Below are 55,144 nucleotides of genomic sequence, written 5' to 3'. Positions count from 1 at the left end.
AATCGCGCCGCCAAGCGCCGCAAGGCGTTCCAGGGCGACATTCAGGCGCGGCGGCGTGACAATGCGGTGGCGCGCACGCGCGACGAGCGCCGCAAGTCCGTCCAGGAGGTGTTGAAGGCCCAGAGCGAGGAGCAGAAGCGGCGGCGCCGGCTCTCGCTCGCCGACCGCATCTACCAGGCGGGCATGAACATCAAGCCGCGCGCCTTCATCCGCAACAGCATCATCTTCGGCGTGGTCCTCTTCGTGCTGCTGGTGCTCGTGCAGGTGCCGTTGTACTTTGCCGCCGTCTTTGGCATTGCTGGCGGCTATCTCCTGCCCAGGCTCTACCTCGCGCGGCGGCGTCGGCGCTACCAGGACAAGTTCCTCGACGAGTTGCCCAATGCGGTCGAGGCGATCGTGCGCGGCGTCAAGACCGGCCTGCCGCTCAACGACACCATCCGGTTGGTGGCCAAGGAGGTCAAGGAGCCCGTCCGCTCCGAATTCCAGCGGATTCTCGACCAGCAGGCCTTTGGCCTTTCAACGACCGAAGCCGTGCAGGTGCTCCTCGAGCGCGTACCCCTGCCGGAGGTCAACTTTTTCGTCGTGGTCATTTCCGTCCAGCAACAGGCAGGCGGCAACCTCTCCGAGGCGCTCGGCAACCTTGCCCGGGTGCTGCGTAACCGCAAGAAGATGAAGCTGAAGATCAAGGCCATGTCGTCCGAGGCCAAGGCCTCCGCCGGCATCATCGGTTCGCTGCCTTTCGTCGTTGCCGGTCTCGTGACGGTGGTCTCGCCGCGCTATCTCGAACCGCTGTGGTCGACGCTCATCGGCAATGTCTGGCTGGGTGTCGCCGGCGTGATGCTCGCCATCGGCATCTTCGTGATGAACCGCATGATCCAGTTCGACTTCTAGGAGACGGTGGTGGATTTCATCGAGCGCTTCGCCAACCGGGACTTCCTCATCGCCCTCCTCGCGGCGATCTCGGCGGCCGCCGTGGTCTTCACCTTCGGCTCAAGCCTCATCGGGCGGTCCGAGATGAAGACCCGCATCCGCCGGGTCGCCCTCGAGCGCGAGAAGCTGCGTGCGCAGGAGATGTCCCGACTGCGCGGCGCCGAGCAGGAGCGCGGCAGCATCCGCCGGGGTGCCGAGACCAAGGACTATATGCGCAACATCGTTGAACGGTTCTCTCTGCGCAAAGCCTTCCAGGACGAGAACACCGTCGACAAGCTTGCCACTGCCGGCTATCGCGGCCAGGGACACCTGACCACCTATCTCTTCATGCGCTTTGCTGCGCCCTTCGGCGTCCTGACCATCGCCGCGGTCTACCTCCTGTTCGTGCTGCCCGGCGACCGGCCGCTCTACCTCAACCTCGCCTACGCGATCGGCGCGGGCATCGTCGGTTCGTACCTGCCGCCGCTGATGCTTAAGAACCGCACGCAGAAGCGCCAGCAATCCATCCGCCGCGCCTGGCCCGACTGCCTCGATCTGATGCTCCTGTGCGTCGAATCGGGCATGTCGATCGAACATGCGTTCAAGCGTGTCGCCAAGGAGATCGGCGATCAGAGCCCGGAGCTTGCCGAGGAGATCACGCTCACGACTGCCGAGCTCTCTTTCCTCGACGACCGCTCCCGCGGCTTCGAAAATTTGGGCAAGCGGACCGGCCTCGACGGCGTGCGCTCGGTGATGACAGCCCTCATCCAGGCCGACAAATATGGGACGTCCGTCGGCCAAGCCCTGCGCGTCATGGCCGAGGAGGGTCGCGAGGCGCGTATGATGGCAGCCGAAACGAAGGCGGCTGCCTTGCCCCCCAAGCTGACCGTGCCGCTGATCCTCTTCTTCCTGCCCGTGCTCTTCATCGTCATCATGGCGCCGGCCATGATCACGGTATTCTCCGGATCGGTTACGGGCTGAGGGCGGCCCAGTGCAAGTGTGCCCCGCCGTCCAATCTTGAAAGTGGCGACAGTCCGCTATTGCCCGCCAGCTATCCGGTCCCAACGGTTCTGCTGGGTCAGCAGGGCGCGCACATAGGCCATATTGGCCTCGACCTCCTGGGGCGGCAGCTCGGCCGCATAGATCGTGCGGGCTTCGTCGAACCGCCCCTGCAAGCCCACGACCAGCGCCAGGTTCTGTCGGATGCGGCTCGTCGCGCCGGGCATGGCGACGGCCTGCCGCAGATAATGCTCGGCGGACATCAGCTCGTTGGTCATGGCGTAGGAGAGGCCCATATTGGCCAGAAGCGAAGGCTGGCCCGGCGCGATAACCATCGCCTGCTGGTAAAACTGTCGGGCCTCGGCGTTACGTCCAAGTTGGTCGAGCGCCGCGCCTTTGACGGAAAGCGCGTTCCAGTCCGGCGCCTCGGGGCGGATGGCGCCGTCAACGACATTGAGCGCCTGGTCGAACCGGCCATCGGCGGTCAGTGCCTTGGCATAGGCGACGCGCATCTCGACGTCGGCGGGGTGCTCGCGTACCCCTGTCTCCAGCACGGCGACAGCCTGGGCGGTCTGGTTCTGCGCGCGCAGCGCCGCGGCATAATGGATGGCGATGTCGCGATTGCCGGGATCGGCCTTGTAGCGCTGGGTGAGCTCGGCCAGCGCCGCCAGGGCTTCCCCACGCGGCATGCCGGAATAGTCGGGCGAGGGCAGGCTTGCGCGGTTGGTCGTCGCGCAGGCCGAGAGCGCCAGTGCCGCAACGCCCACAATCAATAGCTTCCGCAAACTCTTGTGGCTACGCTCCAACACGCTGGCCCACCGTCTTTCCAGAATCTGGGCAGCCGTTGGCTTCCCGACACTTTGCAATAAATCATTAACTTTAACAGCCGGTTAAAACGCCGCCTGTGGCTGGTTGCTCGCTGGCCTTGTCGCCGCTACAGGTGTTTGCCGCTTTGACGAAAGGACCTTCCATGTCTCAGCCTGCCGTTGTGCCCGTGACCTGCGTCGAGGAGGGGGCTCTCGCATCTGCCGGGGTCACCGGCGCAGAGGCCTCCTGGGCGCAGGCCAATGGATTTTCAGGTCAGCGTGGTCGTCTCCTGCCTCTGCCTGGCGACAACGGTGCCATCGCCGGGTATCTCTTTGGTCTCGGCGAGGCGGCGGACCGCCCTGCAATGGTCACCGGCCTTGCCGCCGCGGCTCTGCCCGAAGGGCGCTACCGGCTCGACGGCGCCTACGGCGACCCAACCCACGCGGCGCTGGGCTTCGCGCTCGGCGCCTATCGCTTCACCCGCTACCGCAAAGGCACACCGGCGCCCGAACTCGACCTGCCGGACGATGCCGACGCCGGCGAGGTATCGCGTCTGCGCGAGGCGGCGTTCATCGCCCGCGACCTCATCAACACGCCCGCCAACGATCTCGGTCCTGACGCGCTGGAAAGGGAAGTCCGCGCCCTCGCCACCCGCCACGGCATGGAGGTCAGGGTCTCGGCGGGCGAGGATCTCTTGACGGCCAATCTCCCCATGATCCATGCCGTCGGCCACGCCGCGCGCGAAGCGCCGCGGCTCGTCGATATGAGCTGGGGCAGGGCCGACGATCCGAAGGTCACGCTCGTCGGCAAGGGCGTCACCTTCGACACTGGCGGGCTCGATATCAAAGGGGCCGCCGGAATGCTATTGATGAAGAAGGACATGGGCGGAGCGGCCAACGTCCTCGGGCTTGCCCACGCCATCATGGACGCCGGGCTCCGAGTGCGCCTGCGTGTTCTTGTCCCGGTCGTCGAGAACGCCATCTCCGCCACCGCCTTCCGGCCGGGTGATGTGCTGACCTCGCGCAAGGGCCTGTCGGTGGAGATCGGCAACACCGACGCCGAAGGTCGCTTGATCCTCGCCGATGCCCTGGCGCTCGCCGATGAGGAGAGCCCCGAGCTTCTCCTCGATATGGCGACGCTGACCGGTGCCGCCCGCGTGGCGCTCGGACCCGATCTGCCACCGCTCTATTCGAGCGACGAGACGCTCGCGCGCGACCTCGTTGCTGCTGGCACGGCCGCCGACGACCCGCTCTGGCACATGCCCCTCTGGGCTCCCTACGCCAGCATGCTCTCGTCCCAGATCGCCGACATCAATAATGCCGCGACCGGTGGCTTTGCCGGCTCGGTCACTGCCGCGCTCTTTCTCAATCGCTTCGTCGCCAATGCCGGAGCCTGGGCTCATCTCGACATCTTCGGCTGGGCACCGGAAGCCCGCCCAGCCCGGCCGGTCGGTGGTACGGACCAGGGGATCCGTGCCGTTTACGGGGTGCTGAAGAAGCGCTACGGCTGAGCCACACGGTAGCGGCCTTCGCTCGAGGAAGCGTATAGATTAGGATTGTTGACTCTGACAACGAGATAGTTGAAGTTGTCAACTATTCGGTTCTCCGGAGCTTCCCATGTCAGATCAGACCGACGACATCGCCGCTGTCCGGCGGTTCAATCGCTTCTACACCCGCATCATCGGCCTCCTCGAGGAAGGCATGCATCGCACCCGCTTCACCTTGAGCGAAGCGCGTATGATCCATGAGATTGGCAAACGCGGTGCGACATCGGGCAGTGAACTGGCGAGCGAGTTGGGAATGGATCCGGGTCAAGTCAGCCGGCTCTTGTGGCGCCTGGTGGACCAGGACCAGGTCTACATCACTCCGGGCGATGACGACCGCCGGCGCAGCAGGGTGTCCCTGACCGCAGATGGCGACAAGACCTGCGCCCGCCTCAACATCATGAGCGATGAAGCGGCCGCGGGACTCCTCGAGCCGCTCGACCGCAGCGGCCGCCGCCGGCTTGTGCAGGCAATGAAGCTCGTGATGCGGCTCCTCTCGGGTTCCCCCGAAAAGGGGCCGCTTGCATTTAGGCCACACCGCATCGGCGAACTCGGCTGGCTCACCTACCGTCAGGCGCTCCTCTACAACCAGGAATACGGCTGGAACAGCGAGTTCGAAACGTTGATCGCCCGCATCTATGCCGACTATGAAGACGCGCCCGCCACTCCGCCCAAGGCCCTGTGGCTCGCTGATTTCGATGGCGAGGTTGCCGGATCCGTATTCGTCGTCCCTGCCGCCGGCGAGGAGAAGACTGCCCAGCTGCGCATGCTCTACGTCGAGCCGACTTTCCGTGGCAAGGGCATCGGCGGCATGCTCGTCGACCACGCCGTTAAATTTGCCCGCAATGCCGGATACAGGCGCATGATCCTGTGGACCCAGGATTGCCTCGTCTCGGCCCGCAAGATCTACCAGGCTGCCGGCTTCACCCTTGCGCGCGACGAGAGGCACCAGTCGTTCGGTGCCGACCTCAACGGTCAGTATTGGGTGCTGGATCTAGAGAATTAATACCCGCGCGCCCGGTCGACGACGTTGATGAGCGGCTTGCCCGCCTCGTGGTCCTTGATAATCCTCGAGAAATAGACGACCCCCGTCTTTTCGCTCGAGATCGCGGCGATATGCGGAGTGACGTAGCAATTCTCGATGTCCCAAAGGGGACTCTCGGCCGGCAGCGGCTCGACCTCGAAGACATCGAGACTCGCCGCCCCAAGCGTCCCATCCTCGAGCGCTCGCACGATGTCGGCCTCCTTCTGGTGGCCGCCGCGCGCAGCGTTGACGATAACCGGCCCACCTTCGAGCTTGCCGCGGCGGAGCCTCGAGAAGGTCTCGTAGTTGAGGATGCCCGCCGTCTCCGGTGTCAACGGCAGCAGGTTGACCAGGATATCGGTGCCGGCAAGGAAAGCCTCGAACTCATCGGCCCCGGCAAAGCAGGTCACGCCCTCCATGGCCTTGGGCGACCGGCTCCACCCGTGCACGCTGAACCCCAGCGCGAGAAGGCGCCGCGCCGCGTCCTCGCCCAATACGCCGAACCCCATGATCCCGACCGTCGTCTCGCTCGCCGCCGGCGGATAGAGCTGGCTCCAGCGCCTCGCTTTCTGGTCGGCGCGGAAGCGCGTGTAGAGCCGGTGGTGCATGGTCACCTGTGCCACCACATAGTCGCTCATGCGCTGGCTGAGGTCTTCGTCGACGAACCGGACGATGGGCACGTCGGGCAGCGCCGGGTTGCGCAGGAGCGCGTCGACGCCCGCGCCCAACGACAGGATCGCCTTCAGGTTGACCAGACCATCGAATGCATCCGGCTTCGGCTTCCACACGAAAATATAGGCGATGTCAGCCGGATCGAACGCATCGCCGCGCCTGACCACCGGATAAGGTGCCAGGGCCGCGCGCATCCGCTCCGCCCAACTGGCCTCATCGACATCGGATAGGTGGAGCAGCAGCATGGGGATCCTCGAAATGAACTGGGCCGCATGCTGCATGCGGCCCGTCGACTGTTCGACTAGCGTTATACGACCGGCCTAATTGGATTGCGGCGCGGTTTCGTCCGGCGCTGTGCCTTCGCCCTCGGTCGGCGTTGCCGCCTCTCCGCCGGCGGCCGGATTGTCGCCGGTCGGCGTGCCTTCGACATCCGTCTCGGTCTGCGTTTCGGTCGGCGGCTCGGTCACATCCTCGGTGGCAGGCGCTTCGGCCGGCTCCACCACGTCTTCACCTTCCGGCACCGCGGCATCCGCACCTTCCGGGGCTGCACCTTCGGACGCGGCCTCGGGTTCGGGGAACGGAACGGGCTCGGCCGACAGGGTCTGCAGATAGGCCAGGATATCTGCGCGTTCCTCGGGGCTGGAGACCGAGAGCGTCATCTTGGTGCCCGGCGCGAAAGTCGTCGGACCTGCGAGCCACTCGTCGAGGTTCTCATAGGTCCAGGTCTCGCCCGCTGCGTTCCGCTCCTGGAGCGCGGCGGAATAGGAATAGCCCTCATGTCCACCGATCGGGTGGCCGACCGTGTTCCACAGCACCGGACCGGTCTTGTGACCTTCGCTCTCGCCGAAATTGTGGCAAGACTGGCACTTGCGCACGGCCGTCGCGCCGCGCTCGGAGCTCGCCGCCGCCAGGCGCACCGCGATGGGTTCGACCGTCGGGCCGGCGGGCGCCTCAGCCGTTTCGGTGCCTTCGGGCTCGGGAAGATTATAACCCGGACCGCGGTCCTCGATCGGGTGGTAGATGGCTTCGGCAAGGAAGCCCACGCCCATGACGAACAGCAGTGTGCCGAGCACTGCGCCGATGATCTTGTTTAGCTCGAACGAATCCATTTGGTCTTCCTGCCAGCCTGCCCCTGCGCTTGATAGGCCCCGTTAACATCCCGGCGATACTGGGGATTCTGCCTCAACCAGGGTCCCGACGCGCGCGCAAGATAGTTGCAAGGCTTTCAGCACGCAACATCCCAGTCTGCGGGTGCGACAATTCCCCCGGCGCCTTCTCGCCCGCATTGACTCAATGCCTACTGAGGGTCATTAGAGCCGCAAACGCCAGGAGGTCGCAAGCACATGGCCAGACGCATCGCCTTTCAGGGGGAACCGGGAGCCTTCAGCCACGCGGCCGCCGAAAATGTCTTTGCCGGCGAGGAGTTCCTGCCCTGCGTCACCTTCGAGGAGACGATCGGCGCGGTGCAGTCCGGTAAGGCCGAATTCGCCGTGGTGCCAGTCGAAAACTCGCTTTATGGCCGCATCACCGACATCCACCACCTCTTGCCCGAAAGCGGACTTTTCATCGTCGGTGAAACGTACCTCCGGGTCGAGATGAACCTTTTGGGCGTGCCCGGCGCAAAGCTTGCCGACATCAAGACCGTTCAGTCGCTTTCGGTGGCGCTGGGCCAATGCCGCAAGTTCATCGCAGAGCACAGGTTGAAGACGATCAGCGCTGTCGATACGGCGGGCTCCGCCCGCGAAATCGCGGCCAAGGGCGACAGGTCGGTCGCCGCCATTGCTTCGCGTCTTGCCGGGCGTATCTATCGACTCGAACTCCTGGCCGAGAACATCGAAGATGCCGCACACAACACCACGCGCTTCCTCGTCTTGTCGCGCGACAAGACGCAGGCCGAACGCAACGGCAAGAAGGTCAAGACCACCTTTGTCTTTCGCGTGCGCAACGTGCCGGCCGCCCTTTACAAGGGCATGGGTGGCTTTGCCACCAACGGCATCAACATGACCAAGCTCGAAAGCTACATGGTCGACGGCTCCTTCACCGCCACGCAGTTCTACGCCGACATCGAGGGCCACCCCGACGATATCGGCGTCCAGCACGCCTTCGAGGAACTGGGGTTCTTCACCGACCACTTCAAAGTGCTGGGGGTGTACTACGCCGCCGAGCCGCGGTGAATCGTGCAGCGAGATTCGATTGGCCCCGCCCCCCTTGCCATCGCCACATTCCTTGGCCATATAGGTCGCGGGAGGTTGGCGCGGACGTGTTCCTCGCCAACCGGGTCAGGTCCGGAAGGAAGCAGCCCCAACGAGACCTTCACGGGTCGTTGCCAGCCTCCTACTCTCTCGCGTTTTCTGCACAGGTGGATAGCGCTTTGCGGTTCGAAAACCGCACGATGGTGCCTATAGTGCCCACATGGCCAACAGGCAGATTCTCCAACACCAGCGTAGTAGAGGGGCAGGATGGCTGACGCTGTGACCTCGCCCTATCTGGTCCTGGCGCGTAAATACCGTCCGGTGAGCTTTTCAACGCTCATCGGTCAGGACGCCATGGTCCAGACACTCTCCAACGCGTTCAAACAGAACCGCATCCACCACGCCTTCATCCTTACTGGCGTTCGCGGCGTCGGCAAGACGACGACCGCCCGTATTCTTGCGCGCGCCTTCAATTATGAGGACGAGAACGGACGCCATCCGACCCTCGACCTCGAAAAAGAAGGCATCCATTGTCGGGCGATCATCGAAGGGCGGCACGTCGACGTCGTCGAGATGGACGCGGCTTCCAATACCGGCATCAACGACATCCGCGAGATCATCGATTCCGTTAAGTACGGCCCCGTCTCGGCGCCCTTCAAGGTCTACATCATCGACGAGGTGCACATGCTCTCGACGGCGGCCTTCAACGGGCTCCTGAAGACGCTCGAGGAGCCGCCGCCCTATGTGAAGTTCATCTTCGCCACCACCGAGATCAGGAAGGTTCCCGTCACCATCCTTTCGCGCTGCCAGCGCTTCGACCTGCGGCGCGTGACCCCCGAGGTGATGACGGCTCATCTCGTCGATCTCCTCGCCAGGGAAAACATCGAGTACGAGCCCGAGGCGCTCGCCATGATCGTGCGGGCCGGAGAAGGGTCGGTGCGCGACAACCAGTCGCTGCTCGATCAGGCCATCGCTCATGGTGATGGCCGCGTCACCGCGCAGACGGTCAAGAGCATGCTCGGTCTCGGTGATCGCGCCAGAACCATCGACCTCTTCGAAAGCCTGATGGCCGGCCGTGTTGGCGAGGCGCTGGAAACCATGCGCGGCCTCTACGATGCCGGCGCCGATCCGCAGACGATCGTTGCCGACCTCGCCGACTTCACCCACCTCGTCACTCGCATCAAGGTCGTACCGGCTGCTGCCGACGACGTTTCCTTGACCCCCGACGAACGCACGCGCGGCGCCGACCTTGCCGGACGGCTGCCCATGCGCGCTCTGAGCCGCACCTGGCAGATCCTGTTCAAGGGCTTTGACGAGGTGGCGCGCGCCGGCAATGCACTGCAAGCGGCCGAAATGGTGCTGGTGCGTCTCGCCTATGCCGCCGACCTGCCGAGCCCCGCCGAGGTGATTGCCCGGCTTTCCAACCAGCCGGCGCCTGCTGCCGCTGCGCAACCCATGCCCGTTGGCCGTCCCAATGGCGGGGGCGGCGGACCGCAGGCTCTGCGCATCGAAGCACCGGGACCGGCTCCCGCCGCGGAGGTGGAAGCGGCCGCGCGACCGGTGCCGCAGCCGGCGCTCGCCAACCCGCATAGCTATGCAGAACTCATCGCTCTTGCCGTCGCCAAGCGCGATCTTCTGGTCAGGCACGCGCTCGAAGCCGACATGCGGCCGGTCTCGTTCAGCCCGGGCCGCATCGAAGTTGCGCTGCGCGAAGGCGCCGATCCCGGCATCATCTCGACCCTTTCCGCCCGGCTGCAGACCTGGACTGGCGCGCGCTGGCTGGTGATGGTGTCGAGCAAGGCGGCCACCGGGCCGACCTTGCGAGAGTTGGCCGACCAGAAGCGGGAAGCAGCGCGCGACGCGGCCGCCGACGACGAGTTGGTCAAGGCGATCCTCGAAACTTTTCCAGGCGCCAAGCTGGTCAACGTGAAGGTGCGCGATGACGATCCGTTGGCCGGCATCCCGGCCGACCTGCCGCCAGACCCCGAAGAGGACGACATATGAAAGACCTGATGGGCATGATGAAGGCTGCGAGCGAGATGAAGGGCAAGATGGATGCCCTTCAAGCCGAGCTCGCCGAAATGACCGTTGAAGGCCGCTCCGGGGGCGGGCTCGTCACTGTTGCGCTTTCCGGCAAGGGTGAGATGAAGGGCGTCAAGATCGACCCGTCGCTTTTTAGGGAAGACGACGTCGAGGTGCTCGAGGATCTCATCGTTGCGGCCTTCAATGACGCCAAGGCCAAGGCGGAGGCCACCATGCAGGAAAAGATGGGCGAACTCACCTCGGGCCTGCCGCTGCCGCCGGGCATGAAGTTCCCGTTCTAGAGCTTTCTCCGTTCGAGATCAGAGCGGTTCCCACTTTTCGCATCCCGCTCTAGAGGCGCCACGCGGCAGTCATGTCCAACAGCGGACCCGAGATCGAGCAGTTGATCCAGCTCCTGGCGCGCCTGCCGGGTCTGGGACCGCGTTCGGCCCGTCGTGCCGTCCTGCACCTCATCAAGAAGAAGGATCAATTGATGATCCCGCTTTCGGCGGCCCTCGACCGCGCCGTCGCGGCAGTGGTCATTTGCGAGGTCTGCGGCAATGTCGATACTCGCTCACCGTGCGGCATCTGTTCCGACCCACGCCGTGCCGAATCCGGTCTCCTGATCGTTGTCGAGGACGTCGCCGATCTTTGGGCGCTGGAGCGGGCAGGTGTCGGCGCCGTGCGCTACCACGTGTTGGGCGGCGTTCTTTCGCCGCTCGATGGCGTGGGGCCCGAGGATCTGTCGCTCGATGCGCTCGTGTCCCGCGCTCCGCAGTTCTCAGAAGTCGTGCTGGCCGTCAACGCCACGGTCGAAGGCCAGACCACGGCGCACTATATCACCGATCGCCTCGCCGGCACCGGCGTTAAAGTCAGCCGCCTCGCCCACGGCGTGCCGGTCGGTGGCGAGCTCGACTACCTCGACGAAGGTACGCTGAGCCAGGCGCTGAAGGCGCGGACCGCGCTCTAATCATTTTGAAGAGTCGATTCTCTAAGAACGGGAGACGTTCTGGAGCGCGACGCGGTCTGATGGAATCAAATCGCGCGCTCTAAGCTTCTGTCGCGAGATTCTTCGCGAAAAACCGGTTTCCACTTTTTCGCATCCCGCTCTAGCGGCGCAGGTGCCCGTTGCCTCTCTCACGGCCACCGGCCGCCAGCCGCTCTTTGCGCGATACACTTTCGTCCTCGGCCGTCGTATCGAGCCCGTCGCCTTCGATTGCCATCCTCCCGTCCTCGTCATCGGGCGAAAGCGTGTCGAGATGGTCGGCAGGATCGACCTCGTACGCGACTTCCAGCGCCGCGAAATCGGCAGTCTCGTCGGCCTCTTGCTCATCGGCGGATAACATGTCGATGGCCCGGTTCAACTCGCGTAGCAACCCCCGCGCATCTCCTCCCCGCACGCCCGCCGAGGCCTGTACCAGTGCCTCCTCGCGCATCTCGCGCAGCCGGTCGATCCGCTCGTCGATCGGGCGTTCGTCGTTGTAGAGCAGATCCTCGATTTCGCTCTGGCTGATCGGCAGGGCGATCCCTGGCGGGTCGTCGTCGATATCGCTCACCTGCGGCAGCAGAGTGCCGTGTCGAGGGTTCGGCTGGCTCATGGCGTATCTCCTCGTCGCCCATGCCTCCCGCGTCGCGCCGAGCCGTTGTCCGCGAGCCGGGCTGGTATCGCCATCATCCACCCGAGAGCCGCCAGCCGCAAGGGGCAGATAGGATGTTGTGAATATCCCGCATTGTAAGCATCCCTCTCACACGACCTTAACGCACCGTGCCGACTAATGGTGTTTTCGCTGGGCCGAGAGCAGTTTGTGCACTGCCTCCAAGGCGCCGGTTCATTTCACTTAAGGTATTCGGGGACGCGCGTGTACGCGACTATCCATACATTGCTGTTCGAGCACGATCTGCGCCTTGTCGTGCTCGCCGGTGTCATCTGCGCCCTGGCCGCATTCGCCGGCATCAGCATCCTCCATCATGCCCGCCGAAATTCCCGCAAGGCCCGCTATGTCTGGTTGGCCGTGGCGGCGGTCGCCGTGGGTTTCGGCGTCTGGTCCACCCATTTCATCGCTATGCTCGCCTACCGGACCGACATGGCGGTCGGATACGATCTGCTTGTCACGGCTTCGTCGCTGATCATCGCCATAGGCATCGTGGGGGGAGGCCTCTGGATCGCGGCGATTGGCGAACACAGGTCCGATCTCGCGCTTGGCGGCGCCGTCGCCGGCCTCGGCATTTCAGCCATGCACTATACCGGCATGGCCGCGCTCATCGTCGGCGGCCGCATCGGCTGGGATCCCGCGCTTCTCGCCGCATCGATCATCCTCGGGATGGTGCTGGGTTCGGCAGCGTTCACGCTCTCGGCTTGGCGGCCCGGCCAGGCCTGGCGGACGGGCGCGGCCGGCGTGATGACCCTCGCCATTGTCACGATGCATTTTACCGCCATGGGGGCGGCCAATCTCGACAATTGCTATCCCATAGTCACCGAGGGCGATGCGACACCCGCCAATCTATCCCTGGCCGTGGGCATTGCCGGCATCCTCATCGTTGGCCTCGCCCTCGGCGGTCTGATGCTGGATCTGCACGAACGTCGTCGGGCCGCCCGCGAAACCGACCGTATGCGCGTTTTGGCCGACGCTGCCGTCGAAGGCCTCATCATCACCGACGACAGGCGTGTGGTCACGGCCAATGCCAGCTTCCTGCGCATGATCGGTGCCGCGGATGTCGACATAGCTGGATGTCCTCTCGATGAACTCTTTGCTCGCACGGCGCTGGCCGAGCTCCTGGCGCGCCCCGACATGCGCATCGAAACGGAACTCGCCGACGCCCGAGGCCGCAGAATACCCATCGAGGCGATCCTGCGGCCGGTGGAATTCGCGGGCGAATTGCGTAGCGCTATTGCCATCCGCGATCTCAGTGCCCGCAAGAAAGACGAGCAGCAAATCCGCTTCCTTGCCCATCACGATCCGCTGACGGGTCTTGCTAACCGCGCCACGTTCAACCGCCAGTTGCTGAGGGAAGTTGCAAATGCCCGGCGGCTGGGGCAGAGGTTCGCCGTCATCTGCCTCGATCTCGACCGGTTCAAAGAGGTCAACGACCTGTTCGGCCATGCGGCGGGCGATACTATGCTGAAAGTCGTCGGCGAGTGTCTTGCAGGCGTTTTGGAGGAGGGCCAGACCTGCGCACGCCTTGGCGGTGACGAATTCGCCATCATTATTCCCGACATCGACGGCTTGGCCAGAGCGGGCAGGATCGCCGAGGCCATATTGGAAGCATTCCGCGCTCACAATGCTCGCTCGCACTCGGGCGCCCCCCTCTCGGCCAGCATCGGCGTTGCCCTCTTTCCCGACAATGCCGACACCGCCGACATGCTGGTCGCCAACGCCGATACCGCGCTCTATCGCGCCAAGCGGGACGGTCGCGGCGTCTACCGGTTCTTCGAAGTGCAGATGGGTGTAGCCGTGCGCGAAAAGCGCCTGCTGGAGAACGACCTGCGCAATGCCTTGGCGCGCGGCGAATTCTCGCTCGTCTACCAGCCGCAGGTCAACGTGCAGTCGGGCGAGGTCACCGGTTTCGAGGCCTTGGTACGCTGGACACATCCGACGCGCGGACAAATCGCCCCATCCACCTTCATTCCCGTTGCCGAGGAGTGCGGCCTGATCCTGAACATTGGGGACTGGGTCACGCGCCAGGCGTGCGCCGAGGCGGCCGGCTGGGCCAACACGGTTACGATCGCTGTCAACGTTTCACCCGTGCAGCTGCATGCGCCGGGATTTGTGGCCAGGTTGCGCGCTGTTTTGCAGGAAACCCGGCTCGACCCAAGGCGGCTGGAGATCGAGATCACCGAGACCGCCCTCATCCGCGACCTGACCCGCACCATCGCCACGCTCGATGAGGTCAAGGCTCTGGGCGTGCGGATCGCCATGGACGATTTCGGCACGGGCTACTCCTCGCTCGCCAACCTGCGCGCCTTCGCCTTCGACAGGATAAAGATGGATCAGTCGTTCATTCGTTCGGTCGATCGCTCCGACCAGTCGGCTGCAATCGTGCGCGCCGTCCTCGGTCTTGGCAGTGGTTTGAAGCTGCCCGTCGTCGCCGAGGGTGTCGAGCGCGAGGAGGAGCTTGAATTCCTGCGCCATGAAGCCTGCGCCGAGATCCAGGGGTATCTGTTCAGCCGCCCCGGCCCGATCGGCGACTTCGCCGCTGTCACCAGCGGGCGCAGCCGCTCGCTGGCCGACCCCCTGCCGGTCATGCGCCTTGTGGCAAGCTAGAGCGGATGCTCCGGCCTTTCGCGAACAATCCGCGACACCATAAAAAGCCGGAACGCGCGACAAGAACGACGTCTGGAGCTCTCATTCCAAACTCGGTCAGGCGAGGGTCTCGCGCAGGAAATCCACCGTGCGTTGCCAGGCCAGCTCCGCGGCTTCCGCATCGTAGCGGGCTGCACTCGTATCGTTGTTGAAGGCGTGATTGACGCCTTCGTATATGAAGAGCTGATAGTCGACGTCAGCAGCCTTCAGCGCGTCCTCGTAGGCCGCGATGCCCGCGTTGATGCGATCATCGAGCCCCGCATAGTGCAGCATCAACCGTGCCTCGATCTTGGGCACGTCCTCCGCGGCCGGCTGGCTGCCGTAATAGGCAACGCCCGCTGCAAGCTCGGGTGAGGCAATCGCGAGACTGTTGACCGTGCCGCCGCCCCAGCAGAAGCCGATCGCGCCGACCTTGCCGTTGGCATTATCGAGGCCTTGGAGGTAGTCGATGGCGGCGACCCCGTCGGCGGCAACGCCCGCTGGATCGAGGTCTCCGAAGAGCGCGCGCGCCGCGTCCTCGTCCTCGGGCGTACCGCCGAGGCGGGAGAGAAAGTCGGGTGCCAGTGCGATGAAACCTTCGAGCGCCATGCGCCGCGTCACGTCCCGGATATGGGCGTTGAGCCCCCTGTTCTCGTGAACGACGATGACCGCGCCGAACGGCCCGCCTTCACTGGGAGTGACGAGATAACCGCGCATTTCGCCCCCGACTCCCGGATAGGTCACGTCCTCGGCTGTGAGCCGTTCATCGTCCTCAGCCACCAGCCCCTGGGCATGGGCGTTGGCCGCCATCAGCGTCGCCGCGGCCGTCGCTGCGCTCATCGAACCGGCAAGCTTGGCCAAGTGGTCCATGAATTTGCGCCGGTCGAGCGAAAGATGCGTGTAGTCGTCATAGAGCGCGATCATCTCCTGGGTGATCGCGGGTGCCTGCGCACTGCCCGTCTCGCGTGCTTGCTTATCGGTCATCATGGTTCCTCCCTTCCGCGGGTCAGGGTAGGAAGACCGCCATGGCGTCGGCATGACCCTCGCGCAATTGTGACTGTCGGCGCATGGCGACCGCTCACGTGCGGCGGTTCTATTCCCCCGCCAGCCGCACTTGCGGCCCGTCGAACTCCACTTCCTCGAGACGCTCGGTCGACTGCGCCAGGGAAACGCCCTCCGGCGCATCCTGCTCGCCATCCCAGCCCTGCGGCAACTGCTTGCTGGTCTTGGCACCGAGTTCGCGCAGCATCTCGATCTGGCGCAGCACGTTGCCGCGGCCGGTCGACAGCTGGTTACGGGCTTCCGAGAAATTCTGCTGGGCCTTGTCGAGGCTCTGCCCGAGCCGGTCCATGTTCGTCAGGAATCCGGCGACCTTCTCATAGAGACTGCCTGCCCGTTCAGCGATCTCCTCGGCGTTCTGGTGGCGCTTCTCGATGTCCCAGACATTGCGCACGGTGCGCAGCACCGTCATCAGGGTCGTCGGCGTCGTCAGCATCACGCCCTGGCTCATGCCGTATTCGAAGAGCTTGGCGTCTCCGCCGATAGCGGCCGACAGCGCGGCCTCGATCGGCACGAACATCATCACATAGTCGAGGCTGCTCCGGGCGTGGCGCTGGTAATTCTTTTCGCCGAGCGTGCGAATATGCGTGCGGATGGAGGTGATGTGCGCGGCAAGATGGCGAGCCCGCTCGTCCTCATCCTCGCAGTTCACATGCGCCTCGAACGCGGTCAGCGAGACCTTGGAATCGATGATCATGCGATCATCGTTCGGCATCAGGATCTCGACGTCTGTCCGCAGCCGCGCACGGTCGTCTCCAATGTGACTCTGCTGGGTGAGGTATTGCTCACCTTCCCTGAGGCCTGAGCGCTCGAGGATGGTCGAGAGGATCATTTCGCCCCAGGCGCCCTGGGTCTGGGAATTGCCCTTGAGTGCGCGCGTGAGGTTTGCGGCCTCCGTGGTGATCTGCAGATTGCTTTCCGCCAGCGCCCGGATCTGTTCGCTCATGGCGGACCGATCCTTCAGAAGACCGCTGTGGAATTCGACGATCTTCTCGTGCAAGGGCTTCAGGAGGATATCAACCTGCTCGCGGTTCTGCTTGGAGAACGTCTCGCCATGGCTCTTGAGCACGTCGCCGGCGATGGCCTTGAACTCGTCGGTCATCTGCGCCCGCGCGGTCTCGAAGCGCTTGAGGTTCTCTTCCGATTGCCGCGACTGCTCGGCCATGCGCGCTTTCAGCGCCGCGGTTTCAGCCAGGAGGCCCGCATTGGCCTGCCGCTCGCGCCAAAGCTGTTCGTCGAGATTCTGGATACGCCCGTCGCGCTCGGCCAGTTGCTGGACGAAATTGGCACGCAACGCCTCGGCGGCCTGCTGGGCGGTTTCGGCGACCCGTCGCGCGCCGGTGCGCAGCGCCGTGATGAGCAGCCCCATCAGCAAAAGCGCCACCAGAGCCGCGCCCGCGGCGATGGCCAGCCCCAGCGTCACCGGCACGTCGCCCACGATGAAGATCACACTATCCATCGCGTCAGCTTAGCCGATTCCCGCGTTCACGCAATGTTCTTATTGCCGGCTTGAACGAGAGTCTGGAACTTGCCTGCCTCCTAGGACTGCGTTCAGCCATTGCGCGTTGACGTACCGCAAAGCGATAGCGGGCGATTCCCGATTGTGTTAGGGTGTACACGTTTCAACACAGAGGATGTTTATGACCGTCAGCACCACCATGACAATTCGGGTTCGACCGGATGTAAAGGAAAAGCTCGACCGGATCGCGGCCGACACACAGCGCAGCAAGTCATTCCTCGCCGGCGAGGCTGTCGCGGCCTATGTCGAGCGCGAGCTGGAAATCATCGAGGGCATCAAACGCGGCATGGCCGACGCGGCGGCCGGCCGAGTGATCCCCCATGCGAAGGCCGTCGCGGAAATGCGTGAGGTCATCGAGGAAGCGAAGCGCCGGAAAGCCATGCGCGGATGAGGCCGGTTGTCTGGTCGATTGAGGCGCAGCGGGATAACGTTGAAATCTTGCGCTATATCGCAGAGAACAACCCCTTCGCCGCCGAACGGGTCGTGGACGCGATCGAGGAAGCCGGGAACAAGTTGGGCGAGACGGCGACTGGCCGGTCGGGACGGGTGAGCGGAACCTATGAAAAGTCCCTCGCCCGTCATCCCTACATCATCGCCTATGAGCTGCGGCCGATCGCAGGCCGGGAAAGCGTCGTGGTCCTACGCCTCATTCACACGTCGCGGGACTGGCCGGCCGAGGAATGGCCGCAATAGGCTCGGGGTGGGTCAGACGGAATGAGAACAGGGGCCGTTCGGTACCGTTGAGCTGTTGGGCTCTGTCCTGCTCCCTGCTGCCCTCATCAACCCATGGGCAGTTGACCGCCGCGCCGAAAATACCATATCGAGAACCGAACCCCCTCTCAGGACTTCAATAGATGGCCGTCCGCCCCATTCTCGTCATTCCCGATGCCCGGCTGCGCGCCGTCGCCGATCCGATCGAGGAGGTCGACGACGATGTGAGGGCGCTGGCCAGGGACATGCTCGACACCATGTACGATGCCCCGGGCATCGGCCTTGCCGCGCCGCAGATCGGGGTCATGAAGCGCATCGTCGTCATGGACCTCGCCAAGGAAGGTGAAGATCCCGCTCCCATGGTGCTGATCAATCCCGAGATCCTCAAGGTCTCCGAGGAGACCCAAATCACCGAGGAAGGGTGCCTTTCTATCCCCGAGCTCTACTACGAGGTCGAGCGCCCGGCCGAAGTCACTGTTCGCTACACCGATCTCGAGGGCAAGACGGTGGAGGTCGAGGCCAAGGAACGCCTGGCCGTCTGCATGCAGCACGAGCTCGACCACCTCGACGGCGTGCTCTACATCGACTACCTCTCGCGTCTGAAGCGCGACCGCGTCATCAAGAAGTTCGACAAGGCCGCCAAGCGCGTGGCGGGGTAGGCGCCTCTCGACCGCCCTGAACAGTCATCCCGGCGAAACGGCGTGGGTTGCATCTGGCCAGCCCCCGCCCATGCATGTCGTGCGGCTCCTTGGTTGGCTTGTACACTGGCGCGGTGACATCGGTGGCAATAACAGGAGACAAGCGGCATCATGCGCGTCATCTTCATGGGAACGCCTGAGTTCGCCATTCCGACCTTCACCGAGATCGTCTCAAGCGGCCATGAGGTCGTGGCCGTTTATACCCGCGCGCCCAAACCCGCCGGTCGCGGCCAGGCCGAGCGCAAGTCGCCGGTCCACGAGGCGGCCGAGAGCTTCGGTATCCCCGTCTTCACGCCAAAATCCCTTAAAGGGGCCGCTGAGCAGGACGTCTTCCGCCTCCATGATGCGGATTTGGCCGTGGTCGTCGCCTATGGGCTGATCCTGCCGGGGCCCATCCTCGATGCACCCCGGCTCGGCTGTCTTAATCTGCACGGCTCGCTCCTGCCGCGCTGGCGCGGCGCCGCGCCCATTCAGCGCGCCATCATGGCTGGCGACACGCGCACCGGTGTCATGGTCATGAAGATGGACGAAGGGCTCGATACCGGCCCTGTCGCCCTGGTCGACGAAATGGCCATCGGTCCCGACATGACGGCCGGCGAACTGCATGACAGCATGATGCGCCTCGGCGCCGATCTCATGGGGCGGGCGCTGGCGGCGTTGGAGCGCGGCAGCCTCGATTTCACCCCGCAGGCCGAGGAGGGCGTCACCTACGCCCAGAAGATCGAGAAGGCGGAGACCCGCATCGACTTCTCCCGGCCCGCCGAAGCGGTGCACAACCATATCCGAGGCCTCTCGCCTTTCCCCGGTGCGTGGTTCGAGTTGATACTTTCCGGAAAGCCCGTGCGCGTTAAAGCGTTGCGCTCGACGCTCTCTGAGGGGCAGGGGACACCCGGTACCATCCTCGACGACGGCCTCACCCTTGCCTGCGGCACCGGCGCGGTGCGCCTGACGCAAGTGCAGCGCGAAGGCAAAGCTGCCATGGACGCTGCGACGTTCCTGCGCGGCGCCGGTGAGCTGCCTGCGGCGGTCGTCTCCTGACCATGCCTCGCTATAAGCTCACACTCGAATACGACGGCAGCCCGTTCAAGGGCTGGCAACGTCAAGCCGACCAGCCTTCGGTGCAGCAGGCGCTAGAGGAGGCTATTGCCCGCTTCTCCGGGGAGACGGTTGTCACCCAGGCTGCTGGCCGCACCGACACGGGCGTCCATGCCCTCGGCCAAATCGTCCATTTCGATCTCGAACGCGAGTGGGACCCGTTCCGCATCCGCGAGGCACTCAACTACCACCTGCGGCCGGCCCCCGTCGCCGTCCTTGAGGCCGAAGCGGTCGACGAGACGTTCGAGGCGCGTTTCTCGGCGACCGCTCGCCATTACGAATTCCGCATCCTCAACCGTCGCGCGCCTGCGGCCCTGGAAAGGCACCATGTCTGGCATGTACCCATGCCGCTCGATGCCGACGCGATGCATGCGGCCGCGCAGCTCATCCTCGGCAAGCACGACTTCTCAACCTTCCGCGCCGCCGAATGCCAGTCGAACTCGCCGGTCAAGACACTCGATCATTTTGCCGTCCGCCGTGAGCTCGACCATCTGGTCATCACGGCGAGGGCGCGCAGCTTCCTGCACCACCAGGTGCGCTCGATGGTTGGGTCCTTGAAGCTCGTCGGCGAAGGCAAGTGGACGCCGGCCGATTTTCGCGCCGCGCTCGATGCCGCGGACCGTAGCCGCTGCGGACCGCTGGCGCCTCCTGATGGGCTCTACCTCACCAGGGTCGTCTACTAGGATCCTTTGGCAGTTGTCGTTTGGCAGTCGCTTGTCAAATGCTGCCGGCTAACAACGAACCTCGAAGGAGGCGCTGCGCTCCGGCATAAAGCTGTGTGCTGTCGCATATCGGCTCCGCCTCGATGCCGATCATCCCGTTGTATCCGGCCTTGTTGAGCCAGCTTAGCTCGTTAGTCCAGTCAATCTGGCCGGAGCCGAACTCGTGCCGGCCGGGAATGTCGGCTGCCTGGATATGGCCCACGAGGTCCATATTACCTTCGACGGCCCAGCCGAGGGCTTCTCCATTGAGGATGGCGTGGTAGCGGTCGTAGAGAAAGCGCACATCGTGGCGGTCGAAACGCCGCAGCAGGCCCAGCGCAGTTCGGGAGTCCTGTACAAGCGCGTTCGGACCCTCGAATTGTCGGTTGACGACTTCGAAGAGCAGTTGCAAACCCGACCCGAGTATCGCATCCGCTGCGGCATCCAATGCCGTCAGCAACGCATCGTACTGGGCCGCTTCGCTGCGGCCCTCGACGCGGTCGCCGCCCAGAACAACAAGCTTTGGGGTCTTGAGATTGAGCGCGACCTCTGCGGCGCGCCGAACCCTTTCGAGGAAGCGCGTATGCGATCCCGGATCACCAAGTTGGCATTTGTCCTGCCAGGTCTCGACGCAGAGTGTGTGGAGTTCGGTATCGTTCTCCGCCAGGGCCTCCCGCATGTCAGCGAGAGGCTTGTTCCGCCAATCCCAGATTTCGACGGCGGTGAAACCACTGGCCGCGGCCGCACGACGCGATCCGGAAAGCTTCGTCCTCCCTCGGCAAAAGCCATTTCGATGCAGACGCTGAAGTCGATCATGACTGGTAACGGGAGACGACGGCCCCGCCCTCAGTCAAGGCGGCAATGGGGTCAGCGGCCATATCGAGTTCGATGAGGGCAATATCGCGGCCCGGCGTGCGATCCATAGCGGCTGACCAGCCGGCCCAGTCGACGATGCCTTTGCCGAAATCGGCCATGTAGCGCTGCTGCTGATCGTAGATGGTAGAGTCGATAACCAGATGCCGGTCGATCGGTCCAAGCGCGTCTTTCCAGTGCGCCAGGGCGGTGCGTTGGCTATGGCGCTGCGCAACCTTGACCGGATCGCCGCCGCCAAGCGCGATGTGGCAGGAATCCGGGCAGAGCCAGACGTAGCGCGGATCGGTTAGCGCCATGAAGAGATCGATGTCGCGCTCGTACCAGAGCGTGCTGTTTGACTCCGTATGCAGCACAAGCTTTATGCCTTGCCGGCTGACCGCTTCGCCCACGGCGTGGGCGATATCGGCCATGCGTTCCATATATCGGCCATCCACGAACACTGGCGGCTGTTCACCAAACGTCTTGCGCATGGGAAGCCCCGCTACCAAGATGCCCGCGTTCAGTTCGCCGAGGAAATCCGCTCGGCGCTGAGCATCGGCGACAATCGCCGCGGTATCGGCCGGGCCGTCCCACTTTGGTCCGTCGGCGACAAAGGCGCTGACGACGGTGATACCTTCTGCGTCCAGCGCCGTCTTGAAGGCCGCAGCCGTACCGAAGGCTTCCAGCGCGCTTTCGATGCTCCCTGGCCCGAACGTTAGCTCCAGTCCGGTAACACCTGCTTCGCCAAGTGCCCTTAAAACCTTATCCCAGAATTGGCGAGGGTGCGCGGCAACCCAGGCTTGAACCTCATCGAAGTTTTTGAGCCCCCAGAAAGCGGGATGGTAGAAGGTGATGATGTCGGTGGCGACAGTGAATGCCATGAGGTGTCCCTTTCTGAATTGGGGCGCATTTTTCCCAGCTATTTTATGCCGGTACCGGCGATGCCCTGGACGAAGTACTTCTGAAGGAAAAGGAAGAGAATGAGCACCGGCATCAGCACTACGATCGCGCCGGCAAGCAACAGGCCATACTCGGTGGACCTGGCGCCTTGGGACGCCACTGCCAGCCCCACTGGCAGGGTATAGGTCTCCTGATTCTGCGCTACGATCAGCGACCAGAGAAAGTAGTTCCATGAGTTCAGGAAGGTGATGATTGCAACCGTGGCTATCGCCGGGCCCACCAGGGGCAGGAAAATCCTGAAAAAGATCGTGAACTCGCCAGCCCCGTCAAGCCGCGCCGCCTCAAGCAACTCATCTGGGACCGAGTCGGCGAACTGGCGCATAATGAAGACGCCGATAGGCATGACCGCTATCGGAAGCACCACGGCAGTCAATGTGTTGACCAGTCCCATCTGCACGATGATGACGAACTGCGGTACGAAGAGCGCGACATAGGGCACCATCATCGCTGCCAGTACGCAGCCGAAGACCAGTTTGTGGCCGGGAAATTCAAGCTTGGCCAGGGCATAGCCCGCCATAGTAGCGAAGAGCACATTGGTAATCACGGTAGCCGCGGAGACGAGCAGCGAATTCGCCATGTAGCGGCCGAACATGCGCTCGGTGAACAGGGTGAGGAAGTTGGCCAGGTTTGTGAAATTGCGTGGCAGCCAGGCTCCCGGTGCGGCCATGATTTCGGCCTGTGACTTGAAGGCACCGAGCAGCACCCAGACAAAGGGCAGCAGGGCGATCACAGCGCCGATGGTGAGCAACCCATAAAGCATGGCGGTAACAAGCGGGTGCGGCTTGCTCATCAGCGGACCCTCAACAGGCGTAGTTGCAGCACGCCCAGAATGACGACGATGGCCAGCATGACGTAGGAGCCGGCCATGGCCGGGGCGATGTTGCCCTGGCCAAATTGCTCGTAGACCCAAAGAGCGACGGACTTGGTCGAACTCAACGGTCCGCCCTTGGTGAGCAGATAGGGTTCATCGAAGATATTCATGAAGGATACCGTCATCAGCACGGTCACCAGCAGCGTTGCCGGCTTGAGCAGCGGCAGGGTGATGGCGGTGAAACGGCGCCAGGCTGTAGCGCCATCGATCCGGGCGGCTTCGTAGACATCGAGGGGAATCGACTGAAGTCCGGCCAGGAACAGCACCATGCAGGTGCCGACGTTGCGCCACACGGCCAGCATGATCACAGTCGGCATTGCCATCCGGGGGTCACCCAGCCAGTTCGGGCCGGCCGTGCCGAGCGAGGCGAGGAAGGAATTTACCGGGCCGCTCAATGTGAAGGCGTACTGCCAGATCACCGCAGCCGCCACGATATTGGTGATGAAGGGCAGGTAAAATGCCGCCCGGTAGACCGCGCGCAGCTTGGTGATGCCGCTGTTGAGGCCGATTGCCAGGGCAAGGCCGATCGCCATGGTCAGCGGGACGCCGATGACGACGAACAACGCCGTCGTCCACACCGACTTCAGGAATCCAGGATTGGTCAGGACACGGGTGAAGGTCTGGAGCCAAACGAAATCGACCTCAAGCGGCCGCCTGATGTCGGCGACGCCGACGTCGGTGAAGCTGTAAATCAGCGCCAGCATGGCGGACACCGCGGTGAACACGACGAAGATCGTCATGAAAGGGACGACGAACAACCAGGCCGTAGTCGCCCGCCAGCGGCTGGGCTGTTGCATCCAGGACGCGATGCGGGAGCACTGCGGTGCTCCAGGCTTGAGTGGCGGCCAAGGCCGGCCCTCGGGGACGATGCCCCGAGGCCGCTCGGGATGTCAGCTGCCGAGGCCGACGCCTTCGGCAAAGCTCTGGACGTCATCGAGCACATCCTGCGCACTCGCCTGACCGCGGGCAACGAGTTCCATCTGCTGGCCCATGTAGGTGCCGACCTGGTTCCAGGTGGGCACCTGGGGAATATCGACGGCGGTCTGCAGGGCAGCACGCTCGGCGTCGAGCAGCGGATTCGCAGCGATTGCGGGATCATCCCATGCGGCCTTCGCCGCCGGCAGGCTACCGAATACCTTGTACCAGGCAAGCTGGGTTTCGGGCTGAGCCATGTAGCGCACCAGCTTCCAGGCAGCATCGGGGTTCCTGACGTCCGCAAGCACTGCCAGACTGCCCGAGCCGAGCGCCGAAATGCTTCCCGCCGGACCAGCCGGGACTTCAGCCGTAGCAAGGTGCTGGGCGACCCAATCGGCACCGTTGGGATCCTTGAGGAACTGCTCGAACCAGGGGCCAATGTCCTTGCCGGCAATTTCACCCGAGGTGAACCATGGGACGGTGTGGAGGAACTTTGGACCGTCCGGCGAAGCGTAACCTTCACTGATCAGCGAGCCCCAGAATTCGAGCGCTTCGACGTTCTCGGGCGAGTTGATGGTCCATGCGGTCCCGTCAGCATTGACGAAGCTGCCGCCGTTCTGATGGACATATTCGTTCAGGCCCTGAGCGTTGTAGATATCATAGCCGACGTCGAGCGACAGCGGCCAGGCGCCGCCTTGCTCCTTCATGGCAGCAGCGAACGTCTTCAGCTCTTCCCAGGTCTTTGGTGCGCCGAGACCGGCTTTTTCCGCCAGATCCTTGCGATACTGGAACATCGTGGCATAGGCATCCATCGGAACGCCATAGGCCACGCCGTCCTTCACATTGGTGTTGTAGACATTGGCAAAGAAGGCATCTGGATCGACGAGCCCTTCGGGCACGGCTGCGAAGGCCCCGGTCGCCATCAAGCTGGCCTGGCTCTGGGAATAAAGACGCACAACATCAGGCACCGTCCCAGCGGCTATGGCGGTCAGCAGCTTTGTGTCGAACTGGTCCGATGGAATCTGCGTGACCTGGATATCAAGGTCCGGATTTGCCGCTTCAAACGTTGCGAGAAAGTCGGGTAGCTTTTCGGCCTCCGCTCCACCGATCCAGACCTGAAGCGATCCAGTGGCCGGTGCATCATCGATTGCGTCCTGCGCGGTGGCGGCATGCGTCGTGAAGACAGTAGCGGCCATGAGTGCCGCTGCGATGGCTAGGTGTTTCATGGACTTTAGTCCTCCGGAAATGACCCGTGAATGACGACATTCCTGGCCTGTCCGAACGCAGCTTCCCTCCACACCGGCTAGACCGTTTAGACTTGGCAATCGATTGCCAACGCGCTATTCATGGCATATGCCGATTTGGTACGCAAGTGTGGTTGACGCCTCTTAAGTGAGCTACATCGCGATGGGCGGACGAGGTGGGGAAAAGCATGGCTAAAAACAACGAGCGAGCCCATGGACCATCCATCGCCGACGTCGCGCGGGAGGCGGGAGTTGCGACCTCCACCGTAAGCCGCGCACTGTCCAAGCCTGGAAGGATTGCCGAACCCACGCGCCTCAAGGTTGAAGCGGCGGCCCGCAGGCTTGGCTACACCGTCAACCAGACCGCTCGGAGCCTGAGGGTCGGGCATACACGCACGGTGATGATCGTTCTGCCCGAAGCGCTCTATGTCGGCGCATCGCAAACCGTTATCGAGGGCCTCGCCTCGGTCGCCAGCACGCTGACGGATCGCGGCTACCACCTGTTGATCGCCAACGTGTCGCGCGAAGCCTGGACCGACGAACACATTGTCACCACCGCACTTGGCGGCACCATCTGCGGCTTGATCCTGATGGCGACCCTGCCACCTAAGGCGGCGGAACTCACGGTGGCAGATGCCGGTCTGCCCATGGTGTCGCTGCATTTCGACCAAAGTGCACAAGGTATTCCGAGCGTGGTCAGCAATGACCGGGCGGCCATCTCCGAAGCGGTCGACACCCTTGTCGGCATGGGCCACCGGCGCTTCGCCTATGTTGGCGGGCGAGCGGATAACTATCACGAGATCCAGCGGGTGAGTGGCGTGTCCGATGCGCTGACCACTGCCGGCCTGCCGGCCGACGCTTTGCAGGTGCTGCGCGGCGACTTCAATTTCGGCGGCGGCGTCCGCGCAGCAGAGGATTATCTCCACCTTCAGGTGGACCAACGGCCCAGTGCCGTAGTTTGCGCCAACGACGACACGGCCATCGGCTTCATCAAGGCGGTGTCGGATGCCGGGCTCTCCGTGCCGGACGATGTCTCCGTCATCGGATTCGACGGCGCCCCAGTCGGAGCCTTCATGGTTCCCAGTCTGTCCACGATCCAGCAATCCACCACTGAACTCGGCCAGTATGCGGCCGACCTGCTCATCCGCATGGTGGAGGGTGAAGCCGTCGCTCAGAACGAACGCATCGAAGTGCCCTGTCAGCTTACGCTGCGTCAGAGCGTGCGGGACATCGCACCATGAGGCCGCAGGCCCGCAAGTCCCTTCGCGGAGGCGCTATCCTCGGCAACTTCTTTCACGCCCTGTCCCGGGACCGGCTGGACGTTCTGTTCGATACCCTCATCGTCGTGGACACAGCGGCCGGCCCGGTTCCGCGGTCGATCTTGTCACTGCCTTCCATCTCGCCACCGCGGGCGGGGCCGACGTGCTGGATCTCCCGATCGGCCGGTTGCAGCCCGGTTGCCGTTTCGACCTTGTCGCCATTGACGTGGCCGCGCAGGCGGGGGCGTCAGCGATCCCAGGGCGATCTTTGAAAGGATCGTCCACGGCGCTACCCGCGCCAATATTGCGGCGGTCTGGGTGGAAGGGCACCAGGTCGTACCAGCGACGCCCGCCGATATTGCGCCCGTAGAGCGCCATTCTGCATTGCGCCCGACCCTATCCTGATTTCATCGAACCATTGGAGCCCACTATGCCGGAAACACTATATGACGCCCTGATCGTCGGATCAGGCGCATCTGGCATGTTCGCGGCCAAGGAACTGACCGCGCAGGGGCTCAAGGTGGTCCAGCTCGAGGCCGGCCCGGAAATCGGCGTCGACGATTTCAATCCGTCCTCCGTACGTCGCCAGAGCGAACCTCTGGCAACGGGCCAAGGCCTTCATCGGCGGACAGGGCGTCCAGGCCCGTGCTGCCTTCTTTGACGCCCGTCAGCGCCATCTCTTCGTCAACGATCGCCAGCTCCCCTATACGACGCCGCCTGACGCCCCTTTCGTCTGGATCCGCAGCCGCCAGGCCGGCGGACGCACCCATGTCTTTGGCCGCATGCTGCTGCGTTGGACCGATGACGACTTTAAGATTCATAGTCGCACCGGTCGTGGTGTTGACTGGCCGATCAGCTACGACGATCTCGTGCCCTATTACGGGGAAGTAGAGTGTGCACTGGCCCTTTATGGCGAGGTGGACAATATCCCCACGCTACCCGACAGCATCTATGGCCATCGCGCCGAAATGACTGCCGCCGAACGCACCTTCAAGGACGACGTTGAAAGCAAGTGGCCCGAACGCAGAGTGGTGACCTGGCGCTATATCGGTCCCGAACCCACACGCATCCTGCCCCCGCTGCGGGACGCCATTGCCAGCGGCAATCTCGATATCCGCTACAACACCGTCGTCAGCAAGATCCTGACCGACAACGGGGGGCACCGCGCGACGGGGGTCGAAGTCATTGACCGCGTCACCCGCGAAAAAACCCTTGTGCATGCGCGCTCGGTCATCCTTTGCGCGTCGCCGGTCGAAAGCGTCCGGCTGATGCTCAATTCGGCCTCGCCGCGCCATCCCCAGGGACTCGGCAACAGCTCGGGCACGCTGGGGCGCTACTTTGTCGATCAGCTGCCTTGCGTTGTCACCGGCACCTACAGCAAAGCCAAGGGCTGGACCACGGCCGACAACGCGCCGGCCGACCCGTTCTATGGTCCTTCCGGCGGTATCTATGTGCCGAGATTTATCGCGACCGATGGCAACACAGCGGCGAGCGACTTCGCCTTCCAGGGCAGTATCGGGCGTTACAGCACGCCGGACGATGCCAATGCGCGCTTCAGCTTCTTCGGCTATGGCGCCATGGACGCCGACCCGGAAAACCGCATCAGCCTCGATCCCAGGCGCCGCGACGCATGGGGTATTCCGGTCCCCCACATCCGCTGCAAGATCGGTGGGCACGACCGTCAGACGCTCAAGAACCAGATCGAGGCTATCGTCGAAACCATCGAAAATGCCGGCGGTCAGATCGAATATGTCGGATCGCCGCTGGGACTTGAGGAAAAGGGACGAGGTGCATACCCCGACGCCGATCCGATCAGCCGCCTTATCTTCCGCTGGATGTTCTCCCGCACTATGGTGATGGGTGCGGCCATTCACGAAGCTGGCGGCGCGCGCATGGGGGGTGACGCGCAAACGTCGGTTCTCAACAAGTGGAACCAAAGTTGGGATCTGCCAAACCTTCTTGTCACCGATGCCAGCGCGTTCGCCGGCAGCGGAGTTTCGGGAACTACGCTCACTATTATGGCAATGACAGTTCGGGCATGCCGGCACTTGGCCGCAGAACTTCGCGGAGGTGATGCGGAAGGTTAGTTTCGAAAGACTATAGGTCGCTTTGGCTCGTCGAGTGCCGTGGGCCATACAAGATATGGTCCAATCGGCAATTCACCCCGTCACGGAAGGTGGTCATTTCACCCTCAGGGGTGGTGCCGGTTTTTAGGCAGGGGCATAAGGTGGATCGCACCGATGAGAAGGACGATCCAGCACGCATCCAATCGAACCTCGATCTCGGAGGGGTGCCTTCAATGACTTGGAGAGTCGACCTCACCCGAGCCGGCCGGCGTCCCCGTCGTGTTGACCGTCGCCAAGTCCCCATTGGGCTCATCAACCCCTAACCGCTCTCCCCGCCGCCTCGTCCAGCGCCTGCAAAAACGCGCTGCGGTCTTTCGCCGTGAACCCGGCATTGAGGCCCCTGCTCTCGCCGGTTTCACGCAGGTGCTGGTTGAGGTCGCGCATGGCGAGCGCCATGCCGATCGAGGCGCGGGTGAAGGGGCGGCCGGTGGGCCCGAGGACGATGGCGCCCTTTTCGAGGGCGCGGCTGGCGAGGGGGATGTCGGCCGTGATGACGATGTCGCGGGCGCTCGCGTGTTCGGCGATCCAGTTGTCTGCGGCGTCGGGACCCTGGGGCACCATGATGTTGATGATCATTGGATCGCGCGAGGGGCGCAGGCCGAAATTGGCGACGAACGTGACTTTGAGGCCATGGCGTTCGGCAACGCGGATGACTTCCGACTTGACCGGGCAGGCATCGGCATCGACGAAAATCTGCGGTGTGCTCATCCAGGCCTTCTAGCCGTCCGAACCCGCCGAGTCACGAGCGCGGTCTCTCCTTCGCCCACCATGCGAGCGCCCCACGTCGTTTCGTTCGCCCTGTATTGCCGCTCGCTTCCTTCACTGCGATCGCGGGCCGGGGCGCCAGTCGCGCAGGTTGAGGGCGGTGTTGACGAGGGTTGTGACAGTGCTTGCGGGAAATCCCCCATCTGAACACCCCGCTCTATGTCATACTCCTCGGCCAGAAGCCCGACGCCATTGCGGAGTGACAGGAGGCGCTCGCAGAGCCGGCCACAGCAGCCGGATGCCAGTATTACGGCCTCGACCCCGGCCAATGACAGCACGCGCGCCTCGGCCTGTCGGTCGAGGACTGCATGATGGTGGCAATGGATCTGCATGATCGCCTTTGCGCCCTCGTCGGAATGGCGGAGGCCGGACTCCTGTCGATCAAGGAACTCGGAGAGGTGGAAAGTGTTCCGGGAGAGGCGGTGTGCTCGTTCTTCGCCCGGAAAGAGCCCCGGCAATTCGTCGCGGAAGGCACTAAACCGCCGGCGCCGTCGCGCCCGGAATCATCGAGGCCAGGATCAATACGCCGAGGAATTGCGCAGCGAACTGCGCGCCGATGAAGATGACGATTTGCATGGGCGCCAGCGTCACGATCACCCGCGCGATGTTGATCTCGATGATGATGGCGACGAGTCCGATGGCCAGAAGCGTAAAGTCGCCGGCCCCGATCAGCCGCAGCACCAGGACCGTGAGAAGAGCGATGAACAGGCTGACCCAGTTGTCGGCAACGAGATAGGGGATGAATCCATCGAGCCGTCCCATCTGCCGCAGCACGAAATAGACGACGCCCATCTGCAAGACGAAAAGCGAAGCGCCAAGGAAGATCGAGCGCGTCGCCGTTCCCGGCTCAGAAGGCACGCCCAGAAGCCCCGGCCCGAAGGCAGTGATGACGCTGGCCAGGATCAGCGCGATGAAACTGCCGACAAGCCCGCGCTGGCTGAAGTCGAAATGGTCGGCCGCGTGCCGGTTGCCGGTCACCAGCGCGACAAAGCCGCGGGCAGCGGCGGCCAGTTCTTGCGTTATGCTGGTCGGCTGAGACAAAGGGACTTTCCGTTAGAGCGAGGCGGCAGGGGAACTTGCAAGCATGTAAAGCGTCATGGGGATTGCCACAAGAAGAACCGCAGTCAAAACGGCAAACGCGGCGGAAATGCCGATGCTCCAGCCGCCCGCCACCTGTCCGAGGCGAAAGAGCAGCAGCGCTATTCCCAACAGCGCAACGAGAGCGAAGGCAGGCCCCAATGGCGCAAGGAAAGTACCGGCAACGAGGAACACTATCATTGCATAGGTGCCCGGGACCAGAAGATCGAGGACGGACCGCGTCAATCCCAGCATCGCCTTCGTCGCATAGGCACTGACGGCGAGGGCGCCGACATAGAGGCCGAAAACCAGTAGGCCGATTGCAGCGCTGGCAAAGTCGGGTGCGGAGCCTGCCGGCCCGTAGAGGAGAATGAGGAAGGCAACGAGGAAGAAGAGGACGAGCGCCGTCGCAAGTCCCGCGCCCGTCAGCACGAAATGCCGCGCCCAGTCCTCCTCGCTCGTAAGGATGGCGCGCCAGCCGGCGACGGCGCCGGTAATGGCGCGAATGATCCTCATTGCGCGTCCGACACTAGAAATCGCTCGATAAAGGAGCGGTAGATTTCAGTCAGCCCGGTGACGTCGGCGATGGCCACGTGCTCGTCGGTCTTGTGCATGGAGGTCCCCACCAGCCCGCACTCGACCACCGGGCAATAGTGCGCGATGAAACGTGCGTCCGAGGTGCCGCCGCCAGTCGAGAGAGTCGGGCGCTGCCCGGTCCTTTCGACGATCACCGCCGTCAGCAGGTCGACATCGGCGCTTTGCGGCGACAGGAACGAGCGCGAAGGGACGCCGCTCGCCTCGAACCGGATCGCGCAGCCGCGAGGATCGACGCCGGCGATGCGCTCGTTCACCCACTCCTTGAGCGTCTCGGGCGTCCACAGATCGTTGAACCGGATGTTGAACCTGAGGCTCCCCCTGCCGGGGATGACGTTGCCGGCGGGGTTGCCGACGTCGATCGTCGTCACCTCGAGGTTGCTCGCCGGGAAATGCTCGGTGCCGCCATCGAGCGGGTCGGCCTTGAGCGCGGTGGCGATCGCCGCCAGCACCGGCAGCGGGTTGTTGGCCTTTTCCGGATAAGCGACGTGCCCCTGCACGCCCTCGACGCTGACTATGCCTGAGAACGAGCCGCGCCGCCCGATCTTGATGCTGTCGCCGAGGGTCTGCGCGGAGCTCGGCTCTCCGACGACGGCAAAGTCGAACGTATGGCCCTGGCCGTCGGCCCATTCCATCAGCCGCGCCGTACCGTTGACCGCGTCCGCCTCCTCGTCATTGGTGATCGCCAGCGCGAGCGTGCCGGTCTCTGCCACTCCCTCCATAACCACCCGCGAGGCGGCGGCAACGAAAGCGGCGACGCCGCTCTTCATGTCGGCGGCACCCCGCCCATAGATATACCCATCCGCCACACGCGGCACGAATGGATCGCTTGTCCAGTCGGCGACATTTCCCGGTGGCACCACGTCCGTGTGCCCGGCGAACAGCAGCCGGCGGCCGCCCCGGTCGCGGATGGCAAAGAGATTGTCGACCGGATAGGAGCCGCCGCCGTCGAACCGCAGCCGCGAGACGGTAAAGCCGAGCGTCAGCAGGGCCTGCTCGATGACATCGAAGACGCCTGCCTCCTCGGGCGTTACCGAGGGGCAGGCAATCAGCGCTTTCAGCAGTTGGACGGGATCGTCCGCGATCGTCGTGGTCACTGGCAATCCCGTACTATTGAGTCAGGCCGTCGCCGAAGCCGTTCCGCCGAGCGGATCGGGTCCATAGGCATTGGCCCCGCTGTCGCCCTTCAGGAAGCCCATGACGACCAGCAGGTAAAGGGCGAGGAGTCCGACGATCGCCGGAACAATGGTTCCAATTAGGGTTGGCGTGGGCATCAGCATGCCATTGACTTCGGCCACCGTGAAGCAGAGGCCCAGCCCCTGCAGAACCGACAGCAGCGCCAATAGCCCGATATAGGCATAGACGTCCCAACCGGGACTGTTGCGGTCGTGCCGGCGCTTGAGCATCACCGCCATCATCGGATAGGCGAAGATCAGGACCACGACGAGATTTGCCCAGCCCGCTCTGCTCGCCGAGTCGAGAAATTGTTGCCCGATCGCCTGGGCGTCGCCACCCGTGGTAGCATCCGGCAGTGCCGGATTCATCATGCCGAGCCCCAAGAGCGGCAGCACGAGAAAGCTCAGGGCAATCAGGGCGACAGCAAGGATTATGGTGCCGATCCAGAATGTCTTGCGGCTGATCCGCCCTTCGAAGCTGCCAAACAGAAATGTCCAGTCCATACCGTCCCCTCCCGGTGTGTGTGGCGAACCCATCCGCCGCCTACTAAGTAAAGACTAGTAGAACGCATTGAGTCTGGCCAGATATCAGTCCCGCAGCAAGTCGTTGATGCCGGTCTTGCTGCGCGTCTGTGCATCGACGGTCTTGACAATGACTGCGCAATAAAGGCTCGGCCCTGGTTGCCCGTTGGGCAGCAGCTTGCCCGGCAGGCTTCCCGAAACGACGACGGAGTACGGCGGCACCTTGCCCATGTGGATTTCGCCCGTCGCCCGGTCGACGATCTTGGTCGAGGCGCCGATGAAGACGCCCATGGAAATGACCGAGCCCTCACCAACGACCACGCCTTCGACGACTTCAGAGCGCGCCCCGATGAAGCAGTTGTCCTCTATGATCACGGGACCGGCCTGCAGCGGCTCCAGAACGCCACCGATGCCGACGCCGCCGGAAAGGTGGACGTTCTTGCCGATCTGCGCACAGGACCCGACGGTCACCCAGGTGTCGACCATCGTGCCCTCGTCGACAAAGGCGCCGAGGTTGACGAAGGAGGGCATCAGGATCGCGCCCTTGCCGATATGGGCCGAGTGCCGCACGATCGCGCCCGGCACCGAGCGGAAGCCTGCCTCGCGGAAGCGGTTCTCGCTCCAGCCCTCGAACTTCGAGGGCACCTTGTCCCACCAAGCGCCGCCGGCGGGACCGCCTTCGATCATCCGGTTGTCGTTGAGGCGGAACGAGAGCAGCACCGCCTTCTTCAGCCACTGGTTGACCTGCCAGCCCTCGGCGGTCTTCTCGGCGACGCGCGCCTTGCCGCTGTCGAGTAGATCGAGCGCCTCCTCGACCGCCTCGCGCACCGCCCCTTTTGTATCGAAAGTGATCGCGGCCCGATCCTCAAAGGCATCGTTGATCGTGGCTTCGAGATCGGCAAGCGGCATCGGATGATCCTTCAGGACATGATTTTGCAAGGCGTGTATTTGGCTGGGCCGGACATTACCGGCCAAGGCTTGGCTGTCAATCGCGCGGTCAGCACCACCGAGATCATCATCAACAGATACCATGAGCCGAGCTTTTCGATGCTGATCAGAAACCATCCATCGCGCCGGCTGGGATAGGGTCCGCGTTTCGCGCGAAATTGTGACACTCTGCAGATTGCGCTATGCGCTCCGCCAGGCCCATTGATCCTTAACGCGGCTCTGCGAGGGTGCCGACATGGATTCCAAGGAGAAGCCGGAAATGGCCAGACGCCACCAGACGCCGCTGCGCACTTCGGTCGAGGACATCGATGCCGCCCGCCGCGCGCCATCGACGCCGCAGACCCAGTCGTCTGCCTATAACCTGGCCTTCGCCGATGCCGAATTCCTCACGAGCGAGGACACGCGCGGCATCCGCTTTCAGCTCGAATACCAGAAGGTCGAGTACCTGCTGCGCGAGCGTGGCATCAATTCGACCGTGGTGCTGTTCGGCGGGGCACGCATCCCCGAACCCGGCAAGCCCGCCTGGGCGGCCAAGAACGAGACGCAGAAACAAAACCTCGAGGCGGCCTCGCGCTACTACATAGAGGCACGTCGCTTTGCCCAATACGCTTCGCTGACCTCGAAAGCAGTCGATTATTCCGACTATGTCATCGTCACCGGTGGCGGTCCTGGGGTGATGGAGGCGGGTAACCGCGGTGCCGCCGATGTCGGCGCGCCCTCCATCGGCTTGAACATCGTCCTGCCGCATGAGCAGGCGCCCAACCGCTACGTGACGCCCGAGCTGAGTTTCAACTTCCACTATTTCGCCACCCGCAAGATCCACTTCCTCTTGCGCGCCCGGGTCGTTGCCATCTTTCCCGGCGGCTTCGGGACGCTGGACGAGTTCTTCGAGACGCTGACCCTCATCCAGACCCACCGCATGGACCCCATTCCCGTGTTGCTGTTCGGTGCCGAATTCTGGAAGAAGGTCATCAATCTCGAGGCCCTGGCGGAGGCCGGCACCATCGCCCCGACCGACCCCGACCTCTTCACGGTGGTCGAGACCGCCGAGGAGGGCTGGAACGTCGTGCGCCAATTCTACAACCTGCCCGAGGTGGCTCTCGCGGAGTAGGGGGGCATCCTTGCTCGTGGACGCTAAGGAGGGGAACCAAGCCCATTGCGCTCGGCGAAATGGCCGTGTCACATCTCTCCTCTAGGGGGAGTCCAACTGGTGTTGCCTCAGGGGGCTGAAATGGACACCTACGATCTCATCGTTATCGGTTCGGGTCCCGCCGGGCGCCGTGCCGCCATCCAGGCCGCCAAGCTCGGCCGCTCGGTGCTGGTCATCGAGGACCGCCTGCGCGTCGGGGGCGTTTCGGTCCATACCGGCACCATTCCGTCCAAGACGCTGCGCGAGACCGTGCTCAACCTCTCCGGCTGGCGCGAGCGCGGCTTTTACGGTCTCGCCTACCGCGTCAAGAAAGACATCGAGGGCAAGGACCTCGGCGCACGCCTGCGCATGACGCTCGACTACGAGATCGACGTGCTCGAGCACCAGTTCGCCCGCAATGGCGTCAAGACCCTCGGCGGCAAGGCGCATTTTCGCGATGCCTCGCACGTCGTCGTCGCCGGCAACGATGGCGAGGAGCGGATCGTCGGTTTCGACAAGGCGGTGATCGCCGTTGGCACCGCCCCCTATCGGCCCGCGCATATTCAATTCGACGACCACACGATCGTCGACAGCGACAGCCTCGTTTCCGAGCTGCGCGTGCCGCGCTCGCTGACGGTCGTGGGGGCAGGGGTCATCGGCATCGAATACGCCACCATCTTTTCCGCCCTCGACGTGCCCGTCACTCTCGTCGAGCCCAAGGAGCGCTACCTCGAGTTCGTCGACCGCGAGATCATCGACGAGTTCACCCACGAATTGCGCAAGCGCGGCATGACCATGCGCTTGGGGGCCAAGGTCGAAAAGGTCGAGAAGGATGCCCAGGGGTGGCCGGTCGCTACCCTTAACGACGGTCGTCAGGTGCGCAGCGAGATGCTGCTTTATGCCGCCGGCCGGGTTGGCGCCACCGCCGATCTCGGTCTCGACAAATGCGGCGTTGTTCCCGACGAGCGGGGGCGCCTGAAGGTCGATCCGGTCACCTTCCAGACCACGATTCCGCACATCTATGCGGCCGGCGATGTCATCGGGTTTCCCTCGCTCGCTTCGACATCGATGGAGCAGGGGCGCATTGCGGCCCTCCATGCCTTCGGCGCCTCCATGCCGCCGGCCCCGGAGTTCTTCCCTTACGGCATCTACGCCGTTCCCGAGATCTCCACCGTCGGTCTTTCCGAGGAGGACGTGCGCCGGCAGGGGATCCCCTACGAATGCGGCGTTGCCCGCTTTCGCGAAACCTCTCGGGGTCACATCATGGGCCTGCAGTCGGGCATGATGAAGATGATCTTCGCCCTCAAGGACAGGAAGCTGCTTGGCGTCTCGATCGTCGGCGAGGGCGCGACCGAACTGATTCATATCGGCCAGGCCGTCCTCAATCTTGGCGGCACGCTCGACTATTTCGTCGAGAACACCTTCAATTATCCAACGCTCGCCGAAGCCTACAAGATCGCCGCGCTCGACGCATGGAACCGCATGCCGCGCGTACCCCTGGCCGAAACCTCCGCCGAAGAGCCCGCGGCGAGGAAGCCGCGAGCGGCTGAATAGTCAGGCTCTTTCGTCCTTGCTCGATTCCATCACCACATAGGTGGTGAGCGAACTGACCTGCGGCAGCGTTCCGAGAATGTCGGTGTGGAAGCGCTTGTAGTCATCGAGGCTGGAGACCTCCACCCGCAGGAGGTACTCGATCGTGCCGGTGACGTTGTGGCACTCGCGCACCTCCGGGGCCAGCGACACGGCGCGCTCGAATGCCTTCTGGGCCGCGCGCGAGTGTTCGGAGAGTCCAACTCCGATATAGGCGGTAAAGCCGATACCGAGCGTTGCCCGGTTGGTGACCGCCCGATAACCCTTAATGACGGCGGTCCGCTCCATCTCCTGCACGCGCCGCAGGCACGCCGAAGGCGACAAGCCCACCCGCGCGGCGAGATCCAGATTGGTGATGCGTCCATCCTGTTCCAGGATGCGCAATATCTCACGGTCTTTTGCGTCCATGCGACGCATATATTGTGGGGACTGCCGCCAATAAGCAACGAAAACGTAGCACATTGCGTGAGATCGGAGCGATGATCCTGCGATGAGCACCGAGACCCTCACCGCCCTCATCGCGTTCGCTTTCGTCACATCGGTGACGCCAGGGCCGAACAACCTGATGCTCCTCGCCTCCGGCGCCAATTTCGGCGTTCGGCACACGCTGCCGCACATGCTGGGCGTTGCCATCGGCTTCACTGTCATGGTGCTTCTGGTCGGCGTCGGGCTCGTCGGCCTCTTCGAAGCCGTGCCGATGAGCTATTTAGTCCTCAAGGTGTTGAGCGTCGCCTATCTTCTCTATCTTGCCTGGAAGATCGCCACCGCGTCCGGGCTCGGCGAGAAGTCGCTTGCCGGCAAGCCCATCACTTTCCTCCAGGCGGCCGCTTTCCAGTGGGTCAATCCAAAGGCCTGGTCGATGGCTTTGACCGCTGTCACCGTCTATGCCGGAAGCCGCTCGTTTGAGGCCGTGGCCTTAGTGGCGCTGGTTTTCGGCATCATCAACCTGCCTTCGACCGGCGCCTGGGCAGTGGTCGGCGGCCAGTTGAAGCGCTTCCTCACCGATCCGGCGCGCTTGCGGGTCTTCAATATCGTGATGGCACTGCTGCTCGTCGCCTCGCTCTATCCGGTTCTCTTTTCGCGGTGAAGCGCCGGCCAATCTTTCCTTGTCCACCACGGATACTCTAGTCTCCCTTCGCAAACCGAAGGGACCGAGCCATGCCGCAATCGTTCGACGCCATCGTCATCGGAGCCGGTCAATCCGGTCCGTTCCTTGCCGCGCGCCTTGCTGGAGCTGGCTGGAAGACAGCGCTCATCGAGCGCACCCATCTCGGCGGCACCTGCGTCAACGATGGCTGCACGCCGACCAAGGCCCTGGTCGCATCGGCCCGTGCCGCCCACATGGCCCGCCGCGCCGCTGATTTCGGTGTGGTGCTCGACGGTGGCGTCTCTGTCGATATGGAGGCCGTCAAGGCCCGGAAGGACGCGGTGGTCGGCGCCTCGGTCAAGAGCCTCAACGACTGGCTGCGCAACATGGAGAATCTTATTGTCTTCGACGGCGAAGGCAGTTTTGTTTCCGCCAGTGAGGTGGCCGTCGACGGCGAGGTGCTCGCTGCGCCCAGGATCTTCCTCAATACCGGCGCGCGTCCTCAGGTCCCGGAGTGGCCCGGCATTGATACCGTGCCCTATTTGACCAACACCACGATGATGGATGTCGACTTTCCGCCCGAGCACCTGGTCATTGCCGGCGCCAGCTATGTCGGGCTCGAATTTGCCCAGATGTATCGACGCTTCGGGTCGAAGGTGACGGTCATCGACCGCCGCAAGCTGCCGGCTCCCCGCGAGGACGCGGAAATTTCCGAGGCGATCCGCGATATCCTCACGGCCGAGGGCGTCGAGTTCCTGTTCGAAATCAAAGACGTGAGCGTCGAGAATACCGGCAGGGGCGTTCGTCTCTCGCTGACCGCCGGCGGTGAGAACAGGGCCATCGAGGGCTCGCACCTCCTTCTCGCTCTCGGGCGCACGCCCAACACGGATGCCCTCAACCTGCCCGCCGCCGGCCTCTCGGCCAATGCTCGCGGGTTTATCGAAGTCGATGAGCACCTGCGCACCGCTGTTCCCGGCATATGGGCCATGGGCGACGTCAACGGACGCGGCGCGTTCACCCACACCTCTTACAACGAGTTCGAGATTGTCGCCGACAATGTCATTGACGGCGGCGAACGCTCACTCGCCGGCCGTATTCCCGCCTACGCGCTCTATACCGATCCGCCGCTGGGGCGCGCCGGCATGAACGAGCGACAGGTGCGCGAGACCGGCCGTCCCGCGCTGGTTGCGACTCTTCCCATGCAGAAAGTCGCCCGCGCCCGCGAGAAGAGCGAGACGCAGGGCATGATGAAGATCATCGTCGATGCAGAGAGCAAGCGCATCCTGGGAGCTGCTATTCTCGGCATCGAGGGCGACGAAGTCATCCACACCATCCTAGCCTATATGGCCGCCGATAAGCCCTACACGCTCCTCCAGGAGACCATGCACATCCACCCGACGGTCAGCGAGCTGGTGCCGACCCTGTTGGGTGGACTGAAGCCGCTGGAGTAGGGCCCAGGCCAGTTCCTGCTTCCGCCAGCCGGTCGAGCAGGAACGCCCGTTCAATGGCGATACCGGCCCATTCGTCGGGTGCCTGCGCATCGAAGATCAGGGTATAGGGTCCGGTGTAGCCGGCGCTCTCGGCGGCATGGATGCATTGGCCATAGTCGTCGGCGTCCAGCACACCATCGGTAAAGCCCGCCTTGGCGTGGCAGAGTTCGGCGCGCGAGAAGATGGAGGCCAAGTCGTCGTACTTGCCCGGCCCGCTCCAGTTGCCGAAATCGCCGTTGAGGCCAACCTTCCCTTCGGTGCGGTCGAGCAGGCCATTGACGAGCTCGGGCGTTGCGAGGAGATCGAACCAGTTCTCGGTAAAGAGCCTGATAGGCGCTTCAGAGTACCTGTCGGCGATGGCGGTGAGGCCATCGGCGGCAAGGTCGAGCGCTTCGCGGCTGGGCTTCTGTTTACCCGCGATGATCCGTGCGTGCTCGGCGCCAAGGGCAATAGCGGTCTCGACCCAGCCGGAGATCCACTTGCCGTCGCGTCCGGCCGTTACTGGGTTGCTGAGGTCGCCCGCCTCGATCAGCATAGTCTGCAGCGCAACGCCGGCGCTTGCCAGCGCGTCCCGGAATTCGGCAAGGTACCCGGCATCGCGCGAAGGCAGGTGGAACGAACAGACTTCCAGCCGCTCGATCCAGTGCGATTTGACCAGCGCCGGCAGGTCGATGAGCCTGGCGCTGCCGGGGCCGTAACTTTCCTCGCGCGGCCCGACCCCGTCGCTGTCGAGATCGTGGGGAAAGGTGACGCCCAGTGTTTTATGCAGCGACCAAGTGGAGACGGCGATTCGGGATTCGACAGTTTCGAGCATGGTCTCCTCCTGAGGTTTTCCGAAGAGTCTGGCACCGGGCGCGCAGCGAGGCAACCGGCTTACCACCCGAAGAGAAGGTACTGCGCCATGAACCAGGTCTCGCGGGCAAGGAACGGCAGCAGAGTTTCGGCGCTCCGATAGCGGGTGGTTTCCGTCGGCGCCGGCTCCGCGGCAAAACCTACCCGCTCGGCGATCTCCATCGCCCGCCGCATGTGCAGCGGGTCTGAGACCACGAGCACCTTGGCGAGTCGCTCTTCGGCAAGGATCGGCTCAGAAAGGAGGAAGTTCTCGACGGTCGTGCGCGAGCGGTCTTCGAGGATGATCACCGCGTCGGGCACGCCCTGGCTCAGCAGCCAGCGGCGACCCGCCTCGGCTTCGGTCAGGTCGTCCTCGGGACTGCGCCCGCCGGTCAGGACGATACGACCGACCCGGCCTGCTCGATAGAGTTCGCCCGCGTGCCGCAGCCGCTCGGCCAGTACCGGCGACGGCCGGTCCCCGATGACCGCCGCGCCCAGCACCAGCGCCGCATCAGCGCTGGCGAGCGATTGTTCCGTGCCGAAGCGGATGACATCCGCGGCAATGACCAGGAGCGCGAGGCCGAAGACCGACAGCAGCAGAAGCAGCGCCGATACTGCCCCGCGCAGCCAGACCATTCGAACCTCAGGCCCATTCGCCCTTGCGTATCACCGGCTCGCGCGTGCCGTCGGCGTGGACGCCGTCGATATCGATTTCGCCCGAGCCGATCATCCAGTCGATATGAATGAGGCTCTTGTTGCCGCCTTGGGCGAAGATCTGCTCGGGCGTGAGGGATTTGCCGTTCTCGAAGCAGTCTGCATAGCACTGCCCCATGGCGATGTGGCAGGCCGCGTTTTCGTCGTACAGCGTGTTGTAGAACAGCAGCCCTGATGCCGAGATCGGCGAGGAGTTGGGCACCAGCGCTACCTCGCCCAGCCGCCGTGCGCCCTCGTCGGTGTCGAGCACCTTGTTGAACACGTCCGCCCCCTTGCTCGCCTTCAACTCCACCAGCACGCCGTTCTCGAACCGCGCCTCGATGTTCTCGATCAGCGTGCCGTTGTGCGAGAGGGGCTTGCTCGAGCGCACATAGCCCGAGACCCGCTCGCGATGCGGCGTGGTGAACACCTCCTCGGTCGGGATGTTGGGGTTGCAGGTGATGCCGTTCTTGGCCTCCGAGGCGCCGCCCTTCCACCTGTGCCCGTCGGCGAGCCCGATGGTCAGGTCCGTTCCCGGCCCCGAATAGTGGAGCGCGACGAACCGCTTGTCGTTGAGCCAGGTCCAGCGTTTCCTGAGATTGGCGTTATGCTCCTTCCAGGCCCCGATCGGGTCCTCGCCGTCAACGCGGCTCGCCTTGAAGATAGCATCCGCCAGCTTGCCGACCGCCACGTCCTCGGGGTCGTTCGGAAAAACCTGCCGCGCCCAGGCAGGGCTCGGATAGGAAACGATGTTCCAGTTGATGTCGAATCCGGTGATGAGCTCAAGTGCCGGGCGATAGGCGGCCGAGTTGGCCCTGTTGGCCCGAGCAACCTTCTCCGGGTCCTGGCCGGCCAGCATCATCGGATTGTCGCCGGCGATGGCCAAGCGTGCGGTATTGGCTTTGAAGGCTTCGGCCATGCCGTTGTACAGCCAGCCAGCCGCCTTGTCGAAGCTTGCATCCGACGCATGCTTGTAGCGGGCGAGGATAGCTTCTTCGTCCGAATAGATGGTCGTCACCAGGCCCGCGCCCGCCTTGTAGGCGTGCTCGGTGATGCGGCGGACCAGCGGCGCCGCCGGCATCGGTGCGGTCATCAGCAGGTCCTGGCCCGGCTGTAATTGCAGCCCCACCTTGATGGCAACCTGTGCCAGCTTGTCGAGTTTAATGGGATCAACAGGAGACGTCATGAATATGGCTCGTTGCTACTGATTTGGCGCGCGAGCCTAAATCGAGTTGCCGCCGCCGGCCAGAGCCCATCGTCCCGAATTTCCGCTCTGGCCGTTCCACATCGCGCACCCTTACCGAAACTTAATGAGCCAGGTGCTTGCCATGGCAGTCCCGTTCGCCCATCTGCCTGTGGCCCACGACGCCCCAGTTGCCGACGAGGCCATATGACGAAATCCCTTGCCCGCCGCCGGGCGTTGATGCTGGTCAATCCCAATGCCCGTCGCGGCGGAGAGGGGCTCGATTCCCTTGTCGCCCGTCTTGCCGAGGGCGGCGTTGACGCCGTCGTCGAGCGCTTCGAAACCCCCGACGAGGTTTCGGCCGACATTGTGCGCCGCCAGCACGAGGCCGACCTCGTCATCGTGTGCGGCGGCGACGGCACGATCAATTCGGCCGCCAAGGGCGTGCTGGCCACCGGCCTGCCTATGGGCATCCTGCCGATGGGGACCGCCAACGATCTTGCACGCACCCTTGCCATTCCCGAGGATCTGCTGGCTGCCGCCGACATCATCACCGCCGGCGCCACCCGCCGTATCGACCTCGGCGAGGTCAACGGTCACCCGTTCTTCAATGTCGCCAGCATCGGCGTTGCCGCCGATCTCGCCCGCGGCCTCACGCGCGAGGCCAAGCGCCGCTGGGGCAAGCTCGGCTATGCGCTGGCTGCCATCAAGGTGCTGGCTTCGGCTCGCCCGTTCAGCGCGCAGATTATCAGCGGGTCGGGCCGTGTGCGGGTCAGGACCCTGCAGATCGCCGTCGGCAACGGCGTCCATTATGGCGGCGGAGCGATCGTTCACCAGGATGCTACCATCGAAGATGGCCACCTCGACCTCTACAGCCTCGAACTAAGGAACGTCTGGAAGTTCGGGCTGATGCTCGGCGCCTTCCGTCGTGGCGAGCATGGCGCCTGGCACGAGGTGCGCACGGTGAAGGACACCGAATTCGACATCCGCACCAGGAAGCCGCGCCCGGTCAACACCGACGGAGACATCGTCACCACCACCCCCGCCCACTTCGTCATCCGACCCTCGGCGGTCACCGTCTTCGCGCCCGCCTGACCTTGTTGTAGAGGGGCAACATTTTCTCTCGTCTATGAATTTGTCGGTTGGCAAAGCCGAACGCTTTGGCTAACAATCGTCTTCCGCACTATTCCAACCGGGGAGGCGTTCAATGGCAGCACCGTTTTTCGTCCTCCCGTCCGGGGATCTGCGACGTTAGGTCGTCGCCATCCGCGGCCCGCCAGCGCGCCGCCTGCGGTTTTTCTTCCATAGCCGATCTCGACTGAGGGGCAAGTTGCCCCGTCCCGGCTGTTTTCCATTTGCATTTCCATAAGGCCGGCTTGCGGTGACGCGGCCGGGTTCCAAAATGAATCGCAAGAAGCGCGTTTTCGCTGCCAAGTCGTTCCGATCCGTCCTCGGCTTCACCTCCCGTCATTGGGCACATCAGCCCTGGCGCATCGCCGCCATCCTTGTGCTGATCATGCTGGCGACCGTCGCTCAGTTGATGACCCCGATCTTCGCAGGCCGCCTGGTCGACGCTATCGCCACCGGCTCGGCCGACCATGGCCCGACCTGGAATGCCGCGCTCGTCGCCTTCTGGCTGCTGGCTGCGTTCTATCTCGCCTCCGTTGTGCTGCGGCAGCTGACCTTCCTCAACATCATCGTCCTGACCCTCAAGATGATGAGCGACATCGCCGCCGGCGCCTTCCATCGCGTCCAGCGCTTCTCGACCGACTGGCACGCCAACAGCTTTGCCGGCTCGACGGTCAGGAAGATCACCCGCGGCATGTGGGCGCTCGACCTCCTGAACGACACTCTTCTGGTGGCGCTGTTCCCGTCTGCCGTCATGCTCTTGGGCGCAACCGTCATCCTCGGTGTCCAGTGGCCGGTGATGGGGCTCGTCGTCGGCCTCGGCTCGATCGTCTTCATCGCCGTCACCGTCTCGCTCTCAGTCGGGTTTGTTGCGCCGGCCGCGACCCTTGCCAACGCCTGGGACACCAGGCTTGGCGGCGTTCTCGCCGATGCGGTGAGCTGCAATCCGGTGGTCAAGGCGTTCGGCGCCGAGACGCGCGAGGAGGAGCGGCTGACCCATGTGGTCGACAAATGGTCCCACCGTACCCGCCGCACCTGGCGACGCGGCACGTTCAACGGCGGTGTGCAGGGCGCCATGATGGTTGTCATGCAGACCGGCATTCTCGGCGTCGTGCTCTACCTTTGGCAGAACGATCTTGCCAGTGCCGGCGACATGGCGTTCGTTTTGACCATGTTCTTCGTGCTCGGCGGCCATCTCAACGATGTGGGCATGCACATCCGCAACCTGCAGCGCTCGATCAACGACATGGAAGAACTCGTTGGCCTCTACGACCAGCCGCTGGGTATCGAGGACAAACCCGGCGCCGAGCCCATCCGCATCGGCAAGGGCGCCATCGCCTTCGATCGGGTGACGTTCCGCTACGGTGCGCACCCAACGCCGCTCTACAAGGACTTCTCGGTCGAGATCCGGGCGGGCGAGCGGGTCGGACTCGTCGGGCATTCCGGTTCGGGCAAGACGACTTTCGTCAAGCTCATCCAACGCCTCTACGACGTCAGTGGCGGTGCCATAACCATCGATGGCGTCAACATCGCGGACGTCAAGCAGGAGTCGCTGCGAAGCCAGATCGCCATCGTCCAGCAGGAGCCGGTGCTCTTCCACCGCTCGCTTGCCGAGAACATCGCCTATGCCCGGCCCGGCGCCAGCCGCGCCGAGATCGTCGAGGCGGCACGGCAGGCCAGCGCCCACGAGTTCATCTGCGAACTCCCCAAGGGCTACGACACGCTGGTGGGTGAGCGCGGCGTCAAGCTCTCGGGCGGCGAGCGCCAGCGCGTCGCAATCGCCCGGGCGTTCCTAGCCAATGCGCCGATCCTTATCTTCGACGAGGCAACCTCGAGCCTCGATTCCGAGAGCGAGGTCTTGATCCAGCAGGCGATGGAGCGGCTGATGCTGGGGCGTACGACGCTCGTGGTGGCGCACCGCCTGTCGACAGTCAAGTCGCTCGACCGGCTCCTCGTCTTCGACAAGGGCCGCATCGTTGAGGAGGGTAACCATCAGAGCCTCATCGGCTTGAAGAACGGTATCTATCGCCGGCTCTTCGAGCGTCAGGCGCTGGAACTGACCCGCGGCCTCAACGTCGCCTGAGGAATGGGCGGGGCGCATGCGCCCCGCCCGACTTCCTGCAAGCAGCAACCGCCGGTACAAGTCAGAGCGGCCAGAAGATAAGGATCGCTGGCACAGCCACGGCCACCGTCAGCAGTTCGAGGGGCAGGCCGAACTTCCAGTAGTCGGAGAATTGGTAGCCCCCCGGCCCCATGATCAGGAGGCTGTTCTGATGGCCGATAGGGGTGAGGAACGCACAGCTCGCCCCGATGGCGACGGCCATCAGGAAGGCGTCGGGATTGACCCCCATGGCATTGGCGAGGCCGTAGGCGATGGGTGCGGCGATGACGGCCGTCGCCGCATTGTTGAGGATATCGGAAAGCAGCATCGTCACCACCAGCATCGCCGTCAGCGCCACCCACGCCGGAAGGCTTTGCGTTGCCTGTGCGATGCCGTTGGCGATGAGCATGGTGCCGCCCGAGCTCTCCAGTGCCTCTCCCATGGGAATGAGCGCGCCGAGAAGAATGATGATCGGCCATTCGATGGCCTCGTAGATCTCACGGATCGGCACGATATCGGCGAGGACGAATGCGATGACCACCAGCGAAAGCCCGATGGTCAGCGGCAGCAGCCCTGAGACAGAAAGGGCGATGGCTCCGGCAAAGAGGCCAATCGCCAGGAGCGCCTTGTCGTAGCGGGTAAGGGTCGGGGTGTGCGCCAGCGGCAGGCAGTCCAGTCGTGTCAGCACTTCCTCCATGCTGTCGGTCGCCCCCAGGAGCAGCAGCACATCGCCTGCCTGCAGGGCTGTCCGCCGCACCCGCTCACGCAGCGTCTTTCCCCGCCGCGAAATGCCAAGGAGCGATACGCCATAGCCACGCAGCATCTGCACCTCGTTGGCAGAGCGTCCAATAAGCCGGCTCTCCCGGCTGACCACAGCCTCGATGAAACCCTGGCTAGCATCGAGATGCGCCTTCTGGCCGGATTTCCCCTGGAAACTGAGGCCTAGCGCCGCCGCCAGACTATTGAGCGCCTCGGGAGAGCCCTCGACAACGAGCAGGTCGCCGGAGACGATTTCCTCGGTCCTTGCCCGGCCCGGCAGGCGTCGGGCCTTGCGCACGAGGCCGAGGATCTGCGCATCGTTCTCCTCGGCGACCGCATCGAGATCCGCGATCCGCCGTCCGACGGCCTTCGACTTCGCCTTGACCACCAGCTCACTGACATAATTCTCCATGGCCGCGAGCTCGGCCATGGCGTTGCCGTGATCGCGCATCGGAATGATTCGCCAGCCGATGAGCGCGATGAAACTGAGCCCGACGAGCGCGACCGTCAGACCGACCGGCGCGTAGTCGAACATGGCGAACGCTCTCCCGCTTGCCTGCTCGCGGTAGGAGGCGATGAGGATGTTGGCCGGCGTGCCGATGAGGGTGACAAGCCCGCCCAGGATCGTCGCTGCTGCCAGGGGCATCAGGGTCAGCGAAGGCGAGCGCCCAGCCTTCTGAGCCGCCTGGATGTCGACAGGCATGGTCAGCGCCAGCGCCGCCACGTTGTTCATGAACGCCGAGAGCACCGCTGCTATACCCCCCAGGAGTCCCAGATGAACCGGCACGGATTTGGGCGTGCTGATCAGCCGTCGCGTCACCAGTTCGATTGCACCCGATCGCGTCAGCCCGAAGCTGACGACCAGTACCAGCACGACGATGACGGTGGCATCGTTGGCAAAGCCGCTGAAAGCCCGGTCGGCCGGCACGACGCCCAGCACCACGGACGCGATCAGCGCGGCGAAGGATACGAGGTCATAGCGCCAGCGGCCCCACATCAACAGGACCAGCACGACCGCCAGAAGGGCGAAGAGGGTGATTTGTTCGTAGGTTATGGAAAGCCCCCGAGGGATGTAGACCGCGGGCCTGCGCCCGCGGAGCCGCCGTCTGGATGTCGTATGTTGTTTCTAGACCACGCCGATCGAGACCTCGAAACCCTTACGCGACGCTTCGCTGTAGGGGCCGATGACATGGGCGCGCTGGACCAGGTCCTCGGCGGCCGCCTTGACCGCGCCCAGAACGCCTGCCGAGTAGCCGACCGCGAAGAGCTGTTCGGGGTGAGTGCCAGGCGCTCCGGGCCCGCCCTTTTCCCTCGGTTCCGTCAGCATGACGTCGAGCACGCCGTCATCGGTCGCGCCATCCCCGGTGCGCCCGCCGGTCGAACTGGCCTTGGCGGTGTAGAGGACTTTCATCGATCGTCTCCTTGATGGGATGGCTGAGGGTCGGGAACGTCCTCTAGGCCAGAGCGGTTGCGATCTCAAAGCCGTAAAAGTTCTGGTCGAAGATGCCATTGCCAATCTGCCGGAGCGATCGGCAGGAGAGGGAGATGGGGTTGGTCTGCCCGAGGATTTTGGCGTCGTCGTGGCCGATGGTCTCATGGCAATTGGCCATCGCCGGACCGGCGGTCGACGTAAACGCCAGGGTCAAGTCAGAACCTTCAAGCCCGCCATAGGCGCCTCCGCGTCTTTTCGCGGGCAATTGAGCACAGTTGCCCGGCAAGGGAAAGCAGGCTTGTTTGGGTGGCGTTCGACGAACGATCCCTTCGCTTTGTTGACCTATCAGGCGGCGCCGGCGAGGCTTATATCGATGACAGTACCTTAACGCCGCCCGCGCTCGGCGCCTCGAGGAGGCCCAAATGATCGATGCACGCGTCCAGACCGATGTTCGTTCCAAGCCCATCCTGCCGCTCGCGACCCGTCTGGGTCCGGTGCACATAGCCGTCACCGAGCGGCAGAAGGCGCTCGCCATCTGGCGCGATGTCGTCGGTCTCGAGATCATCTCCGAGGTCGGTAATAGGATCGGGCTGGGCGCCGGCGACGTCGAGCTGATTGTCCTGGAAACCGGCGCCGTCAGTGTGGTCGTGCCGCGCACCATCGGCCTTTATCACGTGGCCATCCACGTGCCCACGCGCGTCGACCTGGCGCAGATGGCTGTGCGCGCGCTCCAGCGCAACGTGCGCATCGCCCCGACCGATCACCTCGTTTCGGAAGCCATCTATCTCTGGGATCTCGATGGCAACGGCATCGAAATCACCTTTGAGACACCCTGGCGCGGCACCCTCGGCAATCCCGACGATGGCCATTATGCGCTCACCAGCGATGGTCGTCCGCATTCGGGTCGCGAACCCATCGACATGGAAGGTCTCCTCGCCGAGCTCGGCGAGGCGCCTGTCATTGCTCCTGCCATGCCCGCCGGCACGCGCGTCGGCCACGTACATGTCCACGTGGACGATTTGCAGCGCGCCATGGCGTTCTACCGCGACGTCATCGGCTTTGCCGGGTTCCTCTTGATCGAGTCCTTCGGAATGGGCGATGTCGGGCTAGACTACATGCCCCATACTATCGCCTTCAATATCTGGGCCGGCCCCCGCGCGCCCCTGCCGCCGGCCGGTGCCGCGGGGCTGCGCTGGTTCACCATTCTGGTGCCTGACACCGAGACCCTCTCCGACCTCAAGAGCCGGCTTGCGGCGGCCGACGCTCCGCTCGAGGTTCTCCTCGACGGCATCGAGACCCGCGATCCCTTCGGCAACCGCCTGCGCGTCGCCGTTGGCTAGAAAGCGCTGAAATGTTAGGTCTTCTCCGCCAATCGGAGGAGACCATGCGCGCCATATCCTGCATCGCCCCGGGCGAGCTTGCCCTCATAGAGGCTCCCGAGCCCCAATTGCAGCCGGGTTGGGTAGCGCTCGATGTCCGCCATGTCGGCATCTGCGGCACCGACTACCACATCTATTCGGGCCATCATCCGTTCCTTCAATACCCGCGTATCCTCGGCCACGAGCTTTCAGGCGTTGTCTCCGACCCTAACGGCAGCCACCTCTTCGCTATCGGCGATCCGGTCGTCGTCAACCCTTACTTGCCTTGCTACGAGTGCCCCGCCTGCCGCGAGGGCAAGACCAATTGCTGCGAGACCCTTTCGGTCATCGGCGTCCATTCCGACGGCGGCATGGCCGACCGCCTGGTCCTGCCCGAGGCAAATCTCTACAAGGCCGACGGTATCAGCCTGCGCGATGCTGCGATGGTCGAATTCCTCGCAATAGGCGCCCATGCCGTGCGGCGCACCCAGCTGCACGCCGGACAGCGGGTCCTCGTCGTCGGCGGTGGGCCCATCGGGCTTGGCGTCGCCTTCTTTGCGCAGATTGCCGGGGCCGACGTGACCGTTCTCGATGCCGCTGCCGACAAGCGCGAGGCAGCCATCGGCTTCGGCTTTGCAGCCTTCGGACTCGAGGAGCTCGAGAGCGCGGCGTTCAAGTCCGCCCGCCGCTCGGGGTTCGACGCCGTGTTCGACGCGACCGGCTCGATCCGCGCCATGAACGCCAGCCTCTTTCACGTGCGCAACGGCGGCGCCTTCACCCTTGTCGGCGTCATTACCGGCGACCTCGTCTGGCCCGACGCCGAGGTGCACCGGCGCGAGCTGACCATACGCGCCTCGCGCAACGCCACCATCGAGGATTTCGACCACGTCATGACCGCGATCCGCAGCGGTCAGGTCCCGACCGACAGCCTCGCCACCCACGAGACGATCCTCACGCGCGTCCCCGAGGACCTGCCGCGCTGGGCCGAGGCGCGCGAGGGTCTGATCAAGGCAATCATCGCCGTCTAGGAGAGTCCATGAAAACGCATCGAGATGTTCTCGATTTCTGGTTTATCGAGCACGGACAGGAGGACTGGTTCGGCGGCAAGCCGGAGTTCGACGCGCTTCTTGCCGAACACTTTGCCGATACCCATGCCCGCGTCGCCATGGGCGAGGCCTGGCGCTGGCGCGAAACTACGATGGGAAGGCTTGCCGAGGTCATCGTGCTCGACCAGTTCTCGCGCCAGCTCTATCGCGGTACTGCCAGGGCCTTTGCCCAGGACCCCATGGCGCTCACCCTTGCTCAGGAGGCCGAAGCCCAAGGGCTCGACCGCGACATGAGTCTCGAGGAGCGCACCTTCCTCTACTTGCCCTACATGCATTCGGAATCGCTCGTCGTCCATGAGGAGGCCATGCGGCTCTTCTCGGCCATGGATAACGCCGACATCCTCGACTACGAGATCAAGCACCGCGACTGCATCGCGCGCTTCGGCCGCTTTCCTTTCCGCAACGCCGCCCTCGGCCGTGCCTCGACCCCCGAGGAACTCGCCTATATCGAAGAAGCCGGCGAGCGCGGCTTCTGACGGAACCCTTCGCGCGGGCCGCCATTCCTCCTCGACACGCGCGAGGAGGTTCATGATGGAACTCGAGGACAAGGTCGCCCTCGTTACCGGCGCCGGATCGGGCATCGGCCGCGCGGCGGCCCTTCGCCTTGCCGAGGAGGGCGCGGATCTGGTGCTCGTCAGTCGCACCAAGGACGAGATCGATACCGTCGCCGGGCAAGTGCGCCAACGCGGCCGCAAGGCCATCGCCATTCCCGCTGACATCTCGGACGAAAAGGCGATGATGGTCGTCTTCGAGGAAATCGAGGAGCAGATGGGCCGGCTCGACATCGTATTTGCCAATGCCGGCATCAACGGGGTGTGGGCGCCGATCGAGGAGCTGCAGCCCGAGGAATGGGACAAGACCATCGCCGTGAACCTGCGCGGCACGTATCTGACCGTCCACTACGCGGTGCCGATGCTCAAGCGCGCCGGCGGCGTCATCCTCATCACGTCCTCGATCAACGGCACGCGCACCTTCGCCACCGCAGGCGCCAGCGCCTATTCGGTCACCAAGGCCGGCCAGCTTGCGCTCGGGCAGATGCTGGCGCTCGAGCTCGCCGACGAAGGTATTCGCGTCAACGTCATCTGCCCGGGCGCCATAGCGACCGAGATCGAAGACAGCACCGAGCGGCGCAATACCGAAGACGCCATCGTCCCGCGCGAGTTCCCGGAGGGCAATGTGCCATTGACCGGTGGCAGGCCCGGCCGCAGTAGGGATGTGGCCGACCTTGTCGCCTTCCTCGCCTCCGATCGTGCCCGCCACATCTCGGGCACGCCCGTCTGGATCGACGGGGGCCAATCGCTGCTCGTATGAGGCCTATGCCTTAAGCAGCGCGGGATCGACCAGGGCCCCGCGCTCGCCGATAACGATGCCCGCTATCCGGTGCGCAGCCTCGGCCGCTTCCATGGGGCTCGCGCCCGCGGCACGGGCCGAGAGGTAGGCGCCGTTGAACGAGTCGCCGGCACCGGTCGCATCGACCACCTTGGCGCCGGGCTTCGGCGCCAACTCGATGCGCTCAGCCCGTGTTGCGATCAATGCCGGCTTGGCGCCGTCTTTGACCACCACTTCCTCGACGCCAAGTTCGAAATAGCGATCGGCGGTCTCGTCAACACTCTTGTCGCCGAATATCGGCGCCTCGTCCGAATGGGTCGGCATCACGACGTCACTGATGGTCGCGGCGGCGGTCAGCACCGCGCCCATCACTCTTGGCGAGCTCCACAGAGCCGGACGTACGTTGGGGTCGAATACGACACGCGCACCCTTGTCGCGGGCCGTGACGATTGCCCCCAGGAGGCGCCCGCGTGCCCTGGGTTGAAGGATCGCCATGGTGATGCCGGAGAAATAGACGATCCCGGCCCCCTCGAGTGCTGCATCCAACGCCTGCCGGTCCTCGGCCATAAGCCGTGCCGCGGAGGTGTCGCGCCAGTAGGTAAAGTGGCGGTCGCCCTTCTCCTGGTGGATGAGATAGAGCCCGGGCCGCCGCCCCTCGATCGTGCCGATGAAGCGGGTGCCGATGCCGTGGGCCTCGAGGAAGGCGCGGATGTCGGCCGAATAGCGGTCAGCCCCGAGCGCTGTGAAATAGTCGACGTCCCAGTCCGCGCCGAGCAGCGCCCGCATGTACCAGGCGGTATTGAGCGTGTCGCCCGCATAGCCGAGGCGGTATTGCCGGTCTTCACCGCCCGACATCTCGATCATGCATTCCCCGATGCTGACGAACCTTTTGCCGGCCAACTGGTTCTCCTCCCCTGTTGTCGGATGCTTATGCCGGCAATCAGCCCGCTCCCGCAAGCGCTCGTACCGCATCGCGCTCGGTGATCCCTAGCGCCTTTCGATACTTCCATACAAGATGCAAAGTCTCTATGGTGCCGCCGGTTTTCATCGAGGAGCGCCTGCCGATGCCGCGTCTGTCCAGCCGATCGCTTGCCAACGTTCCCGCCGGGGTGATCACCCCCGCCTATGACCGCGGCGGTCTCAAGGCCGGTATCGTGCATCTGGGTATCGGCGCTTTCCACCGCGCCCATATGGCCGTCTATATCGACGATCTGCTCGCCGCCCACCCCGATTGGGCCATTGTCGGAGCGAGCCTGCGGCGTCCCGACACCAAGGAGGCGCTCGTCCCGCAGGACGGCCTCTATACCATCGCCATCCGCGACGCCTCAGGCACGCACCCGCGCGTCATTGGATCGATCCTCTCCGTCCTCGATGCCAATACCGAGCGCGACAAGCTGATTGCCCTGATGGCTTCACCCGAAATCCGCATCGTTTCCCTGACCGTCACCGAGAAGGGTTACTGCCACGATCCGGCGACCGGCGAGCTCCACGCCGGCCACCCCGATATCGTCCACGATCTCGCCAATCCACAGTCGCCGAAAAGCGCCCCCGGGCTCATCGTCGAGGCACTGGCCCGCCGCCGTGTCGCCGCCCAGCCGGCCTTCACCGTCATGAGCTGCGACAATCTCCCTTCCAACGGCAAGACCACGCGCCGCATCGTCAGCCGCTTTGCGGCGCTGCGCGACGAAGCTCTCGGCCGCTGGGTCGAAGAGAGCGTCGCCTTTCCCTCGACCATGGTCGACCGGATCGTGCCGGCAACGACTGACGCCGATCGCGAGACCATCGCCGGCCTTATCGGCGCCGACGATGCCTGGCCCATCATGACCGAACCCTTCACCCAATGGGTGATCGAAGATCATTTTCCTGCCGGGCGGCCGCCCTTCGAGACGGTCGGCGCGCAGATGGTCGCCGATGTCGAGCCGTTCGAGCTGATGAAATTGAGGATGCTCAACGGGTCGCACTCGACGCTCGCTTATCTCGGTTATCTCGCCGGCCATCAACACGTCGCCGACGCCATGGGCGATCCGGCGTTCGTCAAGCTCATCCACGGCCTGATGAGCGAGGAGGTGATACCGACCCTCCATATGCCCGGCACCGACCTACCCGCCTATCGCGACGAGCTCCTCGCCCGTTTTGCCAACCCGGCCCTGAAGCACCGCACCTGGCAGATCGCCATGGACGGCAGCCAAAAGCTGCCCCAGCGTCTCCTCGGGACCATCCGCGACCGCCTGAAGGCTGGTCAAACCATCACCCGTCTCGCCCTGGGGGTTGCCGCCTGGATGCGCTACGTCACCGGCATCGACGAGAAGGGCGAGACGATCGACGTCAAGGATCCGATGGCCACGCGCCTCATGGCCATCGCCGCCAACGCCGGCGATGATCCCGAACGGCTCTTCGACGGCCTGGTCGAGGTCACTGAGATTTTTGGTCGGGATCTGTCTGAGAACGGCACGTTCCGCGACGTGGTGAGCGCGCATCTCGTGAGCCTGTTTGACGAGGGGGCGGCGGAGACGGTGAAAAAGGTGGCGGGGTAGAGCAGATATTGGTGGTAGGCGGTGCCAGGAAAGGCCCCCTCGTCCGTCTCACGCCTTCGTTTAGCCCCGAAGCATCACCCACTCGGAGTCATTCCCGCGAAAAGCGTGAACCTCTGTTTCCCTTGCCGGCTTCGCCAACAGAGGTTCCCGCTTTTCGCGGGAATGACCCCGTGGATAGGGATGGTTGGTGCGATTCCCTGTCTACCAACCCCGGAACTCGTTCCCCTTCTCCCCTCGTGGGGCAAGTGCCCGAAGGACGGATAAGGGTTTCTCCCTCGCGCCTAAACCCGTCCCGTCATCGCCCGGTCGAAAATCTCGAGCGCCACTACCCTGGTCAACTCGACCGGATTTCCCGCCGCCGTCGGATCGACCACCGCCTTGTCGGCGATCTCGTCGCGCCGCGCGTCGTCCACCCCGAAATCCTTCAAGGTGTGCGGCACGTCGAGCCGGTCGCGTAGCGCCAGGATCGCGTGCTGGAACGCCTCGAAGCTCGGCGGCAGGCCCAGATAGCCCGCCAGCCGACCTATGCGCGTTTCGATGGCCTTGTGATTGACGGCAAGTACATAGGGCATGAACACGGCATTGGTCATACCGTGATGGGTATCATAGAGCGCCCCCACCGGGTGCGAGAGCGCGTGGATACCCCCGAGCCCCTTCTGGAAGGCCGCCGCTCCCATCGCCGCGGCGCTCATCATATGGCCGCGCGCCTCGACATTGTTGGGGTCGGTTGCGACCTTGGGCAGGTTCTCCATGGCGAGCCGAATGCCTTCGACCGCGATGCCGTCGGCCAGCGGATGGTAGGCCGGCGCGCAATAGGCCTCGAGACAATGGGCAAGCGCGTCCATGCCCGTGCCGATGGTGATGGGGCGCGGCATGCCAATGGTCAGTTCGGGGTCGGCGATGACGACCTTGGGCATCATCAGCGGGTGGAAGATCACCTTCTTGGTGTGCGTCGCTTCGTCGGTGATGACGCCGGCGCGTCCGACCTCCGAGCCAGTCCCCGCCGTCGTCGGCACCGCGACGATGGGCAAGATACCGTCGGAATCTGCCCGGGTCCACCAGTCCCCGATGTCCTCGAAGTCCCACATCGGTCGGGTCTGCCCGGCCATAAAGGCGATGACCTTGCCCGTGTCGAGGCCCGATCCGCCGCCGAAGGCGATGACGCCATCATGACCGCCCGCACGCAAGGCCGCGATCCCCGCCTCGACATTGGCGGCGACCGGGTTCGGCTTGACCTCGGCAAAGAGCCCGGCCTCGACACCCGCGTTCCGCAGCGTTTCCAGTGTCGACTGCGTCACCGGAAGGTTGGCAAGCCCTGCGTCTGTCACCAGCAGGGGCCGGCTGATCCCTGCGGCCTGCAGCGCGTCCGGCAACTCGGCAATGCGGCCGGCACCAAAGCGTACCGCGGTCGGATAGTTCCAATTTGCTTTGATGGTCATGACCGCCCTCATATTCCCTTTAGGTGAAACGACTTAGGCTGCGTAAGGTTGTGATAGCCGATTTCGCTGAGGCCCCCGCCTTTGCCGGTGTCTTTAACCCCGGTCCAAACGAGGGCCGGATCGAGATAGTCGCAGCGGTTCGCAAAGACCGTTCCGGTCTCGACCCGCGCCCCGATCCGCGCCGCCATGTCGAGGTCGGCAGTCCAGATCGAGGCGGTCAGCCCATAGGGGCTGTCGTTCATCAGCGTGATCGCTTCCTCGTCACCAGAAACCTTCATGATGCCGACGATCGGCCCGAAGCTCTCCTCGCGCATGACGCTCATCTGGTGGTTGACGCCCGTCAACACTTCCGGGGCGAGATAGGGCGAGGAGTCCTCGTCGAGGTCGTGCTTGGTGTTGAGGTGCGCCGTCGCCCC

General features: G+C 64.0%; 54 protein-coding genes, 1 other RNA gene and 1 pseudogene (2 of these 56 running past the window's edge). 29 read left to right on the top strand and 27 right to left on the bottom strand.

Features of this window, described 5'->3' with window-relative positions; translation table 11 throughout:
• Together QQK18_RS02555 and QQK18_RS02550 are read left to right on the top strand one after the other, a co-directional pair.
• Positions 1 to 891 carry the 3' portion of a type II secretion system F family protein gene (locus tag QQK18_RS02555; RefSeq protein WP_284338702.1) on the top strand. Its footprint begins 84 nt before the window's first position, so 891 of the gene's 975 nt are visible here — the last part of the coding sequence; its start codon lies beyond the left edge, outside the window; it ends in the stop codon at positions 889 to 891.
• Positions 892 to 897: 6 nt separating this feature from the next.
• On the top strand, positions 898 to 1,890 hold the full coding sequence (locus QQK18_RS02550; RefSeq protein WP_284338701.1) for a type II secretion system F family protein: 993 nt from the start codon (positions 898 to 900) through the stop codon (positions 1,888 to 1,890).
• A 56-nt stretch (positions 1,891 to 1,946) separates the two neighbouring features.
• On the opposite strand, the gene QQK18_RS02545 is transcribed toward QQK18_RS02550, so the two are convergent.
• Positions 1,947 to 2,675, bottom strand: coding sequence for a tetratricopeptide repeat protein (locus tag QQK18_RS02545; RefSeq protein WP_284338700.1), 729 nt, complete (start codon positions 2,673 to 2,675; stop codon positions 1,947 to 1,949).
• A 203-nt stretch (positions 2,676 to 2,878) separates the two neighbouring features.
• On the opposite strand from QQK18_RS02545, the gene QQK18_RS02540 reads away from it, so the two are divergent.
• Complete coding sequence (locus tag QQK18_RS02540; RefSeq protein WP_284338699.1) at positions 2,879 to 4,225, top strand: leucyl aminopeptidase family protein; 1,347 nt, start codon at positions 2,879 to 2,881, stop codon at positions 4,223 to 4,225.
• Positions 4,226 to 4,331: 106 nt separating this feature from the next.
• The gene (locus QQK18_RS02535; protein ID WP_284338698.1) at positions 4,332 to 5,264 is read left to right on the top strand and encodes a bifunctional helix-turn-helix transcriptional regulator/GNAT family N-acetyltransferase; all 933 of its coding nucleotides are present in this window, start codon (positions 4,332 to 4,334) and stop codon (positions 5,262 to 5,264) included.
• Here the strand turns inward: QQK18_RS02535 and QQK18_RS02530 are convergent.
• Entirely contained in the window at positions 5,261 to 6,199 is a 939-nt protein-coding gene (locus QQK18_RS02530; RefSeq protein ID WP_284338697.1) for a 2-hydroxyacid dehydrogenase, read from the bottom strand. The two genes, QQK18_RS02535 and QQK18_RS02530, sit on opposite strands and share 4 nt — an antisense overlap.
• A 75-nt stretch (positions 6,200 to 6,274) precedes the next feature.
• Positions 6,275 to 7,063: a c-type cytochrome gene (locus tag QQK18_RS02525; RefSeq protein WP_284338696.1), complete on the bottom strand. Its 789-nt coding sequence runs from the start codon at positions 7,061 to 7,063 to the stop codon at positions 6,275 to 6,277.
• A gap of 234 nt (positions 7,064 to 7,297) precedes the next feature.
• Here QQK18_RS02525 and QQK18_RS02520 point away from each other — a divergent pair, with 234 nt between their 5' ends.
• From QQK18_RS02520 to recR, 5 genes are all read left to right on the top strand, one after another.
• Positions 7,298 to 8,128 (top strand): prephenate dehydratase, encoded by an 831-nt coding sequence (locus tag QQK18_RS02520; RefSeq protein ID WP_284338695.1) that lies wholly within the window; start codon positions 7,298 to 7,300, stop codon positions 8,126 to 8,128.
• A gap of 69 nt (positions 8,129 to 8,197) precedes the next feature.
• An RNA gene (gene ffs / locus QQK18_RS02515) (signal recognition particle sRNA small type) lies at positions 8,198 to 8,293 on the top strand.
• A 120-nt stretch (positions 8,294 to 8,413) separates the two neighbouring features.
• Positions 8,414 to 10,150 (top strand): DNA polymerase III subunit gamma/tau, encoded by a 1,737-nt coding sequence (locus tag QQK18_RS02510; protein ID WP_284338694.1) that lies wholly within the window; start codon positions 8,414 to 8,416, stop codon positions 10,148 to 10,150.
• Positions 10,147 to 10,470, top strand: coding sequence for a YbaB/EbfC family nucleoid-associated protein (locus QQK18_RS02505; protein WP_284338693.1), 324 nt, complete (start codon positions 10,147 to 10,149; stop codon positions 10,468 to 10,470). Before QQK18_RS02510 ends, QQK18_RS02505 begins: the two co-directional genes overlap by 4 nt.
• A gap of 71 nt (positions 10,471 to 10,541) precedes the next feature.
• On the top strand, positions 10,542 to 11,138 hold the full coding sequence (gene recR / locus QQK18_RS02500; RefSeq protein ID WP_284338692.1) for a recombination mediator RecR: 597 nt from the start codon (positions 10,542 to 10,544) through the stop codon (positions 11,136 to 11,138).
• Positions 11,139 to 11,277: 139 nt separating this feature from the next.
• On the opposite strand, the gene QQK18_RS02495 is transcribed toward recR, so the two are convergent.
• Positions 11,278 to 11,766, bottom strand: coding sequence for a hypothetical protein (locus QQK18_RS02495; protein WP_284338691.1), 489 nt, complete (start codon positions 11,764 to 11,766; stop codon positions 11,278 to 11,280).
• A gap of 261 nt (positions 11,767 to 12,027) precedes the next feature.
• Between QQK18_RS02495 and QQK18_RS02490 the strand changes: the two genes are divergently transcribed.
• On the top strand, positions 12,028 to 14,430 hold the full coding sequence (locus QQK18_RS02490) for an EAL domain-containing protein (protein WP_284338690.1): 2,403 nt from the start codon (positions 12,028 to 12,030) through the stop codon (positions 14,428 to 14,430).
• A gap of 96 nt (positions 14,431 to 14,526) precedes the next feature.
• On the opposite strand, the gene QQK18_RS02485 is transcribed toward QQK18_RS02490, so the two are convergent.
• Together QQK18_RS02485 and QQK18_RS02480 are read right to left on the bottom strand one after the other, a co-directional pair.
• Entirely contained in the window at positions 14,527 to 15,435 is a 909-nt protein-coding gene (locus tag QQK18_RS02485) for a dienelactone hydrolase family protein (protein WP_379994563.1), read from the bottom strand.
• Between the two features lie 106 nt (positions 15,436 to 15,541).
• The gene (locus QQK18_RS02480) at positions 15,542 to 16,966 is read right to left on the bottom strand and encodes a DNA recombination protein RmuC (RefSeq protein WP_284338688.1); all 1,425 of its coding nucleotides are present in this window, start codon (positions 16,964 to 16,966) and stop codon (positions 15,542 to 15,544) included.
• Between the two features lie 181 nt (positions 16,967 to 17,147).
• On the opposite strand from QQK18_RS02480, the gene QQK18_RS02475 reads away from it, so the two are divergent.
• The 5 genes from QQK18_RS02475 to truA all read left to right on the top strand — a co-directional run bounded on the left by QQK18_RS02475 (position 17,148) and on the right by truA (position 20,213).
• On the top strand, positions 17,148 to 17,417 hold the full coding sequence (locus QQK18_RS02475) for a CopG family ribbon-helix-helix protein (RefSeq protein WP_284338687.1): 270 nt from the start codon (positions 17,148 to 17,150) through the stop codon (positions 17,415 to 17,417).
• Positions 17,414 to 17,719: a type II toxin-antitoxin system RelE/ParE family toxin gene (locus QQK18_RS02470; RefSeq protein ID WP_284338686.1), complete on the top strand. Its 306-nt coding sequence runs from the start codon at positions 17,414 to 17,416 to the stop codon at positions 17,717 to 17,719. Before QQK18_RS02475 ends, QQK18_RS02470 begins: the two co-directional genes overlap by 4 nt.
• 161 nt (positions 17,720 to 17,880) lie before the next feature.
• Complete coding sequence (gene def, locus QQK18_RS02465; RefSeq protein ID WP_284338685.1) at positions 17,881 to 18,396, top strand: peptide deformylase; 516 nt, start codon at positions 17,881 to 17,883, stop codon at positions 18,394 to 18,396.
• Between the two features lie 150 nt (positions 18,397 to 18,546).
• Entirely contained in the window at positions 18,547 to 19,473 is a 927-nt protein-coding gene (gene fmt, locus QQK18_RS02460) for a methionyl-tRNA formyltransferase (RefSeq protein WP_284338684.1), read from the top strand.
• Between the two features lie 2 nt (positions 19,474 to 19,475).
• Positions 19,476 to 20,213, top strand: a complete 738-nt coding sequence (truA, locus tag QQK18_RS02455; protein ID WP_284338683.1) for a tRNA pseudouridine(38-40) synthase TruA — start codon at positions 19,476 to 19,478, stop codon at positions 20,211 to 20,213.
• Positions 20,214 to 20,247: 34 nt separating this feature from the next.
• On the opposite strand, the gene QQK18_RS02450 is transcribed toward truA, so the two are convergent.
• From QQK18_RS02450 to QQK18_RS02430, 5 genes are all read right to left on the bottom strand, one after another.
• Positions 20,248 to 21,030: a TIM barrel protein gene (locus tag QQK18_RS02450; RefSeq protein WP_284338746.1), complete on the bottom strand. Its 783-nt coding sequence runs from the start codon at positions 21,028 to 21,030 to the stop codon at positions 20,248 to 20,250.
• Between the two features lie 13 nt (positions 21,031 to 21,043).
• Positions 21,044 to 21,964, bottom strand: coding sequence for a sugar phosphate isomerase/epimerase family protein (locus tag QQK18_RS02445; protein WP_284338682.1), 921 nt, complete (start codon positions 21,962 to 21,964; stop codon positions 21,044 to 21,046).
• Positions 21,965 to 22,002: 38 nt separating this feature from the next.
• The gene (locus QQK18_RS02440) at positions 22,003 to 22,833 is read right to left on the bottom strand and encodes a carbohydrate ABC transporter permease (RefSeq protein WP_284338681.1); all 831 of its coding nucleotides are present in this window, start codon (positions 22,831 to 22,833) and stop codon (positions 22,003 to 22,005) included.
• Entirely contained in the window at positions 22,833 to 23,654 is an 822-nt protein-coding gene (locus tag QQK18_RS02435; RefSeq protein ID WP_284338680.1) for a carbohydrate ABC transporter permease, read from the bottom strand. The genes QQK18_RS02440 and QQK18_RS02435 overlap by 1 nt, the downstream gene beginning before the upstream one ends.
• A gap of 150 nt (positions 23,655 to 23,804) precedes the next feature.
• Entirely contained in the window at positions 23,805 to 25,055 is a 1,251-nt protein-coding gene (locus QQK18_RS02430; protein ID WP_284338679.1) for an extracellular solute-binding protein, read from the bottom strand.
• 206 nt (positions 25,056 to 25,261) lie between these two features.
• Here QQK18_RS02430 and QQK18_RS02425 point away from each other — a divergent pair, with 206 nt between their 5' ends.
• Entirely contained in the window at positions 25,262 to 26,314 is a 1,053-nt protein-coding gene (locus QQK18_RS02425) for a LacI family DNA-binding transcriptional regulator (protein ID WP_284338678.1), read from the top strand.
• A gap of 448 nt (positions 26,315 to 26,762) precedes the next feature.
• Positions 26,763 to 28,419: pseudogene (locus QQK18_RS02420) on the top strand (GMC oxidoreductase).
• Between the two features lie 291 nt (positions 28,420 to 28,710).
• Here the strand turns inward: QQK18_RS02420 and QQK18_RS02415 are convergent.
• The 6 genes from QQK18_RS02415 to dapD form a co-directional block, all read right to left on the bottom strand.
• Positions 28,711 to 29,166 carry a YaiI/YqxD family protein gene (locus QQK18_RS02415; protein ID WP_284338677.1) on the bottom strand — a complete coding sequence of 152 codons (456 nt, stop codon included), beginning with the start codon at positions 29,164 to 29,166 and terminating at the stop codon, positions 28,711 to 28,713.
• Between the two features lie 531 nt (positions 29,167 to 29,697).
• Positions 29,698 to 30,264: a hypothetical protein gene (locus QQK18_RS02410; protein ID WP_284338676.1), complete on the bottom strand. Its 567-nt coding sequence runs from the start codon at positions 30,262 to 30,264 to the stop codon at positions 29,698 to 29,700.
• Positions 30,265 to 30,276: 12 nt separating this feature from the next.
• Positions 30,277 to 30,816, bottom strand: a complete 540-nt coding sequence (locus tag QQK18_RS02405; RefSeq protein WP_284338675.1) for a hypothetical protein — start codon at positions 30,814 to 30,816, stop codon at positions 30,277 to 30,279.
• A complete protein-coding gene (gene dapE / locus QQK18_RS02400) occupies positions 30,813 to 31,991 on the bottom strand; it encodes a succinyl-diaminopimelate desuccinylase (RefSeq protein ID WP_284338674.1) in 1,179 nt (392 codons plus the stop codon). The genes QQK18_RS02405 and dapE overlap by 4 nt, the downstream gene beginning before the upstream one ends.
• 21 nt (positions 31,992 to 32,012) lie before the next feature.
• Positions 32,013 to 32,573, bottom strand: a complete 561-nt coding sequence (locus tag QQK18_RS02395) for a DUF805 domain-containing protein (RefSeq protein ID WP_284338673.1) — start codon at positions 32,571 to 32,573, stop codon at positions 32,013 to 32,015.
• Positions 32,574 to 32,657: 84 nt separating this feature from the next.
• Positions 32,658 to 33,500 carry a 2,3,4,5-tetrahydropyridine-2,6-dicarboxylate N-succinyltransferase gene (gene dapD, locus QQK18_RS02390; RefSeq protein WP_284338672.1) on the bottom strand — a complete coding sequence of 281 codons (843 nt, stop codon included), beginning with the start codon at positions 33,498 to 33,500 and terminating at the stop codon, positions 32,658 to 32,660.
• A 3-nt stretch (positions 33,501 to 33,503) separates the two neighbouring features.
• Between dapD and QQK18_RS02385 the strand changes: the two genes are divergently transcribed.
• From QQK18_RS02385 to sthA, 3 genes are all read left to right on the top strand, one after another.
• The gene (locus QQK18_RS02385; protein ID WP_284338671.1) at positions 33,504 to 33,677 is read left to right on the top strand and encodes a hypothetical protein; all 174 of its coding nucleotides are present in this window, start codon (positions 33,504 to 33,506) and stop codon (positions 33,675 to 33,677) included.
• A 121-nt stretch (positions 33,678 to 33,798) separates the two neighbouring features.
• Positions 33,799 to 34,650 carry an LOG family protein gene (locus tag QQK18_RS02380; protein WP_284338670.1) on the top strand — a complete coding sequence of 284 codons (852 nt, stop codon included), beginning with the start codon at positions 33,799 to 33,801 and terminating at the stop codon, positions 34,648 to 34,650.
• Between the two features lie 120 nt (positions 34,651 to 34,770).
• Positions 34,771 to 36,222 carry a Si-specific NAD(P)(+) transhydrogenase gene (sthA, locus tag QQK18_RS02375; protein ID WP_284338669.1) on the top strand — a complete coding sequence of 484 codons (1,452 nt, stop codon included), beginning with the start codon at positions 34,771 to 34,773 and terminating at the stop codon, positions 36,220 to 36,222.
• Here sthA and QQK18_RS02370 read toward each other — a convergent pair whose 3' ends face one another.
• Positions 36,223 to 36,666 carry an Lrp/AsnC family transcriptional regulator gene (locus tag QQK18_RS02370; RefSeq protein WP_284338668.1) on the bottom strand — a complete coding sequence of 148 codons (444 nt, stop codon included), beginning with the start codon at positions 36,664 to 36,666 and terminating at the stop codon, positions 36,223 to 36,225.
• A gap of 82 nt (positions 36,667 to 36,748) precedes the next feature.
• Here QQK18_RS02370 and QQK18_RS02365 point away from each other — a divergent pair, with 82 nt between their 5' ends.
• Together QQK18_RS02365 and QQK18_RS02360 are read left to right on the top strand one after the other, a co-directional pair.
• The gene (locus QQK18_RS02365; protein ID WP_284338667.1) at positions 36,749 to 37,345 is read left to right on the top strand and encodes a LysE family translocator; all 597 of its coding nucleotides are present in this window, start codon (positions 36,749 to 36,751) and stop codon (positions 37,343 to 37,345) included.
• Between the two features lie 71 nt (positions 37,346 to 37,416).
• Entirely contained in the window at positions 37,417 to 38,796 is a 1,380-nt protein-coding gene (locus QQK18_RS02360; protein WP_284338666.1) for an FAD-containing oxidoreductase, read from the top strand.
• On the opposite strand, the gene QQK18_RS02355 is transcribed toward QQK18_RS02360, so the two are convergent.
• The 3 genes from QQK18_RS02355 to QQK18_RS02345 are packed head-to-tail and all read right to left on the bottom strand — an operon-like array spanning position 38,747 to position 41,545.
• Complete coding sequence (locus QQK18_RS02355; RefSeq protein ID WP_284338665.1) at positions 38,747 to 39,649, bottom strand: sugar phosphate isomerase/epimerase family protein; 903 nt, start codon at positions 39,647 to 39,649, stop codon at positions 38,747 to 38,749. The genes QQK18_RS02360 and QQK18_RS02355 overlap by 50 nt on opposite strands.
• 59 nt (positions 39,650 to 39,708) lie before the next feature.
• A complete protein-coding gene (locus tag QQK18_RS02350; RefSeq protein ID WP_284338664.1) occupies positions 39,709 to 40,302 on the bottom strand; it encodes a YdcF family protein in 594 nt (197 codons plus the stop codon).
• Positions 40,303 to 40,309: 7 nt separating this feature from the next.
• Positions 40,310 to 41,545 carry an aminopeptidase gene (locus tag QQK18_RS02345; RefSeq protein WP_284338663.1) on the bottom strand — a complete coding sequence of 412 codons (1,236 nt, stop codon included), beginning with the start codon at positions 41,543 to 41,545 and terminating at the stop codon, positions 40,310 to 40,312.
• 204 nt (positions 41,546 to 41,749) lie between these two features.
• Between QQK18_RS02345 and QQK18_RS02340 the strand changes: the two genes are divergently transcribed.
• Positions 41,750 to 42,637, top strand: coding sequence for a lipid kinase (locus QQK18_RS02340; RefSeq protein ID WP_284338662.1), 888 nt, complete (start codon positions 41,750 to 41,752; stop codon positions 42,635 to 42,637).
• A gap of 307 nt (positions 42,638 to 42,944) precedes the next feature.
• Positions 42,945 to 44,753 (top strand): ABC transporter ATP-binding protein, encoded by a 1,809-nt coding sequence (locus QQK18_RS02335; RefSeq protein WP_284338661.1) that lies wholly within the window; start codon positions 42,945 to 42,947, stop codon positions 44,751 to 44,753.
• 61 nt (positions 44,754 to 44,814) lie between these two features.
• On the opposite strand, the gene QQK18_RS02330 is transcribed toward QQK18_RS02335, so the two are convergent.
• The 3 genes from QQK18_RS02330 to QQK18_RS02320 all read right to left on the bottom strand — a co-directional run bounded on the left by QQK18_RS02330 (position 44,815) and on the right by QQK18_RS02320 (position 47,176).
• Positions 44,815 to 46,542 carry an SLC13 family permease gene (locus QQK18_RS02330; RefSeq protein WP_348523205.1) on the bottom strand — a complete coding sequence of 576 codons (1,728 nt, stop codon included), beginning with the start codon at positions 46,540 to 46,542 and terminating at the stop codon, positions 44,815 to 44,817.
• A 114-nt stretch (positions 46,543 to 46,656) separates the two neighbouring features.
• Positions 46,657 to 46,941, bottom strand: coding sequence for an OsmC family protein (locus tag QQK18_RS02325; protein WP_284338660.1), 285 nt, complete (start codon positions 46,939 to 46,941; stop codon positions 46,657 to 46,659).
• A gap of 43 nt (positions 46,942 to 46,984) precedes the next feature.
• The gene (locus QQK18_RS02320; protein ID WP_284338659.1) at positions 46,985 to 47,176 is read right to left on the bottom strand and encodes a hypothetical protein; all 192 of its coding nucleotides are present in this window, start codon (positions 47,174 to 47,176) and stop codon (positions 46,985 to 46,987) included.
• Between the two features lie 208 nt (positions 47,177 to 47,384).
• On the opposite strand from QQK18_RS02320, the gene QQK18_RS02315 reads away from it, so the two are divergent.
• From QQK18_RS02315 to QQK18_RS02300, 4 genes are read left to right on the top strand one after another with little or no spacing between them, the layout of a single operon-like run.
• Entirely contained in the window at positions 47,385 to 48,302 is a 918-nt protein-coding gene (locus QQK18_RS02315) for a VOC family protein (protein WP_284338658.1), read from the top strand.
• Between the two features lie 44 nt (positions 48,303 to 48,346).
• Positions 48,347 to 49,348, top strand: coding sequence for a zinc-binding alcohol dehydrogenase family protein (locus QQK18_RS02310; protein ID WP_284338657.1), 1,002 nt, complete (start codon positions 48,347 to 48,349; stop codon positions 49,346 to 49,348).
• An 8-nt stretch (positions 49,349 to 49,356) separates the two neighbouring features.
• Entirely contained in the window at positions 49,357 to 49,902 is a 546-nt protein-coding gene (locus QQK18_RS02305) for a DUF924 family protein (protein WP_284338656.1), read from the top strand.
• A 55-nt stretch (positions 49,903 to 49,957) separates the two neighbouring features.
• Entirely contained in the window at positions 49,958 to 50,737 is a 780-nt protein-coding gene (locus tag QQK18_RS02300; RefSeq protein ID WP_284338655.1) for an SDR family oxidoreductase, read from the top strand.
• A 3-nt stretch (positions 50,738 to 50,740) separates the two neighbouring features.
• Here QQK18_RS02300 and QQK18_RS02295 read toward each other — a convergent pair whose 3' ends face one another.
• Entirely contained in the window at positions 50,741 to 51,655 is a 915-nt protein-coding gene (locus QQK18_RS02295; RefSeq protein ID WP_284338654.1) for a sugar kinase, read from the bottom strand.
• A gap of 164 nt (positions 51,656 to 51,819) precedes the next feature.
• Here QQK18_RS02295 and QQK18_RS02290 point away from each other — a divergent pair, with 164 nt between their 5' ends.
• Complete coding sequence (locus tag QQK18_RS02290; RefSeq protein WP_284338653.1) at positions 51,820 to 53,289, top strand: mannitol dehydrogenase family protein; 1,470 nt, start codon at positions 51,820 to 51,822, stop codon at positions 53,287 to 53,289.
• 281 nt (positions 53,290 to 53,570) lie between these two features.
• On the opposite strand, the gene QQK18_RS02285 is transcribed toward QQK18_RS02290, so the two are convergent.
• Together QQK18_RS02285 and QQK18_RS02280 are read right to left on the bottom strand one after the other, a co-directional pair.
• Positions 53,571 to 54,728, bottom strand: a complete 1,158-nt coding sequence (locus tag QQK18_RS02285; protein WP_284338652.1) for an iron-containing alcohol dehydrogenase — start codon at positions 54,726 to 54,728, stop codon at positions 53,571 to 53,573.
• A gap of 8 nt (positions 54,729 to 54,736) precedes the next feature.
• Positions 54,737 to 55,144, bottom strand: partial view of an aldehyde dehydrogenase family protein gene (locus QQK18_RS02280; RefSeq protein WP_284338651.1) — the 3' portion only. The gene runs 975 nt beyond the window's last position; only the last 408 of its 1,383 coding nucleotides appear in the window; the start codon falls outside the window, past its right edge — the gene reads right to left on this strand; the stop codon is at positions 54,737 to 54,739.

The sequence above is a fragment of the Devosia nitrariae genome, from assembly GCF_030160115.1.
GTDB lineage: Bacteria > Pseudomonadota > Alphaproteobacteria > Rhizobiales > Devosiaceae > Devosia > Devosia nitrariae.
This window is presented reverse-complemented; position numbering and strand designations above follow the sequence as displayed.

What these genes read in the sequence shown, in the direction of transcription:
- QQK18_RS02540 (WP_284338699.1), top strand. Translation starts at nt 2,879, where the DNA reads ATGTCTCAGCCTGCCGTTGTGCCCGTGACCTGCGTCGAGGAGGGGGCT.
- QQK18_RS02535 (WP_284338698.1), top strand. Translation starts at nt 4,332, where the DNA reads ATGTCAGATCAGACCGACGACATCGCCGCTGTCCGGCGGTTCAATCGC.
- QQK18_RS02530 (WP_284338697.1), bottom strand. Translation starts at nt 6,199, where the DNA reads ATGCTGCTGCTCCACCTATCCGATGTCGATGAGGCCAGTTGGGCGGAG.
- QQK18_RS02525 (WP_284338696.1), bottom strand. Translation starts at nt 7,063, where the DNA reads ATGGATTCGTTCGAGCTAAACAAGATCATCGGCGCAGTGCTCGGCACA.
- QQK18_RS02520 (WP_284338695.1), top strand. Translation starts at nt 7,298, where the DNA reads ATGGCCAGACGCATCGCCTTTCAGGGGGAACCGGGAGCCTTCAGCCAC.
- QQK18_RS02510 (WP_284338694.1), top strand. Translation starts at nt 8,414, where the DNA reads ATGGCTGACGCTGTGACCTCGCCCTATCTGGTCCTGGCGCGTAAATAC.
- QQK18_RS02505 (WP_284338693.1), top strand. Translation starts at nt 10,147, where the DNA reads ATGAAAGACCTGATGGGCATGATGAAGGCTGCGAGCGAGATGAAGGGC.
- recR (WP_284338692.1), top strand. Translation starts at nt 10,542, where the DNA reads ATGTCCAACAGCGGACCCGAGATCGAGCAGTTGATCCAGCTCCTGGCG.
- QQK18_RS02495 (WP_284338691.1), bottom strand. Translation starts at nt 11,766, where the DNA reads ATGAGCCAGCCGAACCCTCGACACGGCACTCTGCTGCCGCAGGTGAGC.
- QQK18_RS02485 (WP_379994563.1), bottom strand. Translation starts at nt 15,435, where the DNA reads ATGATGACCGATAAGCAAGCACGCGAGACGGGCAGTGCGCAGGCACCC.
- QQK18_RS02480 (WP_284338688.1), bottom strand. Translation starts at nt 16,966, where the DNA reads ATGGATAGTGTGATCTTCATCGTGGGCGACGTGCCGGTGACGCTGGGG.
- QQK18_RS02475 (WP_284338687.1), top strand. Translation starts at nt 17,148, where the DNA reads ATGACCGTCAGCACCACCATGACAATTCGGGTTCGACCGGATGTAAAG.
- QQK18_RS02470 (WP_284338686.1), top strand. Translation starts at nt 17,414, where the DNA reads ATGAGGCCGGTTGTCTGGTCGATTGAGGCGCAGCGGGATAACGTTGAA.
- def (WP_284338685.1), top strand. Translation starts at nt 17,881, where the DNA reads ATGGCCGTCCGCCCCATTCTCGTCATTCCCGATGCCCGGCTGCGCGCC.
- fmt (WP_284338684.1), top strand. Translation starts at nt 18,547, where the DNA reads ATGCGCGTCATCTTCATGGGAACGCCTGAGTTCGCCATTCCGACCTTC.
- truA (WP_284338683.1), top strand. Translation starts at nt 19,476, where the DNA reads ATGCCTCGCTATAAGCTCACACTCGAATACGACGGCAGCCCGTTCAAG.
- QQK18_RS02445 (WP_284338682.1), bottom strand. Translation starts at nt 21,964, where the DNA reads ATGGCATTCACTGTCGCCACCGACATCATCACCTTCTACCATCCCGCT.
- QQK18_RS02440 (WP_284338681.1), bottom strand. Translation starts at nt 22,833, where the DNA reads ATGAGCAAGCCGCACCCGCTTGTTACCGCCATGCTTTATGGGTTGCTC.
- QQK18_RS02435 (WP_284338680.1), bottom strand. Translation starts at nt 23,654, where the DNA reads ATGACGATCTTCGTCGTGTTCACCGCGGTGTCCGCCATGCTGGCGCTG.
- QQK18_RS02430 (WP_284338679.1), bottom strand. Translation starts at nt 25,055, where the DNA reads ATGAAACACCTAGCCATCGCAGCGGCACTCATGGCCGCTACTGTCTTC.
- QQK18_RS02425 (WP_284338678.1), top strand. Translation starts at nt 25,262, where the DNA reads ATGGCTAAAAACAACGAGCGAGCCCATGGACCATCCATCGCCGACGTC.
- QQK18_RS02415 (WP_284338677.1), bottom strand. Translation starts at nt 29,166, where the DNA reads ATGAGCACACCGCAGATTTTCGTCGATGCCGATGCCTGCCCGGTCAAG.
- QQK18_RS02405 (WP_284338675.1), bottom strand. Translation starts at nt 30,816, where the DNA reads ATGAGGATCATTCGCGCCATTACCGGCGCCGTCGCCGGCTGGCGCGCC.
- QQK18_RS02395 (WP_284338673.1), bottom strand. Translation starts at nt 32,573, where the DNA reads ATGGACTGGACATTTCTGTTTGGCAGCTTCGAAGGGCGGATCAGCCGC.
- dapD (WP_284338672.1), bottom strand. Translation starts at nt 33,500, where the DNA reads ATGCCGCTTGCCGATCTCGAAGCCACGATCAACGATGCCTTTGAGGAT.
- QQK18_RS02385 (WP_284338671.1), top strand. Translation starts at nt 33,504, where the DNA reads ATGATCCTTCAGGACATGATTTTGCAAGGCGTGTATTTGGCTGGGCCG.
- QQK18_RS02380 (WP_284338670.1), top strand. Translation starts at nt 33,799, where the DNA reads ATGGCCAGACGCCACCAGACGCCGCTGCGCACTTCGGTCGAGGACATC.
- sthA (WP_284338669.1), top strand. Translation starts at nt 34,771, where the DNA reads ATGGACACCTACGATCTCATCGTTATCGGTTCGGGTCCCGCCGGGCGC.
- QQK18_RS02370 (WP_284338668.1), bottom strand. Translation starts at nt 36,666, where the DNA reads ATGGACGCAAAAGACCGTGAGATATTGCGCATCCTGGAACAGGATGGA.
- QQK18_RS02365 (WP_284338667.1), top strand. Translation starts at nt 36,749, where the DNA reads ATGAGCACCGAGACCCTCACCGCCCTCATCGCGTTCGCTTTCGTCACA.
- QQK18_RS02360 (WP_284338666.1), top strand. Translation starts at nt 37,417, where the DNA reads ATGCCGCAATCGTTCGACGCCATCGTCATCGGAGCCGGTCAATCCGGT.
- QQK18_RS02355 (WP_284338665.1), bottom strand. Translation starts at nt 39,649, where the DNA reads ATGCTCGAAACTGTCGAATCCCGAATCGCCGTCTCCACTTGGTCGCTG.
- QQK18_RS02350 (WP_284338664.1), bottom strand. Translation starts at nt 40,302, where the DNA reads ATGGTCTGGCTGCGCGGGGCAGTATCGGCGCTGCTTCTGCTGCTGTCG.
- QQK18_RS02345 (WP_284338663.1), bottom strand. Translation starts at nt 41,545, where the DNA reads ATGACGTCTCCTGTTGATCCCATTAAACTCGACAAGCTGGCACAGGTT.
- QQK18_RS02340 (WP_284338662.1), top strand. Translation starts at nt 41,750, where the DNA reads ATGACGAAATCCCTTGCCCGCCGCCGGGCGTTGATGCTGGTCAATCCC.
- QQK18_RS02335 (WP_284338661.1), top strand. Translation starts at nt 42,945, where the DNA reads ATGAATCGCAAGAAGCGCGTTTTCGCTGCCAAGTCGTTCCGATCCGTC.
- QQK18_RS02325 (WP_284338660.1), bottom strand. Translation starts at nt 46,941, where the DNA reads ATGAAAGTCCTCTACACCGCCAAGGCCAGTTCGACCGGCGGGCGCACC.
- QQK18_RS02315 (WP_284338658.1), top strand. Translation starts at nt 47,385, where the DNA reads ATGATCGATGCACGCGTCCAGACCGATGTTCGTTCCAAGCCCATCCTG.
- QQK18_RS02310 (WP_284338657.1), top strand. Translation starts at nt 48,347, where the DNA reads ATGCGCGCCATATCCTGCATCGCCCCGGGCGAGCTTGCCCTCATAGAG.
- QQK18_RS02305 (WP_284338656.1), top strand. Translation starts at nt 49,357, where the DNA reads ATGAAAACGCATCGAGATGTTCTCGATTTCTGGTTTATCGAGCACGGA.
- QQK18_RS02300 (WP_284338655.1), top strand. Translation starts at nt 49,958, where the DNA reads ATGGAACTCGAGGACAAGGTCGCCCTCGTTACCGGCGCCGGATCGGGC.
- QQK18_RS02290 (WP_284338653.1), top strand. Translation starts at nt 51,820, where the DNA reads ATGCCGCGTCTGTCCAGCCGATCGCTTGCCAACGTTCCCGCCGGGGTG.
- QQK18_RS02285 (WP_284338652.1), bottom strand. Translation starts at nt 54,728, where the DNA reads ATGACCATCAAAGCAAATTGGAACTATCCGACCGCGGTACGCTTTGGT.